This window comes from Nostoc sp. LEGE 06077 (assembly GCF_015207705.1).
Lineage (GTDB): Bacteria > Cyanobacteriota > Cyanobacteriia > Cyanobacteriales > Nostocaceae > Nostoc_B.
Genome location: NZ_JADEWI010000003.1, coordinates 115344 through 173014 on the forward strand (window position 1 = coordinate 115344; position 57671 = coordinate 173014).

Annotated in this window: 51 protein-coding genes (2 of these 51 cut by a window edge); 34 read left to right on the plus strand and 17 right to left on the minus strand. The window is 40.4% G+C overall.

Translation table 11 applies throughout. The annotated features are described in order from the left end of the window. Nucleotides 1–886 carry the 5' portion of an FAD-dependent oxidoreductase gene (locus tag IQ244_RS03240; protein ID WP_193889740.1) on the minus strand. Its footprint begins 668 nt before the window's first position, so only the first 886 of its 1554 coding nucleotides appear in the window; it begins with the start codon at nucleotides 884–886; its stop codon lies off the left edge, out of view. A 128-nt stretch (nucleotides 887–1014) separates the two neighbouring features. Between IQ244_RS03240 and IQ244_RS03245 the strand changes: the two genes are divergently transcribed. The 7 genes from IQ244_RS03245 to IQ244_RS03270 all read left to right on the plus strand — a co-directional run bounded on the left by IQ244_RS03245 (nucleotide 1015) and on the right by IQ244_RS03270 (nucleotide 8847). Then, nucleotides 1015–1503, plus strand: a complete 489-nt coding sequence (locus IQ244_RS03245) for a hypothetical protein (RefSeq protein WP_228058704.1) — start codon at nucleotides 1015–1017, stop codon at nucleotides 1501–1503. A gap of 198 nt (nucleotides 1504–1701) precedes the next feature. Further along, nucleotides 1702–2031 (plus strand): DUF6464 family protein, encoded by a 330-nt coding sequence (locus tag IQ244_RS03250; RefSeq protein WP_193889744.1) that lies wholly within the window; start codon nucleotides 1702–1704, stop codon nucleotides 2029–2031. A 205-nt stretch (nucleotides 2032–2236) separates the two neighbouring features. Further along, on the plus strand, nucleotides 2237–4267 hold the full coding sequence (locus IQ244_RS32330; protein ID WP_228058705.1) for a GAF domain-containing protein: 2031 nt from the start codon (nucleotides 2237–2239) through the stop codon (nucleotides 4265–4267). Continuing rightward, nucleotides 4162–5412: a sensor histidine kinase gene (locus IQ244_RS33160; protein ID WP_322746020.1), complete on the plus strand. Its 1251-nt coding sequence runs from the start codon at nucleotides 4162–4164 to the stop codon at nucleotides 5410–5412. Before IQ244_RS32330 ends, IQ244_RS33160 begins: the two co-directional genes overlap by 106 nt. A gap of 478 nt (nucleotides 5413–5890) precedes the next feature. Beyond that, complete coding sequence (locus tag IQ244_RS03260; RefSeq protein ID WP_193889746.1) at nucleotides 5891–7765, plus strand: sensor histidine kinase; 1875 nt, start codon at nucleotides 5891–5893, stop codon at nucleotides 7763–7765. Nucleotides 7766–7868: 103 nt separating this feature from the next. Further along, the gene (locus tag IQ244_RS03265) at nucleotides 7869–8339 is read left to right on the plus strand and encodes an NADAR family protein (protein WP_193889748.1); all 471 of its coding nucleotides are present in this window, start codon (nucleotides 7869–7871) and stop codon (nucleotides 8337–8339) included. 202 nt (nucleotides 8340–8541) lie between these two features. Beyond that, entirely contained in the window at nucleotides 8542–8847 is a 306-nt protein-coding gene (locus IQ244_RS03270; RefSeq protein ID WP_193889750.1) for a hypothetical protein, read from the plus strand. Nucleotides 8848–8883: 36 nt separating this feature from the next. On the opposite strand, the gene IQ244_RS03275 is transcribed toward IQ244_RS03270, so the two are convergent. After that, nucleotides 8884–9552 carry a class I SAM-dependent methyltransferase gene (locus IQ244_RS03275; protein WP_193890000.1) on the minus strand — a complete coding sequence of 223 codons (669 nt, stop codon included), beginning with the start codon at nucleotides 9550–9552 and terminating at the stop codon, nucleotides 8884–8886. 111 nt (nucleotides 9553–9663) lie between these two features. Between IQ244_RS03275 and IQ244_RS03280 the strand changes: the two genes are divergently transcribed. Then, the gene (locus IQ244_RS03280; RefSeq protein ID WP_193889752.1) at nucleotides 9664–10740 is read left to right on the plus strand and encodes a tetratricopeptide repeat protein; all 1077 of its coding nucleotides are present in this window, start codon (nucleotides 9664–9666) and stop codon (nucleotides 10738–10740) included. A 279-nt stretch (nucleotides 10741–11019) separates the two neighbouring features. Further along, nucleotides 11020–11910 (plus strand): class I SAM-dependent methyltransferase, encoded by an 891-nt coding sequence (locus IQ244_RS03285; RefSeq protein ID WP_193889754.1) that lies wholly within the window; start codon nucleotides 11020–11022, stop codon nucleotides 11908–11910. 17 nt (nucleotides 11911–11927) lie between these two features. On the opposite strand, the gene IQ244_RS03290 is transcribed toward IQ244_RS03285, so the two are convergent. Continuing rightward, on the minus strand, nucleotides 11928–12671 hold the full coding sequence (locus IQ244_RS03290) for a phosphoribosyltransferase (protein WP_228058706.1): 744 nt from the start codon (nucleotides 12669–12671) through the stop codon (nucleotides 11928–11930). Between the two features lie 87 nt (nucleotides 12672–12758). On the opposite strand from IQ244_RS03290, the gene IQ244_RS03295 reads away from it, so the two are divergent. From IQ244_RS03295 to IQ244_RS03305, 3 genes are all read left to right on the plus strand, one after another. Then, complete coding sequence (locus IQ244_RS03295) at nucleotides 12759–13451, plus strand: uracil-DNA glycosylase (RefSeq protein ID WP_193889756.1); 693 nt, start codon at nucleotides 12759–12761, stop codon at nucleotides 13449–13451. 316 nt (nucleotides 13452–13767) lie between these two features. Then, nucleotides 13768–14307 (plus strand): GAF domain-containing protein, encoded by a 540-nt coding sequence (locus IQ244_RS03300; RefSeq protein WP_193889757.1) that lies wholly within the window; start codon nucleotides 13768–13770, stop codon nucleotides 14305–14307. A 50-nt stretch (nucleotides 14308–14357) separates the two neighbouring features. Next, nucleotides 14358–14747, plus strand: a complete 390-nt coding sequence (locus tag IQ244_RS03305) for a VOC family protein (RefSeq protein WP_193889760.1) — start codon at nucleotides 14358–14360, stop codon at nucleotides 14745–14747. Here the strand turns inward: IQ244_RS03305 and trmFO are convergent. The 3 genes from trmFO to IQ244_RS03320 all read right to left on the minus strand — a co-directional run bounded on the left by trmFO (nucleotide 14733) and on the right by IQ244_RS03320 (nucleotide 17404). Beyond that, complete coding sequence (gene trmFO, locus IQ244_RS03310; protein ID WP_193889762.1) at nucleotides 14733–16061, minus strand: FADH(2)-oxidizing methylenetetrahydrofolate--tRNA-(uracil(54)-C(5))-methyltransferase TrmFO; 1329 nt, start codon at nucleotides 16059–16061, stop codon at nucleotides 14733–14735. The two genes, IQ244_RS03305 and trmFO, sit on opposite strands and share 15 nt — an antisense overlap. A 208-nt stretch (nucleotides 16062–16269) precedes the next feature. Beyond that, complete coding sequence (locus IQ244_RS03315) at nucleotides 16270–16674, minus strand: hypothetical protein (protein ID WP_193889764.1); 405 nt, start codon at nucleotides 16672–16674, stop codon at nucleotides 16270–16272. 79 nt (nucleotides 16675–16753) lie between these two features. Further along, nucleotides 16754–17404: a hypothetical protein gene (locus IQ244_RS03320; protein WP_193889766.1), complete on the minus strand. Its 651-nt coding sequence runs from the start codon at nucleotides 17402–17404 to the stop codon at nucleotides 16754–16756. A gap of 297 nt (nucleotides 17405–17701) precedes the next feature. On the opposite strand from IQ244_RS03320, the gene IQ244_RS03325 reads away from it, so the two are divergent. Continuing rightward, nucleotides 17702–18286 carry a hypothetical protein gene (locus tag IQ244_RS03325; RefSeq protein ID WP_193889768.1) on the plus strand — a complete coding sequence of 195 codons (585 nt, stop codon included), beginning with the start codon at nucleotides 17702–17704 and terminating at the stop codon, nucleotides 18284–18286. A gap of 59 nt (nucleotides 18287–18345) precedes the next feature. Here the strand turns inward: IQ244_RS03325 and IQ244_RS03330 are convergent, their stop codons facing one another. Next, the gene (locus IQ244_RS03330) at nucleotides 18346–19290 is read right to left on the minus strand and encodes an N-acetylmuramoyl-L-alanine amidase (RefSeq protein WP_193889770.1); all 945 of its coding nucleotides are present in this window, start codon (nucleotides 19288–19290) and stop codon (nucleotides 18346–18348) included. Between the two features lie 1603 nt (nucleotides 19291–20893). On the opposite strand from IQ244_RS03330, the gene IQ244_RS03335 reads away from it, so the two are divergent. Together IQ244_RS03335 and IQ244_RS03340 are read left to right on the plus strand one after the other, a co-directional pair. After that, nucleotides 20894–21700: an SDR family oxidoreductase gene (locus IQ244_RS03335; protein ID WP_193889771.1), complete on the plus strand. Its 807-nt coding sequence runs from the start codon at nucleotides 20894–20896 to the stop codon at nucleotides 21698–21700. Nucleotides 21701–21764: 64 nt separating this feature from the next. Continuing rightward, a complete protein-coding gene (locus tag IQ244_RS03340; RefSeq protein ID WP_228058708.1) occupies nucleotides 21765–22472 on the plus strand; it encodes a hypothetical protein in 708 nt (235 codons plus the stop codon). A 147-nt stretch (nucleotides 22473–22619) separates the two neighbouring features. On the opposite strand, the gene IQ244_RS03345 is transcribed toward IQ244_RS03340, so the two are convergent. Beyond that, nucleotides 22620–23999, minus strand: coding sequence for a cytochrome P450 (locus IQ244_RS03345; RefSeq protein ID WP_193889773.1), 1380 nt, complete (start codon nucleotides 23997–23999; stop codon nucleotides 22620–22622). Nucleotides 24000–24200: 201 nt separating this feature from the next. Between IQ244_RS03345 and IQ244_RS03350 the strand changes: the two genes are divergently transcribed. From IQ244_RS03350 to IQ244_RS03380, 7 genes are all read left to right on the plus strand, one after another. After that, entirely contained in the window at nucleotides 24201–24833 is a 633-nt protein-coding gene (locus tag IQ244_RS03350) for a ParA family protein (RefSeq protein ID WP_193889775.1), read from the plus strand. Then, the gene (locus tag IQ244_RS03355; protein WP_193889777.1) at nucleotides 24833–25384 is read left to right on the plus strand and encodes a hypothetical protein; all 552 of its coding nucleotides are present in this window, start codon (nucleotides 24833–24835) and stop codon (nucleotides 25382–25384) included. The genes IQ244_RS03350 and IQ244_RS03355 overlap by 1 nt, the downstream gene beginning before the upstream one ends. Before the next feature lie 297 nt (nucleotides 25385–25681). After that, nucleotides 25682–26401 carry a hypothetical protein gene (locus tag IQ244_RS03360; protein WP_228058709.1) on the plus strand — a complete coding sequence of 240 codons (720 nt, stop codon included), beginning with the start codon at nucleotides 25682–25684 and terminating at the stop codon, nucleotides 26399–26401. A 379-nt stretch (nucleotides 26402–26780) separates the two neighbouring features. Beyond that, nucleotides 26781–29849: a filamentous hemagglutinin N-terminal domain-containing protein gene (locus IQ244_RS03365; protein WP_193889780.1), complete on the plus strand. Its 3069-nt coding sequence runs from the start codon at nucleotides 26781–26783 to the stop codon at nucleotides 29847–29849. 32 nt (nucleotides 29850–29881) lie between these two features. Further along, the gene (locus IQ244_RS03370) at nucleotides 29882–31609 is read left to right on the plus strand and encodes a calcium-binding protein (RefSeq protein WP_193889782.1); all 1728 of its coding nucleotides are present in this window, start codon (nucleotides 29882–29884) and stop codon (nucleotides 31607–31609) included. 112 nt (nucleotides 31610–31721) lie between these two features. Then, nucleotides 31722–32756: a hypothetical protein gene (locus IQ244_RS03375; RefSeq protein ID WP_322746021.1), complete on the plus strand. Its 1035-nt coding sequence runs from the start codon at nucleotides 31722–31724 to the stop codon at nucleotides 32754–32756. 321 nt (nucleotides 32757–33077) lie between these two features. Further along, the gene (locus tag IQ244_RS03380) at nucleotides 33078–34496 is read left to right on the plus strand and encodes a DUF3370 domain-containing protein (protein ID WP_193889787.1); all 1419 of its coding nucleotides are present in this window, start codon (nucleotides 33078–33080) and stop codon (nucleotides 34494–34496) included. Nucleotides 34497–34557: 61 nt separating this feature from the next. On the opposite strand, the gene IQ244_RS03385 is transcribed toward IQ244_RS03380, so the two are convergent. Together IQ244_RS03385 and IQ244_RS03390 are read right to left on the minus strand one after the other, a co-directional pair. Then, nucleotides 34558–34863 (minus strand): DUF4090 family protein, encoded by a 306-nt coding sequence (locus tag IQ244_RS03385; RefSeq protein ID WP_193889789.1) that lies wholly within the window; start codon nucleotides 34861–34863, stop codon nucleotides 34558–34560. A 2-nt stretch (nucleotides 34864–34865) separates the two neighbouring features. After that, entirely contained in the window at nucleotides 34866–35036 is a 171-nt protein-coding gene (locus IQ244_RS03390; protein WP_228058710.1) for a hypothetical protein, read from the minus strand. Nucleotides 35037–35089: 53 nt separating this feature from the next. Here IQ244_RS03390 and IQ244_RS03395 point away from each other — a divergent pair, with 53 nt between their 5' ends. Next, nucleotides 35090–35473, plus strand: coding sequence for a hypothetical protein (locus IQ244_RS03395; protein WP_193889793.1), 384 nt, complete (start codon nucleotides 35090–35092; stop codon nucleotides 35471–35473). Between the two features lie 4 nt (nucleotides 35474–35477). Here the strand turns inward: IQ244_RS03395 and IQ244_RS03400 are convergent, their stop codons facing one another. The 3 genes from IQ244_RS03400 to IQ244_RS03410 all read right to left on the minus strand — a co-directional run bounded on the left by IQ244_RS03400 (nucleotide 35478) and on the right by IQ244_RS03410 (nucleotide 39199). Then, on the minus strand, nucleotides 35478–35741 hold the full coding sequence (locus IQ244_RS03400) for a hypothetical protein (protein WP_193889794.1): 264 nt from the start codon (nucleotides 35739–35741) through the stop codon (nucleotides 35478–35480). Between the two features lie 67 nt (nucleotides 35742–35808). Then, nucleotides 35809–38859, minus strand: coding sequence for a phosphoenolpyruvate carboxylase (gene ppc / locus IQ244_RS03405; protein WP_193889796.1), 3051 nt, complete (start codon nucleotides 38857–38859; stop codon nucleotides 35809–35811). 100 nt (nucleotides 38860–38959) lie between these two features. Continuing rightward, nucleotides 38960–39199 carry a hypothetical protein gene (locus IQ244_RS03410; RefSeq protein WP_193889798.1) on the minus strand — a complete coding sequence of 80 codons (240 nt, stop codon included), beginning with the start codon at nucleotides 39197–39199 and terminating at the stop codon, nucleotides 38960–38962. Nucleotides 39200–39416: 217 nt separating this feature from the next. Between IQ244_RS03410 and IQ244_RS03415 the strand changes: the two genes are divergently transcribed. The 4 genes from IQ244_RS03415 (at nucleotide 39417) to IQ244_RS03430 (ending at nucleotide 46099) form a co-directional block, all read left to right on the plus strand. Continuing rightward, nucleotides 39417–42446 (plus strand): DUF1574 family protein, encoded by a 3030-nt coding sequence (locus IQ244_RS03415; RefSeq protein ID WP_193889799.1) that lies wholly within the window; start codon nucleotides 39417–39419, stop codon nucleotides 42444–42446. A 69-nt stretch (nucleotides 42447–42515) separates the two neighbouring features. Further along, nucleotides 42516–44015, plus strand: a complete 1500-nt coding sequence (locus IQ244_RS03420) for an MBOAT family O-acyltransferase (protein ID WP_193889800.1) — start codon at nucleotides 42516–42518, stop codon at nucleotides 44013–44015. Between the two features lie 400 nt (nucleotides 44016–44415). Beyond that, nucleotides 44416–45498 (plus strand): photosystem II q(b) protein, encoded by a 1083-nt coding sequence (gene psbA / locus IQ244_RS03425; RefSeq protein WP_193889801.1) that lies wholly within the window; start codon nucleotides 44416–44418, stop codon nucleotides 45496–45498. 139 nt (nucleotides 45499–45637) lie between these two features. Further along, a complete protein-coding gene (locus IQ244_RS03430) occupies nucleotides 45638–46099 on the plus strand; it encodes a DNA phosphorothioation-associated protein 4 (protein ID WP_193889802.1) in 462 nt (153 codons plus the stop codon). Between the two features lie 47 nt (nucleotides 46100–46146). Here IQ244_RS03430 and IQ244_RS03435 read toward each other — a convergent pair whose 3' ends face one another. From IQ244_RS03435 to IQ244_RS03445, 3 genes are all read right to left on the minus strand, one after another. Then, the gene (locus IQ244_RS03435) at nucleotides 46147–48144 is read right to left on the minus strand and encodes a DNA sulfur modification protein DndB (RefSeq protein WP_193889803.1); all 1998 of its coding nucleotides are present in this window, start codon (nucleotides 48142–48144) and stop codon (nucleotides 46147–46149) included. Nucleotides 48145–48150: 6 nt separating this feature from the next. After that, complete coding sequence (locus IQ244_RS03440) at nucleotides 48151–48828, minus strand: GIY-YIG nuclease family protein (protein ID WP_193889804.1); 678 nt, start codon at nucleotides 48826–48828, stop codon at nucleotides 48151–48153. A gap of 81 nt (nucleotides 48829–48909) precedes the next feature. Then, nucleotides 48910–50508 carry a DGQHR domain-containing protein gene (locus IQ244_RS03445; RefSeq protein ID WP_193889805.1) on the minus strand — a complete coding sequence of 533 codons (1599 nt, stop codon included), beginning with the start codon at nucleotides 50506–50508 and terminating at the stop codon, nucleotides 48910–48912. Between the two features lie 154 nt (nucleotides 50509–50662). On the opposite strand from IQ244_RS03445, the gene dndC reads away from it, so the two are divergent. Next, nucleotides 50663–52303 carry a DNA phosphorothioation system sulfurtransferase DndC gene (gene dndC, locus IQ244_RS03450; protein WP_193889806.1) on the plus strand — a complete coding sequence of 547 codons (1641 nt, stop codon included), beginning with the start codon at nucleotides 50663–50665 and terminating at the stop codon, nucleotides 52301–52303. Nucleotides 52304–52305: 2 nt separating this feature from the next. On the opposite strand, the gene IQ244_RS03455 is transcribed toward dndC, so the two are convergent. After that, nucleotides 52306–52542, minus strand: coding sequence for a helix-turn-helix domain-containing protein (locus tag IQ244_RS03455; protein WP_193889808.1), 237 nt, complete (start codon nucleotides 52540–52542; stop codon nucleotides 52306–52308). A 121-nt stretch (nucleotides 52543–52663) separates the two neighbouring features. Here IQ244_RS03455 and IQ244_RS03460 point away from each other — a divergent pair, with 121 nt between their 5' ends. The 6 genes from IQ244_RS03460 to IQ244_RS03485 all read left to right on the plus strand — a co-directional run. Continuing rightward, on the plus strand, nucleotides 52664–52930 hold the full coding sequence (locus tag IQ244_RS03460; RefSeq protein ID WP_193889810.1) for a hypothetical protein: 267 nt from the start codon (nucleotides 52664–52666) through the stop codon (nucleotides 52928–52930). Between the two features lie 154 nt (nucleotides 52931–53084). After that, a complete protein-coding gene (gene tnpA / locus IQ244_RS03465; RefSeq protein ID WP_193889812.1) occupies nucleotides 53085–53516 on the plus strand; it encodes an IS200/IS605 family transposase in 432 nt (143 codons plus the stop codon). 145 nt (nucleotides 53517–53661) lie between these two features. Further along, nucleotides 53662–55650 carry a DNA sulfur modification protein DndD gene (gene dndD, locus IQ244_RS03470; protein WP_193889814.1) on the plus strand — a complete coding sequence of 663 codons (1989 nt, stop codon included), beginning with the start codon at nucleotides 53662–53664 and terminating at the stop codon, nucleotides 55648–55650. A 76-nt stretch (nucleotides 55651–55726) separates the two neighbouring features. Further along, nucleotides 55727–55990 (plus strand): hypothetical protein, encoded by a 264-nt coding sequence (locus IQ244_RS03475; protein ID WP_193889816.1) that lies wholly within the window; start codon nucleotides 55727–55729, stop codon nucleotides 55988–55990. A gap of 18 nt (nucleotides 55991–56008) precedes the next feature. Continuing rightward, nucleotides 56009–56398: a DNA sulfur modification protein DndE gene (gene dndE / locus IQ244_RS03480; protein ID WP_193889818.1), complete on the plus strand. Its 390-nt coding sequence runs from the start codon at nucleotides 56009–56011 to the stop codon at nucleotides 56396–56398. Nucleotides 56399–56427: 29 nt separating this feature from the next. Beyond that, nucleotides 56428–57671 carry the 5' portion of a DNA phosphorothioation-associated putative methyltransferase gene (locus IQ244_RS03485; protein WP_193889820.1) on the plus strand. 217 nt of this gene lie beyond the right edge of the window, so 1244 of the gene's 1461 nt are visible here — the first part of the coding sequence; the start codon lies at nucleotides 56428–56430; the stop codon falls past the right edge of the window.

The window sequence follows — 57671 nt, forward strand, 5'->3', positions numbered from 1 at the left end:
GAGACAACTCCACCCCCTGATATTTTGGCAGCAGGCGGAGATACTCCTCAAATAAATTTTCTAAACTCAAGCGTTGTGGATGGGCATCCATGTAGGTAAATAAATAAGTGGTTCTACCGTCTTTGGCTGGGAACGCTTCCCAGAAGTATTGGCACTGATTCTGCAAGGATGTAAAGGATAACAACAAATCGCCCGATTGATTTTCCGGAAAACCTTGGGCGCAACTTCCCACAACTAAACACAAAGCATCTAGTTTTTTGCCTTGGCGTGCTTGTTGGGTGATGGGAGAAAGATGTCCCATTGCATCGAGGAGCAATTTAGCAGAAAATTGCTGATTGACTATCACGCCATTTGGGTGAACAACTGCCTCAATAAACGGTGTATTTTCTAATAACTTTCCGCCAGCTGCGAGGAATTTGGTTTTTAATGTTGCGAGTAGATATACAGGATCTACACCAATATTAAGAACATTTTCGACCCAAACTTCTGTGCCACCGTGAAAACTGACTCTAGCTGGATTATATTGAGTAGCGATCGCTGTTTCTAATTCTTCATGAGTCAGCAAGTTTAATTGCAAAAATACTGCTAATTCTGGGCGCGAAATATTCCATTCCTGTTCTCTTCCTTTTAATATTCCCCGCTCAATTAACGCCACCCGTAACCCGCGTACTGCTAAAGCGCAACCAATTAAAATGCCTAAAGTACCGCCACAAATAATCGCATCCCATTCTACATTCTCTAAATCTTGCTGACTTTCCTGAACTACCGTTGGGATTAGTGCAGTATTTTCTCTGATGGATGTCAGGATGTCATCAGTGCGACGTAACCCACGCAACGCATCACCAGGAAGTTGAGACAAAATTTCTTCAGTTAGTGAACTAGACATAATCATGAATTCCTACAGAGTTCCTACTTAATGATCGTATCTTTGCGGAATTCTCTAATTATTTGGTACATTTGTACTAAAATGCTGCTACAATGCCTAACAAGCTCAGTAATATTAGCAGAGGAAGTATGAAAAAAATCGAACACAGTAGCCAAAGTTCCATCTTCCGCCCTTCACCAGAGTCTGCAATTATCCCCCTACAGCCACAACAGGAAAAGATTATCAGTGGCTGGGAGCGTTTAGTGGCGCAAGCCCAAACTATTAATCAAATGGCCGCAGAGTTAGAAGCTGAGATTCTAGAGTTAAAAGCGATCGTCAGTGCTATCAACAGTCAAAGAAATTATTTGCCGGGAAATGCTAAATCACGTAAAAGCGTTTGCAAATATTTCACAGTTAGTATTCCCTACGTTAAACAAAAGTCAGATGATTTTTTAATTCTGACAACCCGAAAAGTTGATTTATTCCGAGCCGAGAGAGAAGCGGCATTATTAGCACAGAAACTGAGACAGCAAAATAAAAATAGAAGATTGGCTGCACAGCGACACAGAAAAAACCCAGAAAAGGCTGATACTGAGACAAAAGTTTTGTTCTTGGGGGCGCTAATCAACAAATCTTAAAGTTATGAAAATTAAATTGTAGTACGCCCTATCGGTTGTAACAGTTATGCTGATTGAAGTGGCACTGGTACTTTTTTGCCAAGTACTGGATGCCACAATGCTGCAATCTAGCAAAACGCCCTCATAGTTGCATTCTGGCAACCACTAGAATGTCATCTCTGGGACGATCAATCAGCGCATAAAAGGGGTAAAAAGAAGGTGTTAAATATCAAGACACTTTTAGTGATTGCCGTTGGTTTTTTACCGTCCCTGTTTTCTTTGTGGTTAATCCGTAAAACCCACTTACGGACAAGGGCGCAGCTGAGACAAGCAGCCATGAGTTTTGCTGGGACAAGGGGTAGACAAAATATCAGGCCGATAGATGGCGATCGCTACTACTTGGAAGGGGTAGGCTATCTGATTGGTGACATTAGCTGCAAATTTAATGCCCGTTCTGGCTATATCCGTTGTGCTGTGAACCCCTGTGGCCCCTGTCAAGGTTGTCGTTACTATGAGCAAAAAGAATTCACTAGTAGCGAACAAGCCTAAAGTTGAAAAATTGTCACTTGGCTAATCATCAAAAATTAAGTATTGAGAATTTTAGCTTAGAGAAGAAAAATTGCTAAAAAACACTATAAGTCTTGTGCAGACGAGAAAAAATCTTCTTAAGGCACACTTGGTTTTTGTTGCTATCTGTGAGTAAAAAAGTAAAGCAGGGAACACTGAAACTAAGTATTTCATTTTCCAACACTTTATGGCAACTAACGATGATGATGTATCAAACTCAGTGCAAGAATGTCATAAACAGTTACAGCTTGCTGTTCAATACCAAAAAATCTTGGCGAGGATTTTAGCCAAAATTCGGGCAACTGTAAACTTAGAATCTTTGTGTTCAACTTCTTGTCAAGATATTTGTCGACAGTTACAGATTGAGCGTGTGGCAATCTACCAATTCAATGCTGATTGGAGTGGTAGTTTTATTAATCGTTTGGGCTTTGCCGAATCACCTTGGGATGCAATGAAAGCCTTTGGGCAGGATTTAGTATGGCAAGATTCCTATTTGCAAGAAACTCAAGGAGGGCGATATCGCAAAAATGAGCCGTTTGCTGTGGCGGATATTTACGATGCAGACCATGCCCGTTGTCACATTGAAGTATTAGAACAATTTCAGATTCGGGCGTATGCGATCGCGCCTATTTTTATCGGTGCCAAACTTTGGGGTTTATTGGCAGCCTATCAACACTCTACTCCGAGACAATGGCATCGTAACGAAGTTGAATTTTTCGCCCAAGCTGCCAGCCATCTCGGCGTAGCTATGCAGCAAGCAGAAATCATTGAACAAACCAAACAACGCACCGCTGAACTGCAAGATGCGATCGCTCGCCAACGTGCTTTAACGGAAGTGGTGGGGAATATTCGCTCATCTGTAAATACCGAAATTATTCTCGACACTGCTTGTCAAGAGCTTTGTAAACTCCTCAAGCTAGAGAGGGCAGCAGTTTTTCGTTTCCATGAAGACTGGAGTGGCGAATTCGTCAGTCATTTTGGCATGGTTGAGGCACAGTGGAATAGCATCAATCCCTTTGGCAAAAATCTCGTTTGGGAAGATACTCACCTGCAAGAAACTAACGGTGGGCGCTACCGCAATAACGAAAGTTTTGCCGTCAATGACATTTATCAAGCTGGACATTCGCGTTGTCACATCGACATTCTAGAGCAATTCAAGATTCGGGCTTATGCTTTAGCGCCTATCTTCACCGGAGCAAAATTGTGGGGACTAATTGCCGCTTATCAACACTCTGGTTCACGCCAATGGGCAAATTATGAAGTTGAATTTTTGGAGCAAGTAGGAGCGCAATTGGGTGTTGCAATTCAACAAGCCGATAATTTGACTCAATCAAAACAACAAGCCATCGCCTTACAAGATGCGATCGCCCGCCAACGCACACTTACAGAAGTAGTCGGGAAAATTCGCTCCTCCCTAGATATTGATTTGATTTTGAAAACTACTTGCCAAGAAGTATGTAAACTCCTGCGAGTGGAGAGAGTCGGCGTTTACCGCTTTAACGAAGATTGGAGTGGCGAATTTGTCAGTCATTTTGGCATGGTTGAAGCTCAGTGGGACAGCATCAATCCCTTTGGCAAAAATCTTGTTTGGGAAGATACCCATCTCCAAGAAACCAAGGGTGGGCGTTATCGCAACAACGAAAGTTTTGCTGTCAAAGACATCTATCAAGCTGGACACACCCGCTGTCACCTGGATATTTTAGAACAATTCAAAATTCGCGCCTACGCATTAACTCCGATTTTTGTCGGCAGAAATCTCTGGGGATTGCTGGCAGCTTATCAACATTCTGCACCACGCCACTGGGAGACTGTAGAAGTAGAATTTTTGGGACAAGTTGCCAGCCAACTGGGAGTAGCATTGCAAAGTTCCCAAATGATGACCCAAGTACAGACTCGCGCTAATGAACTGCACCAATCAGCAGAACAGCGGCGAATTTTATTTGATTTAGTCGTCAAAATTCGGGAATCTTTAGATTTAGAGACAATTCTGAAGACTACAGTACAGGAGATCGAGTCGGCATATTTCGCTTTGATCCTAATGTTGGTTTTTGCAGTGGTGAATTTATCGCTGAAGATGTATTACCCAAGTTCGATTCTGCCTTATCCATCAAAGTGCAAGATTATTGCTTCGGCGACCAGTTCGCACCCCAATATCGTCAAGGACAATTGCAAGTTATCTCTGATGTCAACAGTATTGGTTCCAAAGTACCTCATTTAGATGTCATTGAACGCTTTCAAGTTAAAGCACAAATTGTTGTGCCACTAATGGAAGGTGATGAACTGTGGGGGTTATTGTGTATTCACCAATGCACCCATGCGCGTCATTGGGAAGAAGAAGAACTAGAATTTGTGACCCAAGTAGCAGCCCAAATTAGTGTTGCTTTGCGTCAAGCCAACTTATTTCACCAATCTAGTTTGCTGGGTCAAACCCGTGAAGAAGCCAATCAACTCGCTCAAGCATTGAATGAGCTACGTACTGCTCAAATGCAAATTATCCACGCAGAAAAAATGGCTAGTTTGGGACAATTAGTAGCGGGAGTTGCCCACGAAATTAATAACCCAATTAATTTCATCTACGGTAACTTAGAACACGCTCATCAATACACCCAAGATTTACTGCGCTGTGTGGAACTTTATCGGCAATATCATCCCAATCCTGCGCCTGAAATTCAAGAGTTTTTCAAGAAGACTGAAATCGAATTTTTGTTTGACGATTTACCAAAACTATTTCAGTCTATGCAGGTTGGAAGTGAACGAATTTGCGAAATTGTGACATCATTGCGAAATTTTTCCCGCCTAGATGAAGCCGATTTTAAAGTAGCCAATATTCATGAAGGTATTGATAGTACATTAATGATTTTGCAACACCGCTTGAAGCCTTCTGGTGATACTCCTACTATTCATATCATCAAAAAATATGATTCCTTACCTTTAATAGAATGCTATCCCGGTCAGTTGAATCAAGTATTTATGAATTTGCTATCCAATGCTATTGATGCCTTAGAAGAACGAAACTTACAATCTGCACCCGAAGTGATAGCAGAAAAACCTAGCGAAATTCGCATTTCTACTTCCATACTCAATCAAGACTGGATTGCTATTCGGATTGCTGACAATGGACTCGGTATGAAAGAAAATATCCTGTCTCGACTGTTTGATCCCTTTTTTACTACTAAGGTTGTTGGTAAAGGCACAGGACTAGGACTTTCTATTAGCTATCAAATTGTCAAAGATAAACACAACGGTAAGATATATTGCCACTCTGAACTTGGACAAGGCTCAGAATTTGTAGTTGAATTACCCGTTCGTCAGTTAATAAATAAAAAGTCAGGATCTAAAGTCAAACCATCAGACCAAAAATAAAGCCTATTTATCAAGTAAAGATTGACTAGGTTGTGTTACGACTATGCAAGTATTTAGTAATTTAAGAGCAGAAATATTAGCTGTAATACCGTTTCACTTTAAATTTGATACAAATAGGCCGCAGGGGGGCAGAGGAGCAGGGGAGCAGAGGAGAAATTATTTGTATCATTTATTTGGTAAATTGTTATAACGTCAAGATTACTAAATTGGTGTTCTAAATCCAATACTTTTCGGATAAAAGTTCGTTAATCTTAAATTCAGATCCCGCCGCCTAGGGCGACCCCTTAAAAAGTTGGTAAAAGAGGGTTATTAGCCCACGCCAGCCGCCTCAAGTCGGGGAACCGCCCACAGCGCTGGCTACCCTTTGTAAGGAGGTTGGGGGGATCTGAAGAAGATTGAAATGTTAACCGAAATATATTGGTTCTAAATCAGCCTTGGTATCAGTTAAGCTAGATATCCCTTTTACCTTGTTAAATCAATGAGTGGTGCTAGAAAAAATGGCTTTAAAAAAGTTTTAACTTGGCTATTTCAATTAGGTAATAATTGGAGTATTGCTCAAAAGATCAGTTATGGCTATACAATAACTGTGGGTATTACTTGTATTGGCACAACAAGCGGGCTACTTGTCGCATACAATTATGAAACTTATGCCCATAAACAGCTAGTGCTTGCTTATCAACAGCAAGCTTTATTAAAAGATTTAGAAAATGCCGTAACTAGAGTCAGACTACATCCTCAGCGATTAGTTACTGTATTAGATAACTCTATTTGGCTAGAAATAGAAAAAAATCGCTTTTTAGATAGTACGGCTCAAGTTCAGCAGAAAATATCAGAGTTAGATAAATTTATCAGTCTTTACCAAAATGATGTATTAATCAATAATCAAGATTTACATCACCTATTACAAGATTATGAAAAAAACACTCAGAGCTATACTGAAATTGTTAAATATTTTTGGCAAGAAATTGAAAAGAAAAGCTCATCTGCTAAAAATAAGCAAAATTATCAACAACAGTTACTAAATTTTCTTAACCAAGAGAAAGCAAGTCATATTCCTGGCAAATTTGAGGAACTATCAGACGAATTAACCCGGTTAATAGGTCATGCTGAATTGCAAAAACAGCACGCCAATACTAGCTTTAATAATGCTCAACAATTACAAATCAAGGTTATTGTTGTAAGCTTGCTTATCTCAGTGGCGATCGCGGCTATACTTGCAGTATATACTAGCAATTTAATTGCTCATCCTTTGCAAGTGGTTACTAACATTGCTAGGAAAATTACCCAAGAGTCAAATTTTCAACTCAAAGCCAATGTCACCAGCAAAGATGAAGTAGGAACACTAGCTACTTCCTTAAACCAATTGGTAGAGTGGGTAGGAGACTATACTCAAGAATTAGAATTAGCTCGTCAAACTTTAGAACAACGAGTAGAAGAACGCACCCAAGAATTAGAATTAGCTCGTCAAAATTTAGAACAACGAGTAGAAGAACGCACTCAAGAACTGCAAAATCTTCTGCAAGATTTGCAAGAAACTCAAGGACAATTAATTCAAACCGAAAAAATGTCTTCGTTAGGACAGATGGTAGCAGGTATTGCTCATGAGATTAATAACCCTGTCAGTTTTATTTATGGGAACATCCAACATGCTCATGAATATGTGGAAGATTTATTAGAATTAGTCAAGTTATACCAGCAACAATATCCAGAACCAAGTGATGTGATCACTGAGAAAATTGAAGATATTGATTTAACCTTTATTAGCCACGATTTATCCAATTTACTTTCATCAATGAAACTAGGCGCACAACGTATTCGGGAAATTGTCTTATCTTTACGCAACTTTTCTCGTCTGGATGAAGCTGAGATGAAAGATGTAGATATACATGAAGGTATTGATAATACATTACTAATTTTAAACCATAAAATTACTTCTGATATAACAGTGATTAAAAATTATCATAATCTACCTTTAATTGAATGCTATCCCGCACAAATCAATCAGGTATTTATGAATATTCTCAGCAATGCCATAGATGCTTTAACAGAACACAATAATAATCTAGATAAACAAATTATTATTGATACACTCAAAATAAATGACAATTATGCCAAGATTAGTATTAAAGATAATGGCGAGGGAATTCCGTTAGCTGTTCAAAATAAAATTTTTGACCCTTTTTTTACAACTAAGGCAGTAGGTAAAGGCACAGGTTTAGGCTTGAGCGTCTGTTATCAGATAGTTGAAAAACATCAAGGTAAAATAGAAGTTATTTCCCAAGTTGACAAAGGTACACAGTTGGCGATCACCTTGCCAATTACAAAACTCATTAACTCCAAAATTCCCGATTAATTACTTCAATCTAATACTTGGTTTATCTTCTCGGATATTTTTGGCAAATTTCTCTAGAAATGCTATGAATAACTTTTGATACCTCATTGTTGGAACTAATTCGATGACGATCTATTTTTATAGCACCCGTGAACAATATGGCTGCTTCTCTAACTTTTCAGCCCACGGCTTTATTTTAGATAATTTATATTGGTATACTAGTGAACATTATTTTCAAGCCCAAAAGTTTATTGGCACATTTCATTTAGAGGAAATTCGCTTGGCAAAAACTCCCAAAGAAGCAGCAAAAATGGGCAGAGAAAGAAGCCGTCCTTTGCGCCAAGATTGGGAACAAGTCAAAGATAATCTCATGAAGAAAGCGGTACTAAGTAAGTTTGAGGCTCATACAGATATTAGAGAAATCTTACTAAATACAGGTAATAGCGAAATTGTCGAAAATTCTCCCATTGATTATTATTGGGGCTGTGGAGCAGATGGTAGTGGTAAAAATATGTTGGGGATAATTTTAATGGAAGTGCGCGATATCTTACGCTCAGATGATGGCAGAAAACTAGGAAATGTTACGGTAGAATAAACTAGTTGCTATTAATGTTAGCCCTTGCAGATATAGAAAATTAAGCATCATTATAGATATATTTGCTAGCAATTATGAATAAAAATATTTGTCGAGCAAATTTATTAATGAATGTTTACTGAGAATTACAAAAAGGATGTTTTTTGTAATTCTCAGTAAAACCTAGCAGAATTCGCCAGGAGGACACAAAGGAGGCAGAAATATGCTGTTATCAAAGATAAAAGTCAAGAAATATTGTAAATGGTTTTGGGATGAAAGCCTGGGAGGTGACTACGATTCTTGGGGTACTAGTACTTACTTTCTGGAAATTGGTGATGATTTATATCCCATAAGACAAATTGAAGTTTACGAAAATGGCAACGTGTTATTTTATGACAGTAGCCACTGTGCAGATAATTACGGAATGTTATGTGATCAAGCAATACAGGAAGAGGATATTCAAGAATTTGGGATAACTGAAGCGGAATTTGAGCAAGTGTGGAATACAAAAATCCCCATGAATTGGTAAGTTTAAGTAGGGGATATGAGAATATTGCTGACTTGATTAGGTAGAGAAATCACAACTTCGTTCAATAGTCCAATGGCGATCGCTTGATTGATAAACCTTCACCCCGACTAAACCCACACTAGTAACCAACTGATTCACCTCATCTAGTGTGAGTGCAGCATGGAGAGAATCACGAAACAATTTTTGCTGATGGGGATCATATTCATTGCCAATGCTGGACACTAAAGCATTCATAGTTATTTCGTCGGCTGGACGTAATAAATCACGAATGAGCAGACCGCCGTTAGGTTTGATGACGCGCTTGATTTCTTGAAAAAATGGCAAAGGGTCAGGTAAATGGTGAACCAAGCTATTGGAAATCACCAAATCAAACATTCCATTTGCGTAAGGTAACTGTTTCGCATCCACTAATTCCAAGGAAATTTGCTGTTGTAAACCAGTTTGCTGAATATGTTGCGCTGCAATTTGCAGCATATTATGAGCTAAATCAATCGCTATCAATTGCCATTGGGGACGCATTTGACCGATCAGAGCAGGAATGCGACCAGTACCAGTCCCCGCATCCAATACTAAACATTCTTCCATAGCACAAAGAGCGATCGCTTCTTTGGCAAAGGCTGTATTGACCTCAGTAAAATCCATTGCATCATAATCAATGGCTTCTTGCCAAGTGTCCATGACTTCTGGTTCTAAAACTCTTTCCATCATCAATCCTGACGTGAAATCAACACTACTAAAGTAATCGTTCTGGATGAAAGATAAACATTGATTTTGGGAACACTTAATTTACCAGCTTAGTTTAACGGGAATTGGTAAATGTCAGACGGTGAATGGAAAAACAACTTCAAAACTGACTCTCCTGCGCCAGTGTCTACAACCCGCCTTACGCCAATCAAGCGCAATACCATTACCCATGAATTTGACCCAAATGCCCCAGATGCGATGTTTATTGAAGACAGCGACACTCAGCTATGGGAAGCATCTGAACTATTGCGCCAAGGAATGCAACAACAACAAGCTGGAGAACTCATCGCAGCCTTGAAGTCTTTGCAAAAATCTCTGGAGTTGTTTGAGGCGCTGGGAGATATAGAACAACAAGAGCAGGTACTATCTTTTTTAGCAGTAGTAACCTACGCTTCTGGAGATTATAAAAGTACTATTTCTTATGCCCAGCAGTGTTTAGCCTTGAAAAAAGATACACCTGATCCATCTGTACAAATGCAGGCATTTTCTCATTTGGGTAATGCTTACCGTCACTTAAACGACCATACCAAAGCGATTAAATATTTAGATGAGTGCTTAAAAATTACCCGCAACTTGCAAGACAAGCGCAGTCAGGTTGCAGCATTAAATAACCTGGGATTAGTTTATAAAGCAGCAGGCAACTTGACACAAGCAATTGAATATCAAGAGCAAAGCTTAAAACTTGTGCAGGAACTCCAAGATAACTGGGGTATAGAACAGGTACTAAAAAATCTCGGTAATGCTTGGTATGCTTTGGACAATTATCCCAAAGCGATCGCCTACTATGAAAAATGTGTCCAAGTAGCACGCGTTCTCAACAACCCGCGTAGTGCTATTCAGGTATTGAAAAATTTAGGCAATGCTTGTTATGCGACCAATGATTATGGCAAAGCTATGACTTATTATGAAGAACGTTTGCAACTAGCCAGAGAATTAAAAGACAAGCGTAGTGAAGAACAATCTTTAGGTAGTTTAGGCGTTACCTGTGAAGCTCTGGGAGATTATAGCCAAGCAATCAAATATTATGAAGAACGCTTACTCTTAGCTAGAAGCATTAAAGACCGTCGCATCGAAGAACAAGCTCTCTCTAGCCTGAAGGTTGCTTGCTATGCCTTGGGTGATTACGCTAAAGCTATGCAGTATCAGTAATCGGCATTACGAGCAATTTTCAACTATGCTCCAATCGCCTGCGAGAATTTAACTTAGCTGTGTTAACGAAACAAACGCCTAACTTCAGTGGTGCGGAAATTGAGCAAATAATTGCAGAAAAAAATACGAAATTTTCTTATGGGATGGGGTTCTGTAGCCGTTCTACTTCAACAGCAAGATAGCCACCGCAAAAGCATAGATAAACCAAACAAAAACTCTTGAGTATTTTGGCTCCAATTACCCTTATGCTGGCTAAAGCGGACAAGAGAATAAATATTTATGAGTAACAGTGTGCGCTGCCTTGGGTTATTAAAAGCCTTAGTTTTAACTTGGTTGGTGTTGGCATCTGTAATACCTCCAAGTGTTCTAGCTGACCAAAATCCAAAATCCCCAAATTTAGAGGTTACGACACTCCAAAGCATAATTTCTAGCAGTCATCGCTCCAGGGCAAATCGTGAACGAGACAAGTTTCGTCATCCTGCACAAACTCTAGAATTTTTTGGTTTACGTCCCAATATGACCGTAGTTGAATTATGGCCGGGGAATGGCTGGTATACGGAAATATTAGCTCCATATCTAGCACCCAAGGGACAACTCCGAGTGACTAACTTCGCTCCCAACAACAGTGATGTAGCATCGGTGGTTTTTCAACAGAAGTTAGCCTTGGCTTTTCAACAAAAGCTAGAAGCTAATCCAGAAGTTTTTGGTAAAGTGAAAGTCGTTGAGATTACTCCCCCAAATAAACTAACATTAGCCCCAGACAACTCTGTAGATATGGTTGTGACTTTCCGCAATATTCATAACTGGGTTAGCGCTGGCTATGCAGAGCAAGTTTATGCAGCAGCTTATAAAGCACTCAAGCCAGGGGGTATTCTGGGAGTGGAGGAACACCGTGGCAAGCCAGGTATTTCTTTAGAAGAGAGCATTAAAACGGGTTATATGTCTGAAGATGGCGTAATTGCTGCTGTGGAGAAAGCTGGCTTCAAATTTGTGGGCAAATCAGAAATTAATGCCAATCCTCAAGATACCAAAGACTATCCGGCTGGGGTTTGGGCATTACCTCCAACTTTGAGACAAGGACAAAAAGATCGACAACGTTTCCTCTCTATTGGTGAAAGCGATCGCATGACTTTAAAGTTCATCAAGCCAGAAGCGGCAATAAATCAATAGTCAACTAAAAGCTAAAATCATCTACCACTTGCATCAGCCTGTTGAAGATATACCAAAGCTTCCGCCATTTCTACTTGAGGAAATTCTGTATAAAAATTACTGACACTTCGGAAAAACTCTGGTGTTTCTAAGCAAATTAGGCGATCGCAATACTGCTGTAACCAAGGCAGTAACTGTGGTGGTACAACTGGCGCACATAGCCAAACTGCTGCGGGAGAAAGCTTTTTCATGGCAGTGGCCGCAACTGCCATAGTCATCCCTGTAGCAATTCCATCATCCACTAAAATCAGAGTCGCCCCTGCTGGATTCACCAATGGACAAGCCGAACTGAAATATGCTTCTAAAGCTTGAGCTTGCTTCATCGCTTGATTTAATGCCGTTTCTTGCCAGCGCGAGGTATATGTCCAACGGCAAAGCTTTGGTGGATTCCACAGCACATCACCAGCCGCAGTTACCGCACCAATTGCTAACTCTGGGTTATTTGGATGACTAATTTTTTTGGCGACAACGATTGTCAACGGACAATCTAAAAGATGTGCGATCGGTGCTGCTACTGGTATACCCCCTCTCGGTAAAGCATAGACAATTGGTACAGGCTGAATACCAGTATCAATGGTTTGTTGAGTTAGCATATTATGAATCACTCGTGCTAACTCTGCACCCGCCTGGGTACGATTCTCAAAAAGAGGGGTGTGTAACATACTTTTCTTGAGGGCATTGTTTTTATCATGACTTAAATTCGCTGCTACAATGGAACTCATGCCAATTTCAGTATTGAGCAACAGATAAATCTAGCGAGATTTTACTGAAATTAACCATCAGGTGCTGATCCCAACAAGCGTAGTTTCATGAGCAGCGATATTCAACTCAGTCTCTTTGGTGAATCTAACTTCGATCAAAAAGAACTGATTCCTACAGATGCCAAAATTCCCATTCCGACGGGAACCTATACCAACATGACCGAGTTGGCACAGCACTGCAACCATTGCCAGCGTTGCGAATTAGGCAAAACCCGGACTCATGCTGTGGTAGGGCGCGGTCATCTCCAAGCCCCAATTATGATTGTAGGAGAAGCACCAGGTCAAAGTGAGGATGAAACCGGCCTACCATTTGTTGGTAGATCTGGGCAGCTGCTAGAAAAAATCTTGGCATCAGTCAATTTAACTACTGATCATGATGTATATATTGGGAATATCAATAAATGCAGACCACCGAATAATCGGGTTCCGACTCCTCAAGAAATGGCTGCTTGCATCCCATATTTATTAGAACAAATTCGCTTAGTTGATCCGAAAATCATTTTGTTAACAGGTGCAACGGCAGTCAAAGGATTAACTGGCGAAAAACAAGGAATCACCAAAATTCGCGGCCAGTGGATAGAGTGGGAAGGGCGTTTATGTATGCCAATTTTTCATCCCTCTTACTTATTGCGTAACCCGTCTAAGGAAAAAGGCAGCCCGAAATGGTTAATGTGGCAAGATATCCAAACAGTACGCGCTAAGTATGATGAAATTAAACAAAATTTTTCAGAATCAAAGTAACAAAGTTTAAATCAATCTTAATTTTTGCGATTTATCTGAGAAATTGGGCAAAAAAATACAGATGATCATGAAAAATTTTGTATTCTAAAATTATTAGAAACAAAATAACTGCATCTAATTTGATAACAATCAAATAATATAAGTAGCGTCTGCATAAACGGGTTGAAAATACCCAGCAACTATTAGAGTATTCAAACTCCTGACTAATCGATTGTGACTCTTTAATTCTTCTTTAATTTGATGTTTTTTAACTAGATATTTGATACATTACTAAAAAATTCTCCGAACTTGCCTTAACTCTTATATTAGTGGAACTGTGCAAATTCATTCTCACCAAGAATTTGACCCCAGATCAAACAAGCCTGTTGAACAGGGGTTGCGAAGAGTTTTAGATCGCTTGGTTAGCACAATGCAGCGTGATGCTTTGATTAGACAAACAACTAATCAATTAAGAGAATCGCTGCAAGCCGATCGCGTTGTTTTATATTATTTTTATTGGCAATGGCAAGGACAGGTAACATTTGAATCCTTAAGTTCCAATAAATATTCTATCTTGGGTTCCACAGGGCAAGATAATTGTTTTACGGATGAATATGCAGCTTTGTATTTAGCTGGTAGAGTCAGAGCAATCGCTGATATTGAGCAAGAATCACTGGAAACCTGTCACCGCGAGTTTCTCCAAAGCATCCAGGTACGTGCCAACTTAGTTGTGCCTATTTTAGTACCCAAAGGATTGTGGGGATTGCTAGTGGCGCATCAATGTCAAGTAACCCGTGCTTGGTCGCCAGCAGATATCAACTTAATGCAAACAGCAGCCAAAACCCTAGCTACAGACTCCAACATTTTAGGAAGCTAAATTATCCAGACTGCGAACCTGTAATCATTTCGTCGAGAGGAGCATCTACAATGAAGTTCGGTTATACAATCATCTGGGTCGACGATGTAGTTAAGACTGTTGAATTTTACGAAAAAGCATTTGGCTTAGTTCGGCGAACTCTGCGGGAAACAGATAAATCTGTTTGGGCGGAAATTGAAACTGGCGAAACCACCCTAGCATTCTCCTCTACTAGCGAAGCAGAGAAATTGTTTACCAGTGGGTTTCACCGCCATGATCCTGCACAACCACCAGCATTAATGCAAATCTCGTTCATCACACCTGATGTTGGCACAGCTTATATAAAAGCCATAGGTGCAGGCGCAAAACCTTTGGATGCACCTAAAACCATAGCAGGGGGACAGACAATTGCGCGTGTCCGAGATTTGAATGGAGTGCTGGTGTCCTTAGTTAGTGGTTGAGACTAATTGGGATTTCCAGTTAGATAAGTCGGCTAAAGAGCGATCGCGGTAACGTCCATAACGCTCTTGTTTACTTTTAATTTTTGCACCTAAATCTGGCAAAATCCCGAAATTTGGTGGCATTGGTTGAAAATGTTTGGGCGAAGCTGAACTAATAAATTCCAATAGCGCCCCTAACATAGTCGTTGGTGGTAAAATCAACGGTTCCTGACCCAAAGCCAGCCGGGCTGCATTGGTTCCCGCCAGCCAACCACCAGCGGCGGCGGCTGTGTAACCTTCAGTCCCAATCAACTGTCCCGCTGCTAATAATGTAGGACGTTGCTTAAATTGTAAAGTTGGCTGCATAAGTTGGGGTGCATTGATAAAAGTATTACGGTGCATAACTCCCAACCGCACAAACTCAGCATTTTCTAAACCGGGGATCAGTTGAAATACGCGTTTTTGTTCACCCCAACGCAGATTAGTTTGAAAGCCTACCATATTCCACAGTTGACCAGCTTTATCTTCCTGGCGTAACTGCACAACTGCGTAGGGACGTTCCCCAGTGCGGCTATCAGATAAGCCCACTGGCTTTAAGGGGCCGTAACGCATGGTATCTTCGCCCCGTTGCGCTAATTCTTCAATTGGTAAACAAGCTTCAAAAAACTTCGCCGTTTCCCTCTCAAAGTCTTTCAGTTCTGTTTGTTCGGCTTGACACAGTGCTTGCCAAAACTGCAAATACTGGTCTTTATTCATGGGACAATTGAGATAGGCGGCTTCACCTTTGTCATAACGGGATGCCATAAAAGCAATGTCACGGTTGATTGACTCGCCGACAATAATCGGACTCGCCGCATCAAAAAAGCTCATATACTCCATCCCGGTGAAGCGGCGTAAGTCTTCTGCTAAGTCTGGGCTAGTCAACGGCCCAGTTGCCAACACCACAATACCTTCAGGAATAGCATTGACTTCACCACGGCGAAATTCTACTAAAGGATGGTTTGATACTGCTGCTGTTAAATCTTGACTAAATTGGCCTCTGTCTACCGCCAACGCCCCGCCAGCCGGAACAGCGTGTTCATCAGCTTTAGATATAACTACCGAACCTAATTGTCGCAGTTCTTCGTGCAGTAATCCCGCCGCGCGATCGCTGGCCATTGCCCCAAAAGAATTACTACAGACCAACTCTGCCAAATGTTCTGTATGATGGGCAGGGCTAAAGCGCTTGGGACGCATTTCATGAAAAATTACAGGTACTCCCGCCTGGGCAATTTGCCACGCTGCTTCTGTCCCAGCTAGTCCACCTCCAATTACTTGTATCGGTTGTTGTTCCATAATCATCTGCGTTTATCTGCGGTTAATTACCACTTTAATGTATTAGCTCATCACATATAATTCAGGATGCTTAAAAGGGAACAGGGAACAGGAAACAGACTGGTTTTGGAGGAGGATTTAGACCTTCCTCAGAATGCTAGTCTTTCAAGATGGGGCTTCAGATCCAAATGGTTTCGGGCGATTGGTAATTCCCCAGAAGCCGGGATAGTTATCTATGACGCAACAACCAATGCCATCCTGAACCTTTACGAGTTAGCCAGGAATCATCCCAATTTTGATGATGCTCGTCTAAATAAGGGTTATCAACTGGATAATCATCAAAGCTTGCGTCATCTTCGACACGAATTTTGAGATGACGACAACTGCCTGTAATTTCAATCGTAACAGTATCGGCAGTGGAATTACTCTCATCGGGCTTTAAAAGATACTCTCTGATTGATGCTTGTCTTGGGCGAGAAAGACAGCGCACCCGCACTGTTGAATTTTGGTCAGGACTATCTAATAAATATGGTAGAAATTGGGAGTTTTGCGGAGTATGTTTGGGAATTTCGGCATTTGCTAAAGCTGGCACTAACAGCACCAGAATTGCACTAGTAAACATGATTTTGTTCATAACTTTTTCCACAAGCTAAAAATTGCCAGGGCGCTAACCCTGGCGTTTTAACGTTAATTATTTTTGTATTTATTGGAGGTTAATTATTTATCTCAAGTAGTTGGTTAACTTGTTGTCCGCGACGACCAGTTTTAATTTCATAACGGCGAGTCAGGTTGTCTTGGTAGTTCATGTCTCTAGCCGCAGCAGAGTTAACAAAAGCATCGCAATTTCTACCTTGAACAACGGTTGCAGAACTACTGCTATTTTCTTCTGTGCGGTTGTTATTACTATCACGAGATTCGCTATTATTTTGGCTACCTTGACTAGCACCACTACCGCTAACACCAATCCCAAAAATGCTGACACCACCGCCACCGCCATCATTATGGCTGCGAGAAGCACTGGAACGAGTGCTGGTAGAGGTTGCTAAAGCGATTTTGCTGGAACTATTGCGAGTATTGTTACCTAAACCAACATCGCTACACAAGGCGCGGGGGTCGTTGGCGAGAGTTTTGGGGTCAACCCAAGATTGATGGTCGCCTAAACCTTGAATTTCACTATTACCTACTGGGTTGCTGGGTGTAGAATTATTATTCACTTTTACATTACCAACAGCCCCAGGAATCACATCAGCCGGTCTGAAAATACCCACAGGTTTAACATCAAAGGGGCCTGCAAAAGCGGGAAATGTGCTGGTCAAAAGCGCAGTAGCAGTCAACAAAGAACTGGTGATATGGCAGAATTTCATGGTCAGTATCCTAAAATTCGAGTGTTTTTCTTTGGGGTTTAACCCTTACACTCACTCAATAAGTTAACCTTGATTTTTTTATGCAGCCTCTTGGCAGATTTGTGAAAAAATTCTTTGATGTCGCCATTATGAGCAACTTTCATCACAGGAATGATATGAGAAATAGGCGATCGCACTTTTCATCCTCTATTCTCGATGAAGTAATATATCAATGTGTATATATTATTTACAAAATAATAGGTAATTTACTGCTTTTGGGATTAATAGAGCAATCAACCTTGTCGCTTATACTGAATCATGCAGTATCCTCTGGAACTTACCTTCAAATTTTGGGCATTAGCACCGCAAATCTCTATTGTTAACGCTCAGGGTAATTTAGTTTTTTACGTGAAGCAGAAGCTTTTTAAGCTCAAAGAAGCAATTACAATTTTTGCTGATACTGAACAAACTAATCCCTTATACTACATCAAAGCCGATCGCATTATTGATTTCTCAGCCCGTTATGAATTTGCCGACACTAACGGGACGCATATTGGTGCAGTCAAACGTCGCGGGTTAAAATCTCTGTGGCGAGCGCGTTATGACATCTTTGATGGTGACAGTACTTATTTAACTATCCAAGAGAAAAATCCTTGGGTAAAAGTTGCAGATGCTTTATTTGCCGAAATCCCAGTTTTGGGTCTGTTTACTGGTTATGTATTCAACCCTGTCTATTTGGTGAGTCGGGCGGATGGTACGGTGGTAATGCGGCTGGAGAAAATTCCGACTTTCTTGTCGCGGAAATTTACCATCAAAGCTGTTGATCAAATAAGCGATCGCGAAGAACAGCAGATTTTGTTAAGTTTAATTATGATGCTGCTACTAGAAAAAAATCGTGGCTAATATCAACAGGCAAAATAAAATTATATTAATTTTATTTTGCCTAACTGTATCATTAATAATTAACCAATTAGTTTTTGCCAAGAATTTGGCCCGACAATACCATCAGCCGTTAAACCGTTTTGCTGTTGGTATTTCTTGATGGCGGCTTCTGTTTGCGGGCCGTAAACACCATCAGCTTCTACACCTACACGGTATTGTAAATATCTCACAACTGTTCCACCAGCATGGTTTGGTCGGATAATCCGTTTGGCTAAAATCAAATTTATCGCATTCCAGGTAGATGTGTTAGCAACTCCTGATGGGGCTATTCCGACAATTTTTTGAAAGTTTTCTACAGCAGAACTAGTTATTTCTCCCAAGACGTTATCTTCAACTAAGGGCTTACCATTTTTATCGGTAATTTTTAACCGATTTAAAGCTTTTTGTAATCTGAGTGTTGTGGTATCAACATTCTGTTCTTCATCTGGGACGGGGGGAACAGGAGTAGTAGGAACTTTACCAGTTAAACCTTTGACAATAGCATTAGCCATTGCTTCCGAGTTAAAAAGATTCACATCTTTTTGGGAATCTATAAAGCAACATTCTACTAAAATCGCCGGCATATTAGTATTGCGGATAACAAATAAGTGAGAACCACTTTTAACGCCGCGATTAAAAAAGCCTAATTTAACAATTTCATCTAAGACTGGTTTCGCTATTCTTCTACTTGTATCACTACCAGCAAACACCTCTGTACCATTAGCTTGGCCGTTAAAAGCATTAAAATGTATAGAGACAAATATTTCCACTCGATTAGCATTGGCTTTATTGACTCTTTGTGAAAGTGAATCTTTTACCGAAGAGCTAGGACGGTCTGGTCTACAGGAAATAACTTCATGCCCTAAAGCTTTTAATTTCTCTATAACTTTGTTGCCGACTTCTAATGTTAAATTATCTTCAACTCTTATCCCTCTAGCTCCAGTGTCCGGGGGAGAATTATGTCCGATATCAATGCCAAATTTCATGTGCTAGTCCTTGTTTTTCTTTGATACTAATTCAGTGGTTGAAAGCATAAACTTTCACTTTTAAGAAATCTATATTTTCCTAAATCTACTATTTATAATAAACTTCTATTTAGTTCATGTTTATTTTAACAAACGCTCATTGAGATTTACTTCATTTATTAACATAAACGAAATTATAATAATTTATTGATTTTTTGCTCAGAAAAAAATATCACCTCTGCTTTTGCATTAACAATGTAGTGCGGCGAGGCTACTGCATCTGAGTTGAGAACTTTTTGTAATTAAACCTCCGAATATGGTTTGAGCAAAACAAATCAAGAATAGCACGTGATCCACGCTTGTTTCCTAGATGCTTAAGTTCACTTCATAACTCAAATTATGGCGATTACCCTAACTTATGCCAGATAAACTCATGATTCTGCGCTAATCAAAGTATGTCTAGTACCGCAAGACAGAAGTCAAAAGTCAAAAAGGTTGTCATATAAGCTGTTTGACAATTGGCAATGGGTGATTGATTAACGCTGTACTTTACTCAAGACATAGCATTGCAGCATTTCTCAAGGTTGTAGTTGATTTCCGTGAAATGGAGTCGAATGAAATATTTTGCCCTAATGTTACTACTCATACTCTCCAATTTCTACATATTGCCAGCTAACGCTGCTGTATGCCGTAATTACGACGGTCATCAGATCTGTATTCTCAGCATTAATCGTAGTGCTAAAAATTATTGGGAATATAGGGCAATTTTGAGTGTGGATGGTGAAAAAAGACCTCTTGAGGTATACAACTGCCGTCAAAAAGTGAGAATTCAGTTAGATGGGACTGTTGTACCCTTTGAAAATCAAGACCCTGGCCAGTTCATCTGTAGCTTTTTCAAGAAATCCTGACTTCTATTGTATTTATTTAGGACTTACGCAAAAAACCTCTCAAATTCTCATTCCTCTGTGTCCTCTGCGTCTCTGTGGTTCGTTATTCCGTAACTCGTGCGTAAGTCCTATTATTTTCTCTGTGCAGCAAACACACAACCAATGATAAACACCGTAAAGCTTAGATAACCAAGGACAGTTACCCATTCTTGCCAATTACCCAATGTATTGTTCATCCTTCACCAAAACCATACTCTCCTTTAAAATCCTAAAGGCTGGTGTTGCTACTTATTCATGGGTGTGGTGAAAGATAGTCCGCCAAATTCCCAAAAAATTTTTCTAAGTTTCCGGAATTAGTCTTGGTGCAGTGGTATTACCTATCAGTACAGCGATTTATACAGAAACTCTATATGTAAATTTTGGGGAATATAGCCCCACTGCCTTTCTTAAAAGCCCGGCCATTATGGTTGGGCTTTTGAGTTTAAAGACTAGTACAGCACAGCGGAAATAAACAGACCATACTTCGACCACGCTCAGTAACCATCTGGAATTGCTAAAAGGCTTGTGGGATAAATATTCTTTCTTTTGCCTTTTGCCTTTTTACTTTTGCCTTTTTGTAGGGGTTGCAGGGAACATCTTCGCCCTAAACCTTAGTTCACGGCAATATCTCCCGATGGAAGCAAACAGACTGTTCTATATTTTGAGTAGATTAGCAATAAACCATCCTAGGGAAAGTTATGAGTGCTGAAGATTTGGTGCTAGTTGTGGGTGCTACTGGTGGAGTTGGGCAGCTAGTTGTCGGTAAGTTGCTAGAAAAGAATGAAAAGGTGCGCGTGCTGACACGCGATGCAGCAAAAGCGCAAAAAATGTTTGAGAACAAAGTAGAAATTGCTGTGGGAGATATCCGCGATGCTACCACCCTATCAGCCGCGATGGCGAATGTAACTCACATTATCTGTTGTACTGGCACGACTGCCTTTCCCTCAGCCAGATGGGACTTTGAACCTCAGCCCAACTTTTGGGAATGGGGACAAATTTTGCTGGACTCTGGATATAGGGAAGCCAAGGCAAAAAATACGCCAGTGAAGGTAGATGCTGAAGGTGTGAGTAATTTAGTAGCAGCTGCACCTCGGAATTTGCAGCGATTTGTGTTTGTGTCTTCTTGTGGTGTTCACCGCAAAGATAAATTTCCCTTTAGTGTATTGAATGCTTTTGGTGTGTTGGATGCTAAACAACAAGGTGAAGCAGCGATCGCAAATTCCGGTTTACCATACACTATAATTCGCCCAGGTCGTTTAATTGACGGGCCTTTCACTTCCTACGACCTCAACACTCTCCTGAAAGCAACTACCGACGGTAAATTAGGTGTAGTTTTAGGTCAAGGCGACACCTTATCAGGAGATACCAGTCGTATTGATGTTGCAGCCGCTTGTGTCGAATCAATTTCTGCGCCATCTACCGCCAATCAAGCTTTTGAAATTATCAATCAAGGAACAAGACCTGCTGTAATTAACTGGGAGGCGCTGTTTTCTCAGTTGAAGTAACCACCATAGGAAATAAAGAGTGGGGAGTAGGCAACAGATAACTTCTTTATAGCGGTAGTCAGATATGTTAGGACAATCTGCAAGCTTGAATGCCAGCAATAGTAAGACTTTTTCTCCTGCCTTCTGCCTCCTGCCTCCTGCCTCCTGCTATAATCGCTGGCGGTACACACTGCAATATTTTGACGTTGACCAACACCAAATTGAAATAACCTTTACTCAATTAGTTGCGGCATATAATACTGCTGGTCGTTATTACCATACACTGCAACATATTCATGATGTGCTGCATAAAATTCAGACTTTGCCAGCTGATAGCCAAAATTTGCCTAGTATACAACTTGCAGCTTGGTTTCATGATGCAGTTTATGATACTCAAGCTCAAGATAATGAAGCCAAAAGTGCGGAATATGCAGGTCAGGTATTAACTGATTTGGCAATTCCCATCAATCAGATAACAACTGTTCAGCGTTTAATTCTCAATACCAAACACCACCAAGCAACGGCTGACGATATTGATAGCCACATTTTATTAGATGCTGATTTGGCAATTTTAGCGGCTGACCCAGTTGATTATCAAAAATATGCTCACGCCATCCGTCAAGAATATGCTTGGGTAACAGAAGCGGAATATATTCAAGGTCGCAAACAAGTTCTCGAAAAATTTTTGCAAAGACCGCATATATATTTTACGCCTCTGATGGTTGAGATGGCGGAACAAGCTGCTAGAGCTAATTTGCAAGCTGAAATTCAAAGACTGTCTTTTGATAGGTGATAGGTGACAGGTGACAGGTTACAGGTTACAGGTGATAGGTGACAGAGTTAAAAGCCTTTTGGTGTCTAAGTTTAATCATTTATCGATGTCCTTAAACGCCAAGTTTCTTATTGATACTTGGCGTTGTTTGTCGGATTTCCTCTAAAACTACACTTCTACAGGTGTATGCGCCTGCTTGACTTGTGGTATTGCTATCATCTGCATTCCGCCTGGTGTGGCTAAAGTTAAACCCCGACGCACGGGACGCACAGGGCGTTTGTTGACTGAAGATATTTGAAACTGCGACAAAATTGTGGCTAGGGCAATTTTCATTTCATACTGAGCAAAGGCTAAACCGATACAACGACGATTTCCACCACCAAAGGGTAAATATTCGTAGGGAGAAAATTGTCTTTCTAAAAAGCGTTCTGGTTTGAATAAGTTAGGCTGTGGATAAACTGCTTCTCGATGGTGCGCTAAATAAATACTGGGGATAACTGCTGTGCCTTTGGGTAAGTTGTAACCCATAATTTCAATTGGCGACTTGACTATTCTAAAAAAACCGTTGATGACAATTGGGTAAATTCGCAAGGTTTCTTGGCAAACTGCTGTTAAATAAGGAAGTTTGGTAATAATGCTGGGTTCGGGGTTAACTCCTGCGGTAGATAATTCTTGCAGTAACTTTTCACGTACTTCTGGTAAATGGTCAATCCAGTACAAAGCCCAAGTCAATGCAGACGCAGTGGTTTCATGCCCTGCAACTAACATTGTCATTAATTCATCGCGTAATTCTGCATCTGACATCGGCTGACCATCTTCATAACGAGCCGAAATCATTAAACTGAGGATATCTTGACGATTGTGACTAGATTCGGCGCGACGTTCTTGAATTAAGGCGTAAATTAGTTGATCAATTTGTTGGAGTTGGCTTAAAAACTTTCCCCAAGGACTCCATGCACCCAAGTCACGTTGCATAAACTGAAAAAATAAGGCGGCGGACATCCACGAAGAACTGAGGAGGTCTAAGACAGAACTGAGTAGTTGGCGCAGTTGTTGATACTTTGTTCCTTCATCCACACCAAACACTACGCGTAAAATCACACGCAAGGTAATTTCCTGCATAGAAGTGCGAATATTAAAAGGCTTACCTATCACCCATTCATTGCTAACTTGTTGGGTAATCTCGCGGATAGTTTGACCGTAAGCCCGCATTCTCTCACCATGAAAAGGCGGCGTGAGTAATTGGCGTTGACGTTGGTGGCGATCGCCATCTAGTAAAATCAAGGAATTATCACCCAGCAAATATTTTAAAACGCCGCCGCCGCCACCAGTGCCAAAGTGACTAGCATCAGCAGTAAAAATCTGCTCTAATGCTTGGGGATGACTGAAATATACCAACTGATTATCGCCTTTGCGCCAAATCGTAAAGTTGTCACCGTAAACTTTGGCAAAATCTTCAACATATTCTATTGGCCGAAAAATAAACTTAATGATTCGCCGCCAGTACGGGACTCTAGGCCCATCGGGTAAACTTTTAGTTACTGTCATAAAATTTTGCCAGCATTTATCAAGACTATTTTTATTTTGGCGAGTTTTTCTGATAATGCGGGTCACACAAAGCGGTATATTCTTTTATGGCAGGAGAGAAAGCCAGAGTAATTTGAACAAAGAATACTACAGCATAGATTTATAAAAGTCACACCTAAAGTAATTTTTCATCCAAAATCTAAAATCCAAAAACTACCAGCAGTGCCAAAAATCGTCGCTATCCTCAACGGTAAAGGAGGAGTCGGCAAAACGACTACCTCAATCAATTTAGCTGCACAATTTGCCAAGCAAAGAAAAGTGCTGGTGGTGGATGCAGATATTCAAGGTTCTGCCAGCTGGTGGTTTGGGCGCAATGATCAAGGAATGGGGTTCGATTTATCTCAAGAGACAGATCCTCAACTTTTAGGAAATTTACGTAAAATAAAAGGTTACGATTTAGTAGTAGTGGATACGCCTCCGGCGCTGCACTCTGAAGCATTAGCAACAGTAGTAGCGATCGCAGATTATATCGTTTTACCTACACCCCCAGCAGCAATGGATTTAGCTGTTCTCATTGAAACAGTTAAAACAGCCGTCGTCCCCACAGGAGTTCCCCATCGTGTACTCTTAACTAAAGTCGATGCGCGGAGTATTGGTGAAGCTACGGAAGCGCAAAACACTCTCGTAAAGCTAGGTATCCCCGTTTGTAAAGGCTTCATTCGTACCTATAAAGCCCACGAACGAGCCGCATTAGAGGGTGTTGCAATCAATCAATGGCGAGGCAAAAATGCTTGGGAGGCGGAATCAGACTACCGCCGCGTGGCTGATGAACTACAGCGTGATTGGAGAAAATAATGGCTAGGAAACAAAATCTCTCTGACTTAATTCAAGCAGAAGTACAAAAATTAACACCAAATAGTGCAGTAGATGAAGCTGCAATTGAAGTCTCGGCGGTGCATGTTACCGATGAAAAAACATCTGATACAGATGAAGAAATAGCTGAATCAACAACTGCTAAACGTAATACTCCCACAAAAGCAGATTTAGAAGCTACTATCAAAGATTTACAAACAACTTTAGAAAAAAATCAGGCAGCAGAAAAATCTCTGCAAAAGCAAATTAAAGAATTACAATCAGCTTTATCTGAACAAAAAGCATCGGTAGAACACCTGACACAAGAGCTTGAAGAAACGAAAAAAACAGCACTGCAACTGGCAGAAGCTAATTCTCAGTTAATAGAAGAAAATAAAGCTTTACAACAACCAAAGGCAAGTATTGTTCCCCAGAAAAAGGAACATTATAATCCTATGGATTACAGAAAATCTCACCGCTCACCAGACATACTCCCCGATATGCCAGCAGAAACTAAAGATGATTTTGCGGCTAATACTTGGTTGTATGACTAACACTAATTGGCATTGTTGTAGATTGAATGTAGTTTTTAGTTAATCTGTAGTGTGGTGTGTTGTGGCTTCAGCTTAAGACACCACACTATTTTGTCTTAAATTTATTAAGTTTCACACTTCAGTATCTGGCTGTGAAGAGAAAGTTATTTTGCAGACGCGATCGCATAGGCAGAGTATTGCATCCCGTTTTGAGCATAGTCGGCATTATAATGGCATAAATTGATACTGTACGAGGATGAACAGTAAATGCCGCGAAATAACTTGATGCGTTTCATATTGTGCAGCGCGACTATATCGTTGGCCTTGTCTACTGGTGGTGCAGCGCAAGCGTGTTCCGATCTGCCTAATATCTGCGAACAGCAAAGATTACATTGGGAACAGATGAATGATATAGGTGCTGCAAGAGAAGCCATAAATCGGGAAGAAATGGAAAGAAATGTTACACTCCCTCTCCAACCTTCAGCACCGCCCTATGACCCAATGCAGGAGAGGCTAAATCAGGCGGTTGGTATACTCCAACTGGTGACATTATCGGCAGAAAAAGTTGATCAGCTGACCAAAGATCCCAGATTCCAGAGATATCAGAATGGTGGCTGGGATTTCTTTCAGGATAAAAATAACGCAGCACCAGGGGAATATTGCGCTGCCTTCTTCTGGAAGAAAGACGGGTTTGTCAGAGTGTCGGGGCCTGGTGGAGATTATCAAGGCGCACTCCTAACGTTTTGGGGAAAAGATATTCCGCGCCCTGAAAAAGTACAAAAAATCAAGGCTACGCTGTCTCAATCGAGTGGGCCACCACAAACCGTGCAAGTATTCAACTATACACAACCCGGTGAGCCTTATGGCGCAATTTCATTTACCGTGCCGACAATCGAAATGGCATTGGACGCGATGAAAGATGTCGAGAGTTTTGATGTATCGATAAAAGGTAAATCAGTTGCTAAGGTTGAGTGGCATAGCGGTTTAGCAGCACGCAATCAATTGCGTGAGTGCGTGAATGCTCGAACCAAAAAATAAGTTCTGAAGATATAGGATTCATATTTTATTTCTGACAAAAACAATACACAAAAAAATACTGTTTCCTGATTCCTAATCCCCACTCTCTACTTCCAACCTGTACAGATAATTTCAAAAATCAAACTGGATTACTATATTTGCCATGAATTGAGAAAGTTACAGATTAACTCTGAAACTTCTTGAGGAAGTGTGCCAAAGATACGGTTACAAAGGGCAACAAATCTTTTGTTTAGTTACTGCAAGAATTAGGTGATTCAATTTTGCCACTAACAGTAAAAACAAGTGACTTGATCAGGCAAAAAATAGTATGATTGTCAAAGTTTAAGGCAAAAAAAGCCGATACTAAACAGTAACTCAATTTTTGAGGTGGGGGTACATAATGTGGCTGAAGCTGACAAGTAACTTAAGTCTGTTGGCCGCTATTGCTTATACGTATATGCCCTACACATTGGCACAACAAATCAAAGCTGATGTCTACTTACCCTTAAATCAAAGAACGCAAGTAACTAACAACAGTCCTAATTTTCAGATTGATGGTGGAGCCATAGAAGGCACAAATTTATTTCATAGCTTTAGTGAATTTTCTGTACCAGTAGGCGGTGAAGCGTTTTTCAACAACGCTACAGCAGTGCAAAATATCATCAGTCGTGTGACAGGTTCTATACCATCTAACATTCAAGGCTCAATTCGCGCTAATGGTACAGCAAACCTCTTTCTGATTAACCCTCAAGGGATTATTTTTGGGCCGAATGCTCGATTAAGTATCGGAGGTTCTTTTATTGCCAGTACTGCTAGTAGTGTGATATTTGCAGATGGAATAGAATTTAGTGCTACTAATCCTGATACTACGCCTTTATTAACTATCAACCAGCCTATTGGTTTACAGTTTGGTACGAATCCAGGAAGAATTGAGAATCAATCCAGAACTACCGATAGCCTCAATCAATTGATAGGTTTACAAGTGCAAACAAATACAACTTTGGCACTTGTAGGTGGTGATTTAACGCTAACAGGAGGTGTTGTAACAGCACCTAATGGACGAATCGAATTGGGAAGTGTTGGTAGTAATAGTGTGGTGAATCTGACATCAACATCCATAGGTTACACCCTTAACTATGAAGGTGTAAACGACTTCCAGAATATTAATCTGCGGCAGCAAGCTACTGCCACAACAATAGGTAGTTTGGGCGGTAGTATCCACCTACAGGGCGCTAATATTTCACTGACTGATGGTTCATTGGTTCAAGTCGGGATTTTTAGCAATGGTATTGGTGAAGGTTTAACAGTCAATGCTTCAGAATCAGTGCAATTAATTGGGAGCAATAATCGCTTATTTACTCTCAATGAAGGTACCGCTATATCTGGAGATTTAACCATCACCAGCCCTAGATTACTTCTCCAAGATGGAGCAGAGGTTGTGTCTTCAACAACAGGTATTCGCAAAGGCGGGGATTTAAATATTCATACTTCCGAATTATTACGCGTAACGGGTAGTGGAAGCCGTTTGTTTACACAAACAGAAAGTACAGCAGCAGGCGCAGGTGATAGTGGCGATTTGGCAATTCATACTGATAATTTGTTGATTCAAAATAGAGGACAGATATCCGTAAATACTTTGGGAATTGGTGATGGTGGCAACTTAACAGTGAATGCTACTAAATCAGTAGAATTGGTAGGCAGAGATAGTCGCTTACTAACTCAAGCTCAAGGCTTAGGAGACACAGGTAATTTAACTATTACTACTCCCATACTGCGGATATTGGATGGCGCACAAGTTTCATCAGGTACTTTGGGTGCAGGTAATGGCGGTAACTTGACGGTGAACACCAGCGAATCAACCCAACTCATAGGTCGCTCTCAAGATGGTAAATTTGCCAGTGGTTTATTTAATCAAACTCAAGGCTCAGGAAACGCTGGCAATATAATAATTACCTCTCCTGTACTACGGATATTGGATGGCGCACAAGTTTCATTAGGTACTTTGGGTGCAGGTAATGGCGGTAACTTGACGGTGAACACCAGCGAATCAACCCAACTCATAGGTCGCTCTCAAGATGGTAAATTTGCCAGTGGTTTATTTAATCAAACTCAAGGCTCAGGAAACGCTGGCAATATAATAATTACCTCTCCTGTACTACGGATATTGGATGGCGCACAAGTTTCATCAGGTACTTTGGGTGCAGGTAATGGCGGTAACTTGACGGTGAACACCAGCGAATCAACCCAACTCATAGGTCGCTCTCAAGATGGTAAATTTGCCAGTGGTTTATTTAATCAAGCTGAAAGCCAAGCCACAGGAAATTCACGTGACTTAACGATTAATACCCCCATACTCCAAGTTTTTGACGGCGCACAAGTCTCAGCAGGTACTTTGGGAATTGGTAATGGTGGTAATTTGACTGTGAACACCACCGAAACAGTCGAGTTGATTGGACGCTCATCAGATCAAAGATTTCCCAGTGGTTTGTTTAGCCAAACTCAAGGTACAGGAGATGCAGGTGCAATAAGGATTACAACTCCTGAATTACGTATTTTTGATGGTGCAGAAGTATCCGCAGCCACTTTAGCAACTGGCAAGGGAGGAAATGTAATTATCAAGGCATCTGATACTTTACGTGTTCAGAATGGGTCGCAAATTTCCGTGAGCAGTACTGGAAATGTAGTAGAGGCAGGCAACATAGATGTCACAGCTGGTTTAGTCCGGTTAGATGGCGGCAAAATAACAGCCCAGACTTTATCTGGCAATGGTGGTGATATCAGCTTAAGTATTGCTAATTTATTATTCTTACGTCGTGGCAGTACAATTTCTACTACAGCAGGTACGAACGCATCTGGTGGTGATGGTGGTAATATCAAAATCAATATACCAAATGGTTTTATTGTAGCTATCCCTTCAGAAAATACTGACATTACTGCTAATGCTTTTACAGGCAGTGGTGGCAGAATTGATATTACAGCACAAAACTTATTTGGGATTCAGCGCCGACCTTTTAATACTCCAACAAGTGATATTACAGCAAGTTCCCAATTTGGGATTAATGGGGTAATTAATATCAATACGCCTGATGTTGATCCTGAGCGTGGTGTTGTAGTTTTATCAACAGCTATTATCGACCCATCTCAACTAATTGAGCAAAGCTGTGCTGCTGTTAATAGTTCTCAAGGTAGTCAGCTTACCGTCACTGGGCGCGGTGGACTACCTGTTAACCCTAATGAACCTTTAAGTAGCGAAGTAGTTTGGTCAGATACACGGTTAAGAAATACGACAGGACAAATATATCAACATAGAGCTACACATCTGCAATTAACAAAAGTTGTTCATATCCCCAACCACATTCCTGCTACTGGCTGGATATTTAATACCCAAGGCCAAGTGACACTAGTGGCTCATAATTCCACAGCCACACCTAATACATCTTTGTCTATACCTACTTGCCAGAATCGCTAAATATGTTTTTGAGTTAATTTATTAGGAGTTTTATGATGTCAAAGGGAAATTTTGACCAATTTTTAGAAGCTTTAGGCGCATTAGAATCAGGAAGACCGTCAGGAGATCCACTTCAGTACAGCGCACAAAATTTAAACACAAATGCTGTAGGTAAGTACCAGTTTTCAGAAGTTTTATTTGTAGATTTAGATTACTACAATAGTGATGGTAATAATTATGATGGAATTTTTAATGGAACTTGGATAGGAAAGAATGGAGTAACTAGCTTTGAATCTTGGAAGATACATCCCTATGCTCAAGAAACAGCAATTCGGGAAGCATTTTTTATAAATTATGGCTATATCAATTCTGGATTAAGTGCAAGAGGCATAAGCAATATTGAGACTTATTTATCTAACTCGGCTAACCAAGGAGCCAAAATAGTTAGATATTACAGATTAAATGCTGCTCGCACTGACTTTGAGAAAGACGTTAATGGAAACAGAATAATATATACAGAGCAAATTACTATTTCTTTATCTGGTATTCTAGCTGGGGCGCATTTACGCGGGGGTATTGCTGCGACAGAGGTACTAGCACAGTTAAATCAAAAAAGTTCCATAGATTTTACTACAATTCAATTTGGACTCAGTTATTATACAACCTATCTTTTTGATGAAATTAATACATCAATTTTTAGGTATTTTAATGATTTTGGTAATTATGGAGTTAACACTACAGACTTCATTCTGTCTAGCTATGGAAATGCCATAAATTATGTGCTGTATGGAACGCTCAATAACAACATTATCAATGGTGGTACTGGCAATGACAGACTAAATGGTGGTGGTGGGATTGATACTTTATCTGGAGGTTTAGGCGATGATACTTATATTGTTGATACTACGACTGACACCATTATCGAAAATGCAGGAGCAGGTGTAGATACAGTTTCTTCTAGTGTCACTTTCAGCCTAGCAGCTTTAGCAAATATCGAAAATCTGACTTTGACAGGAACAGCCGCAATTAATGGTACAGGTAATGCAGCTAATAACATTATTACAGGTAACTCTGGTAACAATACCCTGAGTGCGGGTGCGGGTAATGACAGACTAGTTGGTGGTGCTGGGATTGATACTTTATCTGGAAGTTTAGGCAATGATACTTATATTGTTGATACTACGACTGACATCATTATCGAAAATGCAGGAGCAGGTGTAGATACAGTTTCTTCTAGTGTCACTTTCAGTCTAGCGGCTTTAGCAAATATCGAAAATCTGACTTTGACAGGAACATCTGCAATTAATGGTACAGGTAATGCAGCTAATAACATTATTATAGGTAACTCTGGTAACAATACCCTAAGTGCGGGTGCGGGTAATGACAGACTAGTTGGTGGTGCTGGGATTGATACTTTATCTGGAGGTTTAGGCGTGGATAGGTTTGACTACCGCCAGTTAACGGATTCTCTCCTCAATAAATTTGATAGAATCACCGATTTCAATGCTAATGCAGGTAATGATTTGTTTTTAGTTTCAAGTACACGAGTCGGATTTTTGAATGCTGGCTCGGTTACAAATCTTGATGCAAGTGGAATTCAAGCTAGATTAACTCTTTCTAATTTTGGTGCTAACTTTGCTGCTCAATTTACTTTTGGTAGCCGTACTTTTATAGCTATCAATAATAATATAGCAGGGTTTAATGCTAATACCGATACATTGATTGAAGTGACAGGATTAACTGGTACTTTAGGAATCACGCAATTTACAACTGTAGTTTGAAATGTACATAAATTATTGATTTATTAGATTGAAAGTTTGGCGTTTTTATCAAGGTCTATAACTGATGTTGAAAAACATGAAATTGTCTAGCTCTATGATTGCGGGAGCTATTGTGACAAGTTTAGTAGGCGCGATCGCCAGCGGATGTACAAGTTTTGCAACTTCAAGTGTACAGCAAGACAACAGTGTAAATATTCATGCTCCCGGTCAAGCTGTTGCAGACCAAGGAGAAAAAAACTCCTCAACAGCGGCAAATCCAAACCAGCCTAAAAATTCTGCCAATCCAGGCGAAAAGCCCGCTCTTAAAGAAGGTATGCCATATCAAAAAGCGCGAGAATTGGTGATTCAACAAGGTTGGCAACCTAATTTACAGGGTGATGCTCCCAATCTCCGGGATAACTCTGTGAAAGAATTATTTGATTTTGGGTATAAGGAGGTTAAAGACTGTTCTGGAACAGGTGTAGGGGCTTGTCTATTTGAATTTACCAACCCAGATGGAGAACTTTTGTCGATTTCGGCGACGATCGCAGACCACAATAACATAGAACGAGTAGTTTGGCGTTGGTCAATTGAGAAACAGACAAATATTAGTCAACAAACTTTGCCGTCTTCTGCTCAAGATAAACCACCATTTATCGGCACTCGCTTGTTTAATTTTCTAGGTGGAAGCGGAACTGGTCAATCTATTGAGATCGCACCTGACGGAACCACTATCGTTAAACTGAACGGTACATTTGAAAGTTCTGTTCAATATCAGGGTAAATTCTCTAATCCCATCATATTGCAAGATGGCAGTGGTTTAAGATTACTTTTAAAAGACGGAAAAATTTACAGCTTATTAGCTAATGGACAAATAGTAAAAGGTTGTAGAGGCGAAGAAAAGCTTTGTGAGTCATCTTTGCTAGAAGTATCATCTACTCCCATTCAAAATGGATTTTATATCCTCGGAGGAACAGATCAAGGTCTGGAAGTCAGAGGAGAGCAGTATCGCTATTATGATGAGGAAGGAAATAAAGAGTGGAACCAAATTTCTGAGTTAACTTCTATCAAAGAAGGTGTGGTATTTGATGGACAGAATTACTGGTGTATCCCACCCAGACAGGAAGTAGGAGTATGTTCGGAAAATGGCTGGATTCCATCAAGATAATGTTTGGCTTTATCTTTAAATTAAAGTAAAAATATCAACCATTAATTATCTGCAGATTATAACTTTAAGATATAGCAATACTCAAGAAATTACGCACAAAGAACATATCTTTTCCACTGAGGAAAAGTAAATTTTTAGTGTTTTTTAAAATATGAATTACCACACTAATTCAAGTTTTTATAATTCCATTTTGTGTTTTGATAGAACACTCATTTTCTATGAAATGGATAAATTTTTGCTACTTTTGATAAATTCGTTTAACTCATGTTGTAGTTAGTAAGGACTATTTTTGATACCTCAATTTCCTTGAGCAAATGATTTATGCACAATAAACTAGCATCACCTGTATTTATACTTTTATTTGGATTTGCGATTACTCAAACCTTTGGCTGTACAACTTTTCATCATAGTTCAGCCGTTGTTGCCCAAACTTCGCCCAAAGCAGCACCCCAAGACATTGTGCAACCTGGTGAAGTCCGCGCCTTACCGGGTAAGTTAGATACAATTCCTGTTTTTAACAGCAACAGCCCTGAATGGGTTAAAAATGAGGGGATTTTACTTTCTACCTTTCCTGGTAATGGGAAAAAAATTCCCACCGCCCATCTCAATTTTCCGTTTCAAGGACGTTTTGATTTATTCGCCCATCATTACACCCATACTCCCAAAGATTTACAAACTCTGTATATCGGTGTAATTCTGCATAACCCTAATAAAAAGCCTGTGACAGTAAATGTGTTGCAGGCTGCAAGTTATTTGATGCAAGATGCACCCTTTGTCACCTTAGCGCCTTATCTAGAAAATAATGATGGTAAGGTTTATTCTGGGCCTGGAGCGAGGGCTGTTAGTGATGTTTTGCGCGGTGTTCGTCAAGCAGATTTCCCGGCTAAGTTAATCATTCCTCCAGGTGGAAGCCGGATGTTGCTGAATCATCCGATTCCAGTACGCAATTTAGCCAAGCCTGTAAATGGTCGTTCTAGTTTTATGCGTCTGCGGAGTAGTAATAAAGTTTACGCAGCGAGTTTGGCAATGTTTGCCAAGAAAAATCCTGATGGTTCCGATCTCGCGCCGACTCTTAAAGAATGGCAAGCTTTATTAAATAACGGCGGTTTTGCCGGCCCAAGAGATAAAACTCCAACTCCACCCGATGCTAAAGGTGGTGCATTAATTTATGGGCGTGTAGCTGGTGTTTCTCAAGGTTCCCAATGGCAAGCTAATTTGGTAGATAATCCCAAAGCCCAGTATTTAACTATACCTGAGCGTGGTAAAGGGATTTCCTATCCTTTAGTAACTCTGCGGGGTGGTCGATTAGGTACTGAACAAATCCAAACGGCGCAAATGTTGGTGCGTTATCCTGATACAGCCTATGAAGCGCACGGTAATTATGGGGTGGAATATAACCTGAGTTTGCCGTTAAATAACAACACTAAGCAACCGCAAAAAGTTACAGTCACGTTGGAAACACCTTTAAAAGAAGACAAGCTTTCTCAAGGAGGCGTTCGTTTCCGCAAACCATCTCTCGATTTTCCTTTTTTCCGTGGTACTGTGCGGCTACGTTATTTTGATGACCAAGGACAACAAAAAACGCGATATGTGCATTTATGGCACAGAACTGGTCAGGTTTTGGAACCATTGGTGCAATTTGTTCTACCACCTGCAAGTCAACGGAATGTACAGGTAGATGTGATTTATCCGCCAGATTCGACACCACCGCAGGTTTTAACTGTGAGAACTTTGCAATAGGTGGAAACCATGATTGGGAATATATCTCAAAATAGGGCGTAGGCGTAGCCTACGCTAAAAATTACTTACCGCCGTAGAAAAAGGCAATTTCCTTTTCTTTGAGAGGTGCAAATCCTGCTTCTGCAAGCTTTTGATCGAGTTCTGGTTGGGGAATATGTTTTGCACCGATTCTGACAATACGCGATCGCATGGTATTTGACACGCCGCTACGCTGTCTATTGGCTTCTAGCCCCATGACTTGGTGATAAAGGTCTAGTTTGGCGGTGGGAATGGGTGTTCCATCAAAATCTATCCCTTTGGCGATCGCTACGTCAATGGCATCTGCACCTGTGGTTGGGGAATTTACTTGATTAGTTTCGGTAGTCATGGTTATTTGCTCTTTCTTTGTTCTGGGTAGATTTTACCAGTGTTGCGATCGCGATTTGAACGCAGAGGGGCGCGGAGGTAAACGCATTCGCCGTTAGGCGTTCCCGCAGGGTAGTTACGCGGAGTGCAGGAAGATGAGGAATGGCTGGTTGAGTGTGGATCAAGACTTGGCATTTTGGGAAATTTTGGATTAACCTCGAACCATTGGTATAGCAATAGGTGAGGCTATGTCTGAGGCTCACATTTCTCAAAACAACGATCGCACCCTGGAAAAAGCACTAACCAATAGAATTATCGATGATTATTTCGATAATTCTGAAAGTTGGCTGAGAGCAATTTTACGTATGTGTATATTCTCGTTAGCTCACTTGAATAAAAAACCAGTGTTTATCGTGGAATGTCCGAATCAAGCTGTAGCTAAACGTTTAAGTCGCAAAACTTATCCTTTTCGGGGACTGGTATATTATTTAACAGATAATTTGTATAGCGGCGATCGCACTTTGTTTTGTTATCAGGAAAGCAAGGACGGTTCTTGGCATTGTTTTGATACCAGTACCAATTCATGGAAAAATTTGCAGAATTTGAGATCGCGTTCTAGTCGGAGTGAATAGTCATTTATTTATTATGGGAACGAGGCTGGCGTGTAATTAAACCACCAACAAATGCACCCAAGATTGTCCCAGTCCAGAGTCCTCTGGTGGTGCCTTGTCGCATTGCCTCTGGTGCTACCCAAGTAGTACAAATTTCCTTGAAACCCCAAGGCTGATTTTGACATTTCTGGCTTTGCAGCATCAGCGTGATTTGTCCCTTGATGTAACTACCAAAAAATCCGCAAGCTAGGGCTAACAGGGTGCAAATTAGGATTTTGTTTTTGGTCATAAGTCAATAGTCATTTGTCAATAGACACTGGACTGTGGACTTTTGACAAATGACTCTGTGAAACAGATCAGCCTGTATTTCGCATTCCCGCTGCAATACCATTAATGGTTAACAGTGCGCCTCGGAGTAGTTCGCCTTTGCTGTAACGGGAGTGAATCACACCAGAGGTGGCTGTAGTATTTTTGGCTTGGCGTAGGCGCTTGAGTAGTGAAACCTGAATGAAACCTAGAGGGACAATTGTCCCGTTACGTAATTGTACTGAACGCTGTAATACAGGATCACCGTCCAAAAGTCGATTGTGTCCCGTAATTTTGAGGACAAAATCTCTGGTGAGATAGTATTCGCTGGCGATTTGCTCGAAAACTATATCGAATCGTTCTTTATCTTCTGGGTTGGATAGTTCCTGGACGTAGTGTCGCGCCATTTGCATATCGACTTTCGCCAAGGTCATTTCGGCTTTGGAAATCACCATTTTGAAGAACGGCCACTTCATATAAAAGTAGCGCAGTAATTTTAAGTGTTCTTCTGGTTCTTCATTTAAGAATTCTTGCAACGCTGTTCCCATACCGTACCAGGAAGGTAGCAAAACTCTAGTTTGTGTCCAGCTAAATACCCAAGGAATCGCCCGGAGACTGCTTAAATCTTTCTTCCCAGAAGGTCGGCGCGCTGGACGGGAACTAATTTGCAGCTGGCTAATTTCTTCAATGGGGGTGACTTGATTGAAAAAGTCGATGAAATCTGGTTGTTCGTAGATTAAAGCACGATAGTGTTGCCGCGATCGCACTGCTAGTTCTTCCATAATTTCGTTCCAAGGTTCGATATCATCAAACCCTGTCCGCAGTAAACTTGCTTGGATGACTGCGGTGGTGACGGTTTCTAAGTTGTATAAAGCTAAATCCACCAAGGAATATTTTGAGGCTAATACTTCTCCTTGTTCAGTAATTTTAATTCGCCCGTTAATACTGTGTCCTGGTTGGGCTAAAATCGCCTCATAAGCAGGGCCGCCTCCTCGTCCTACAGAACCGCCGCGACCGTGGAAAATTCGCAAGTTTACACCATATTCTTCGGCAATTTTCTGTAATGATTTTTGGGCTTTGTGAATTTCCCAGTTGCTACTTAAGAAGCCGGAGTCTTTGTTGCTGTCGGAATATCCCAACATGACTTCTTGCAAGTCGGGGGTGAGAACTGAGTGCGGACTTGATTCAGGTGTAGCCAGTCTTTGCTGAATATTTTCGTAGCCGCCAGCTAATAAAGCACGATATAAGGGAAGTTCAAACAGCTGGCGCATAATGCTGCGGGAACGCTGCAAGTCTTCTACTGTTTCAAATAACGGTACAACTTGAACTGTGCCAACTGCAATGGCTGGGTCAAATAATCTGGCTTCTTTGGCTAAGAGTAAAACTTCTAGTACGTCGCTGACTTGACGACACATACTAATAATATAAGTTTGGCAGATGTTGACACCAAATTCTTGTTGCAGCGATCGCAAAATTCTAAAGGTTTCAATGACATCGTTGGTTTTCTCAGAAAATGGCAGTTCCGCTGGAATTAATGGCCGGCGGGTTTGCAATTCTGCGGTTAACCAAGTGACTCGCTGTTCTTCTGTTAGGTCGTCGTATGCTTGGGGTAATACTTGCAGGTATTCTAAAATTTCATTCAGCGCATCGGAATGACGGGTTGATTCTTGACGAATATCTAATTGTGTCAGGTTAAAGTCAAAGATTTCGACTTGACAAATCAGATTTTCCAGTTCTCGACAACTCAGTCCAGTTTCGCTCAAATTCCGCTGAATTAACCGCAATTCTGCCAAAAAGTCGGCTCCCGAACGGTACATAGGTGCATCTTCGTTGGTGGGAGTTTCCCGTTTATATAATGCTAAATTGCGATCGCGGGTATTTTCCAAACGTCTCAGTACATAAGCCAGTTTCAAGCGATAAGGTTCTTGGCGATAACGCAACGCCAGGGCATCATATATATCACTTAAATGTGACTGATCTAATTCCAGAGATTCTAATAAATCTGGTAAAACATCACTCCAGTGCATGGATATACTCAACAATTCAATCAGCTTCTTTACTGAGTGAATATAACGCTCCAGTACCATTTTGCGCTGATAACAAGCTGTCTTCCAGGTGATTTCTGGTGTGACTGATGGGTTCCCATCTCTATCGGAACCTACCCAAGAACCAAACGCACAAAAGTTTTTCCGAGGTGGTTCCAACCAATCAAAGGTTTTACTCAAAGCATACTTAAAGCGTTTATGCAGTTGAGGAATGCCATCAAATAATACTTCTTGGAAGTAGTGCAAGGCATAATCTACTTCATCTAAGACTGTAGGTTTGAATTGATGGAGTTCATCTGTACGCCACCATAGGCGAATTTCTTCCAGCAGTTTTTCCCGTAACTCCCCTGATTCCCAAGGATAAGCACCAACACGATTTTCTACTGCATCTATCTGTTGCAGGAGGTTGACTACTTGTCGCTGTTTATCGCGGATGGTGTGACGGACGATTTCTGTGGGGTGGGCTGTGAATACCAAACGCACATCCAGTTGCGAAATTAGGCGTTGAATTTGTTGGGGTGGGACATTCAAATCGTAAAGATGGGGAAACAGAGTAGCAAAAGTACCTTTCTGTTTGTTGTGCATTTTGTTAACCCAATTTTTGGCTAACAAGTCTGAACCTATACCTGTGTTAACAAACGCATCATCTTCTTTGTCGTTGGAAGAGTAGCTACTATCAGAGACAGTTTCTGCATTCTTGGATTCTGTTTCGATTTCTGAATAGCGGGTTAATTGCTGCTTTTGTTCGTATTCCTGCTCTATGATGTTAATTAGCTGAAAATAGAGCGCAAAAGCCCGCGCTGCCCGAATCGCTTCATTAATATTCAGTTGTTCAATCAATTTCACTGCGGAGGATGCTTGGTCGTTGGTGGCTTGTCCTTCTGGCGAACACAAATCGCGCAACTGCCGCAATAAATCTACCATTTTCTGTCCGCATTCTTGCCGCAGGACGTTCTCCCATAATTCTTCAACTATTTGGAGACGACGACGTAAAAATAGTTCTGATGCAGGGTAATAATTCGCAGCGTGTGACACAGAGTATAAAAGCGAACTCATATTTGCTTCTCTTGTAAAGCCAATTACTGTTTACATTTTTGAACTTTGTGATTTACGCTCATTGTTTTCTATGAGCGATTTATTTTTTTAAGTATAAGTTTTAGCTTTTATTGGTTAATTCATCGTGATTAGGAAAGGGAAGAATCGGCAAGCGATCGCCGCGAAACAATTCTTCACTAGCTTGCCCGATAGATTCTAGGGCTTTTACGGTGAATTTTTCTGTGGTCAGCAGCAGTAGTATAGACGCTGTGCCTATTTCCAGGATAAAAGATTGGGGAATGCTAAACAAACCCAGATTTAGTCCGGGGTTGGGTGAAGATTGGGAGGTGATAGGAGGCATTACTAATTTTTGGTTGTTGGCAAACGAGGAAAATGAAACGCAAAACTCAAAATCTGTATGACTTGCAACGATATAAGACTATCTTGGCCTATTTTGCAAGCACAGAAGGTAACAAAAGTGTTAAAAAAAAACAGCAAAATGTGATAGACATTATGGTTCTAGTTTACAAGTGCAGGCAATACCCCCGAATACTCGCTTCCTGTAAAGTTAACTGCCCATGAAAAAAGTACTACCAGATAGCCAGCAAACTTTAGTGCAATGGGTAAGCCAAGCAACAGGGATTAACACTTTAGGGGTGAAAGTCCGGTTGCGGGGAAATGACCTACACATTCTTTGTGAAGCAATCGAGTGTCCTCAACGCTGGCTCACTCTTTCTGATTTACTCCACGCACTCCAGCAAACTAATTTAGATGTCTTAACGAATAACGAACAACCCTCAATATACCAAGTATTGGTTTATGGGCGAAAAAAGGGCGAAAATCGTCCCCAATGGTGCCATCGGGTGCATCTAAATCAATTAGATAAGCATTTAGAACAGGTAGAGCAAGCATTAAAAGACGCGGAATCATCAAAGCCAGGCGGGGCGATGATTATCTCCAATGAGAGTTTAGCCCGTCGAGGCGACCCGAATGCGATCGCTCATTATCTGAGTGAAACTCTCAGTTCTTTGGGTGTGGGAGTCCAAGTCAAAATCAAGCCACACCAACCTAAAGACAAAAATCAAGCTCCGATAAATCGTTTATGGGTTTTTTGTCAATCTGTCTATAGTCCTGATTCTTCATTGTTGGCAGAAACAATTGCCCAAAAACTCAGACTGTTAAAATTGACTGGCTATCAAGATGCAGTCATTACTTCCCAAGTTAGTGGGGAAACAAGTAATGATTGGGTATTGCGGGTAGATTTGACTCCTCCAGAGGTAATGCTCAAAGAATGGGCGCGTTGGGGAGATATACAAGCGATCGCGCGGTTATTAACAGAAGTATTATTAGATTTTAAAGTCACTGTCCAAGCATCGCTTAAAGAATCCACTCTGCATCTTTTTTGCTCCCCTGCTTTTGATCCTTTAGAAGATGCACCAGCACCCGATAAAACAAAATGTCTGGATATTATCGTATCCCATCTAGACGCGATCGCCCCCCAAGGAATTCTTGGCGCGACTATTTACGGGCAAAGAACAGCCCAAAAGCAACCAGCTTGGATTGATTGGATCTCCTTACCTGCGGCGCAACACCCAGCCTTGGCTACCTCCGCCTTAGAGTTAGCAACTAACGGCGATGAACCAGCTACGCATTTTTTACTAGAACGCTTACTCAATACTGATTTAGAATGGCGCTTGAAAACAGGCGGGATTCGGGTAATTTTACTCCGCAAAGGTGATTTACTGCACATTATGTGCGATGCGCCTGTATGTCCCAACCGTAAACAAGTAGCAAATAAAGTTACCCAGTTTGTCCGCCAGTTAAAATTACCGGGGATTACAGGGGTCAGAGTTTACGGTCGTCGTGCGGGGAATAAAGAACCTGTTTGGCATCATGGCGTAGATTTTTTACAGCGCCAACGTTTAGTCCCCGAAGCGACTCCAGAGTTTGCGGCGACTTCTGAATATGTGGGGGAACTGATTGTTAAAGATGGTCAAGAACCCATCTTTCGCCCTGATTTAACCTCAGAAGAAGTTCAAAATTTTGTCACAGAAGTAGCGCGAGATTGGATTGTTACAACCACCACAACATTTAAAAATTTCCTCTTAGGCACACAAATATTTACAGAAGTCGGCCAGTCAACCGCCGCAGATCCAGATTTACAAGGTGGACTAAAAGTTGCTTTGGTTTGGGGAACATTGGGATTGTTACTCACACTCCAAACCGATTGGATTAGTGGTCAACTGATCACGCGAACATTACCACATAAACAACCACTGACTAATGTGGCTGCTTCATCTGCGGAAAAACAGCCGCCTGTACCAGCAAAAGTCAAACATCCAGAAAAATTAGAATTATTGACTAGTTCATCTGGGCAAAAATTATCAGGTTCAAAAAATTCTGCCTTCAATGCTTCTGGGTTTACTGTAAATGAGGATGATCCTGCATCGACAACTTTAACAGCCGCACCATTAAAAGAAAAAGCCACAGCATCGGCAATTTTATTAGCGGCGCGATCGCAAATGCCAAGTTTTAATGCGAGGCAATTAGATGAGCAACTAGCTTTGTATAGGCAACAATTAAATATTAAAGGAAATCCACCCGATATCTTAATTATTGGTTCTTCGCGGGCTTTGCGCGGAGTTGATCCAGCGGCGTTAGCCAAAGCTTTAGCAAAACAGGGATACCCCAATATTGATGTATTCAACTTTGGTGTCAATGGTGCCACAGCGCAAGTTGTCGATTTTATTATTCGCCAAGTTCTAGAACCTAAAGAACTGCCAAAAGTAATTCTTTGGGCGGATGGTTCTCGCGCTTTTAATAGTGGTCGAGAAGATATCACCTTTAATGCGATCGCTGCTTCTCAAGGTTATCAAAAAATCTTAGAACAAGACCAAAATATCGCGGCTGATGCAGAAGCTAATAAAAACCCGGCACAATCATCAGAGAAACCAAAAACTGAGAAAAAGGCAGATGAAATTACTAATTACCAAGCTATCAATAATGGTTTAAATCAGATTTTAGCTACTTTTTCTAGTAGCTATCAAAACCGCAACCAGCTTAAATCCTTGCTGCATCAGCAATTCGATAGTTTGCCATTAATTAGCGATCGCAATTCCCCAGAAACCCCCGCAACAGAATCTATTTCTGAGAGTTCCGAAGATGAAACTTCTCTCCAAGCAGTTGATTTTGATGGTTTCTTACCTTTATCGATCCGGTTTAATCCGGCTCGATACTATCAAAAACATCCCAGAGTTACTGGCAATTATGACAACGACTACAAATCATTCCAAATAGAAGGTAAACAAGACACAGCCTTCCAAGAAGTTTTGCGGTTTACTCAGTCTCAACAAATTCCTCTGGTATTTATTAATATGCCTCTCACCGCCGAATATTTAGATCCAGTCCGCAAAAAATATGAGCAAGAATTTCAAAAATATATGATTCGTTTAGCAACCAATCCTAATTTTATTTATCGAGACTTTAGCCAACTTTGGCCAAGAACTAATGACTATTTTTCTGACCCCAGTCATCTTAACCGCTTTGGTGCTTACGAAGTTTCCAAAAAACTAGCGATCGACCCTGTGATTCCTTGGCCGACCAAATGAGTGCTGAGTGCTGAGTAAAAAACTTTTCCCCTGCCCTCTGCCTCATTCCTGATAATAAATAACTAAAATATGAACTTTATATCAATTTCCTACGGCATATTTTTACTGAGTATATTAGGCGTTTACTGGACTGTCACCGAACAAAAATGGCGCTTATGGACTTTATTAGTTGCCAGCCTAGCTTTTTATGCTTCTTGGAGTGTTCAATACATTCCACTTTTATTAACATTGACCTTTATTAACTTTCGTTTGGGGAGAGAAATAGGCAAAAATACTTCTCCTGGTGAGCATAATCTTGATTGGAAGATTTCTAATGAAGAATGGCAGTATGCCAATGCCGATTGGGGTAGTCGCCGACTGAAATTATTATGGCTTGGTGTCACATTAAATGTTTTATTACTGCTAGGTTTTAAGTATATTTCGCCGATATTAAACTTAGTTTTTCCTATTCCTCTAAATTCCCCAGAGACATCTTTTAAAATAATTGCTCCTTTAGGAATTTCGTTTTTTACTTTTGAGTGTATTGCTTATTTAATCGATGTGTATCGTGGCGCTCCTGCTACTGATAATTTTCTGAAATTTGCCACATACAAACTCTTTTTTGCTAAATTAATTTCCGGCCCAATTACGCGTTATCATAACTTAGCAACTCAGGTAAATACACTCCAATTTCCCACCGCTGAGAGAGTCGCTGAAGCCTTATGGTTAATTGCTAGAGGTGCAGTTAAAAAAGGTTTATTGGCAGATAATTTAGGGATATTTGTAGATTTATGCTTTGGCAATTTGCAACGAGCCGGTAGTAGTGACCTATGGTTAGCAACTTTCGCTTATGGTTTGCAATTATATTTAGATTTTAATGGCTACGTAGACATTGCCCGTGGCACAGTTTTGCTATTTGGTTTAGTTCTCCCAGAAAATTTTGATTTTCCTTATTTCAGTACTAGCATTGCCGATTTTTGGCGGCGCTGGCACATGACTTTAGGTGATTGGTTACGTAACTATGTCTACTTTCCTTTAGGTGGTTCTCGCAGTGGTTTGATGCGTACCTGCTGGAATTTATTTATTGTGATGGTGATTGCTGGTATTTGGCATGGTTCTGCTTGGGGGTTCTTTGTTTGGGGGATTCTCCACGGAATTGCTTTAGCTGTTCATCGCCTTACAGATGATTTGAGCGATCGCCATGAAAAATTAGCACAATTCTGGCAAAATCCTCTAGGTGTAGTTATTGCTTGGCTGTTAACTCAGTTGATGGTTTTTACATCGTGGATTTGGTTCCGCTTACCAAATCTTCAAGATTCTTCTCTAGTACTTCAACACCTTTGGGGTCACACCGCTGATGCACAATTTGCCCAAAAGGTATATGTAGAAGCTTTAACTATTAGCCCTTACCAACTCTCTTGGATGCTAGGTATTTTAGCTGCTTTCATGGCTCTGGTCTACGCTTTGAACGGTCGATTAAAACTAGAGTTAAACTGGCCAATTAAGCTTGTCTTCGTACCCTTGTGCTTTTATGTTGTGTGGTTACTAGCTCCTGAAGGCAGCTTACCTTACATATATTTTGATTTTTAAGCTAAAAATATCTCAATTAAACAACCTATTGTCATTTGTATTGACAAAGGAATAATTAACCTCTCAATGGAATAAATACCGCTACTCACATAATATTTTGATGAGATAATTTAAAATTAATATGTAAACTAATGTAAAGCTATATAACTAGCGATCGCTTCAATAAAATTGATTGGATGTTGAAATAACTTAAAATCAGACAAAACCAAGCTTTTGATACCTTTGATGGTGGCTATAAATATAACTCAAAACTTTACATTGAAGAAAGTAAATACACAAAAAATATTACAGAATATGAAGCCAAATGTCCGATGAAAGTAAATTCATGTAGACTAATTGACAACAGGCATAAAAAAATTTGTCTGTCACATATTTAACGAAAAACAGCACTTATAAAACAATGACCACAACCTTACAACAGCGTTCTAACGCTAACGTATGGGAGCGCTTTTGCGAGTGGATCACCAGCACCGAAAACCGCATTTATGTTGGTTGGTTCGGTGTATTAATGATTCCTACTTTGCTGGCTGCAACCACCTGCTTTGTAATCGCTTTCATCGCTGCTCCTCCAGTAGACATCGATGGTATCCGTGAACCAGTTGCTGGTTCCTTAATTTACGGAAACAACATCATCTCTGGTGCAGTTGTTCCTTCCTCCAATGCGATCGGTTTGCACTTCTACCCAATCTGGGAAGCTGCATCCTTAGATGAGTGGTTGTACAACGGTGGCCCATACCAACTAGTAATCTTCCACTTCCTGATTGGATGTGCTTGCTACATGGGTCGTCAGTGGGAATTGTCCTACCGTTTAGGTATGCGTCCTTGGATCTGCGTAGCTTACTCCGCGCCTTTGGCATCTGCTACCGCAGTATTCTTGATCTACCCCATCGGACAAGGTTCATTCTCCGACGGTATGCCTTTGGGTATCTCTGGAACCTTCAACTTCATGATCGTGTTCCAAGCAGAACATAACATCTTGATGCACCCCTTCCATATGTTAGGTGTGGCTGGTGTATTCGGCGGTTCCTTGTTCTCCGCAATGCACGGTTCCTTGGTAACTTCCTCCTTGGTGCGTGAAACCACCGAAACCGAATCACAAAACTACGGTTACAAATTCGGTCAAGAAGAAGAAACCTACAACATCGTTGCAGCCCACGGCTACTTCGGTCGTTTGATCTTCCAATACGCTTCCTTCAACAACAGCCGCCAATTGCACTTCTTCTTAGCTGCATGGCCTGTAGTCGGTATCTGGTTCACAGCACTAGGTATCAGCACAATGGCGTTCAACTTGAACGGTTTCAACTTCAACCAATCAGTGATTGACTCTCAAGGTCGCGTTATAAACACCTGGGCTGATATCATCAACCGCGCTAACCTCGGTATGGAAGTAATGCACGAGCGTAACGCTCACAACTTCCCCCTAGACTTAGCTGCTGGTGAAGTTAAGCCTGTTGCAATGAGCGCTCCTGCTATCAACGGTTAATTTTCGAGAGAAGTTGTCAATCAACATCTCTAATTAATCAAAACGCTCTCCTGAAAAGGGGGCGTTTTTTGCTTGTATCTCTGTATAAAATCGCTCTTAGCTTTCGGGTATCATAACTACAACGTAAATATTTAAATCAATGGCTGCAAATAGAATCAAGGTTGCCAAAGATAAAGCCGAGTTAGTCAAATCTTTAGTCACATCAAAAGACACCACAGGGCCTTTTCAAACTTATGTAGAAGTTATGGTATTTGCTGCTGCTTTAGGTGCGAAGCATAAAAAGCGAGTTCCTATAGAAGGAATTGCTAAAGATATATCACCACTGCGGCAGGATTATTTTTCTAACAGTTTTGCTCTGTTAATTAATTTATTGGCTATTACTGAAAGCAAAGACATTAAGATTCTTAGTGAAGAGGATTTTGCTGACGAGCAACGTATCCATATTTTTGAAGAGTATGCAAATGGTGGACTAGAAATTATACAAAATGAACTGCGTGGAGCAGTAGATTATTCCGAGCGGCTTTTATTAATGCTTAGTTCTGAAAGATTTAATAATGAAGGTGAAGAAGAGGAATTCAACCTTAGCAAATTTCTCTTGTGAATTACCTTCTGTTCAAGCTAAACAAAACTGAATTTTAGTATATATATTTATTCATTATCAAGTTCATCATCTTCCTCTGATACTTGGAGAAGTGAAGATTGAGTATTTAATTCTGGCAAACCAATAGCGAGTATAGCAGAGAACCTATCTCGAACCATCTCTTCTTTTTGTTGATTGTTCATTTTTTCATGTTCTCTACCATAAAAAGCAACAGTATCGAAACCTTTATATACTGCTTTATAAGCATCTGTGCAACCTGGCCACTCAGCTTTATTTTTGTCTGCACTAAAGAAATTGAGTAGTTTTCGCCTCGATAAGATTTGAGAACCTTTTGCAACGTCGATTTGTATTTTACGAGAGCCAAAATACCACAAACATAATAAGGAAAATATCCTATCTTCTACAGTTCTCGCCACTTTAATTTTGTCAGTACCCTGGTTTATCGCTACAAATGTCCATAAGCGAAAAGGGTAATCTGGTAAGTCAGCATCTACTTTTAGAATGCCTTTGTCATATAGTCTATCTAGACAACTCAATACGTCATCGATATTACCTAAGTTTTTATCTTTGGCTTTATAGTCAAATTCGACAATTCTGCCTAAACGAACTATAGCTTTCTGGAATATTGCTTTGAAAGCCCATTGATTTTCTTTGATGCTATTAATAGCAGCCTGGTGTGAGAGTATCTCTCGGCTATTCCAATCACTATCTTTAGCAATTTCTCGCTGCCGAATAATTCCTTTATGTTTACTCGTTTGAGCTTGGTAGCTACCAAAAGTACCCTCAATCAAATCATGTTCGCGAGCATACTGGAGTAGGTTTCGATATGGCTTAAATTCAAGTAAAAGTTTGATTAGCCAAGGACGAAAGTTAACTTTAAAACCTTCTATTGCAGAGCCAAGGTAATTTTCTGGTATTCGAGCAAATGGTGTATCAGGATTTCCATCTTCGTCACAATAGTCTTCTATGTAATATTCTTCAAGACTACGCCCCTCGTACTGAACTTTTTCCTCACCTGTGCCAAGGGCAGAATCAATACTATCGATAAAATCTAGCACGTGCTTCTTTTCCATTGGATCGCGTGGCGGTTTCAGATCCAGTGCTGCTGAAATCAGCAAATCTAAATGAACTAGTGAATTTAGGTAGTAGGAGCTATCAAATCGGTTTGAGTCGTCTTGCCAGCGCACTAGAGAAAGAGGAAGCTTATCTTTCGCATCTTCCCCTGTACTCTCAGTCAATAAAGTTCTAACGCATTGGGCGCTAATACTTTTGTCATCAAGAATAAGCTCTCTAGCCTTATCTACAGTCTTAGCATTCTTATTCAAATCAGTGAATAATTCACGAGCGATTCCTCGAATTGAATAATCAGATGTACTCTGAAGATTCTTAAAACCCGCACTGGGATGAAGCAAAATAAATAAAATTGGTATTTTTGTTTGTTGCTCAATCGTGTTAAGAGTACCACCTCGAAATCTTGGATCTTCACGAAAGGTACGGAGCGCCCAAAGACGATGTTGTCCATCTACTGCTACTGCTAATACTCTATCTTCATCCCAACGCAGCCTAGCAGAGACTCCAGTAGAAACAAATTGAACACCCCCGAAGTTCGCAACCTCACTTTGAAAATTTTTCCATTGTTCATCATCAGGATCAGTACTATCCCAAGGTATGGGAGGAGGTGCTACGCTTGTTGTTTCATCAAAAGCATTCTGAATCTTGCCATCATCGTCCTTTGGCATTAATACAATAGTAATTGCATTAAAAAATTTCAGCTTGTTTGGATCTAGAAGATAGCCTTTAACTATGTCATCTTCTACCCTCTTTTCATCAATTTCTCTTTGAAAAAGCTCTTTGAGAGACCATTTTGTCTCTAATGAAGCGGGAATTTGTTCCGCTATCTTAAGTTCGTCAATAGCTCGGTTAACTTCAACCAGTGACAGAACGTATGGAAGTGCTATACCTTCTGATAAAGTGTAAATACCAGTTAAACCATATAGCGGTTTATTAAATCTTGATTTTCCTTCATTATTTGAGAATATCAGCATTTGATATCAACCGTATCTAAGAGTAAATGATGGAAGAAATAGTCTAGATAAAATATCTTCAACTAGTTTGTCTGAAGCGAGTTTAGAAAATTCATAGTCTTCTTCAATTTGATTATCTAATTCGTCATCCTCATAAACACTATCTGGCACAGCGTTAGTATTATATGAAGTATGAATAATTAGCAGCCTGCATCGATTAATTTTGTGTCCAGCATCTGCAAGACGATCCCGTAAAATACTACCTTCACTAATATGACTGCGAATCCTAGAGTATAAATTAGTTGCCTTTCCTATATATAATGGCTGTTGAAATATGAGGGAATTATTCAAAAGCATAAAGAGCAGTTGACGAAAGGACGAATCAGCAGCTAACTCTTTCAGCAAAAGCTCTTTAGAAAATGAAGTCTCTGGTTCAAGTTTTATCCGGTGTGCTGGAGGTAGTTTTGTTTCTCTCGGAGCCGAATGATCCTTACAAAGTTCATCCAAAATATAGTTAGCGAAGACTTGAGGATCATTGATGGCATTAGCATCAATCTCGAAGCGACGATACCAAGCGTAGACAACGCCGATATTATCGGGGATGCGGCTTAAAACAGCACTATTTCCCCGCATCTGTGCCAAATCGTACAAGACGACATCTTCACTTAGCTGTTGCACAGCATCACTACCATATAGCCATGCCACAAAATAGACTCCCTTTATACATTACGTACCAGGGTAGCATAATAATATTTCGAGAGGCGAGAAGACAGCAATCAATTGTAATTAAAGAATTTGTGGTAGCCCTACCGCCTTTGGTTCTACCAAATTACCGTCAAAACCTATCGTTTTATTTTCTAAAGTCCTAGCATTAGCCAAAGCCTTACGAAGTTCAGCAAGTTCCATGTGATCCTGAAGTCCACCCAAAATGTAAATTAATAACTTTGCAGCTAATTCTTTTCCAGAAACCTGTACTCGCTTTTTATTAGGGTCATACAAAACCCCATACCACATAGATTTAGGATATTCCATCCCAGTAAAACCGCCTTGCTGGTCAAACTTTTTCAATTTCTTGAAAATAGTTGTTAGAGAAACCCCTTTTTTAAATACTAAAAATCCTAAAGCTTGGGCTATAGCAACTTGCGCCACAGGGCGGAAAAGTATATTGGCTTCACCACCACCTTTTTCAAAGCTGAACCTTCGTAAAACTGGTGTGTCTTCATGTTCCAAAATTTTATAGCTAGGTAAATTAGCTAAATTATCAAATAGCTTTTTAAATTCTTCAATTCCCTGTTCAATTTCTTTATTTTCTGGACGCATCGGAATTAAGCCTTTTTCCAATGGTTTCCAATGAGGGAATTTTTGACCTAAATATCTCTCAGACATATCTTGTATCGCTTGGAGTGTAGTCAAAACTGTAGAGTTTGACGCTACAGTTGAACTATTCCAATTAACACGCGGATTGCGATTTGGTTTTTGTTCTAAAAGTGGATGAGTCACCGCAATTTTTCTAGCCACAATAGAAAAACCATCATCTTCATTTAATTGTGCTAACTGACCTTTAGTTAAAGGTGCAGCCATCAAGTTAACATGAACAAAAATCGACCTTACTCTTCTTCTAGCTTGGTTACGAGTTTCCCCAGAATTAACGGCACAAATGAACTCAATACCAATTTTTTCTTGAGGTAAGCTTTGTAAATAAGCAGGATCTACTTGATATTGCTCGATTAAATCTGACACCGTAATAAAACTATCATCAGCAGTTTTATCTTTTTTATATCGCTGGAGTTTACCAGTTTTAATTAACTCTATTAAACCCTGAACTCCCATCAGCCGATGTTGACCATCTAGTGCATAAATGGTGACATTCTCTTCAGAAACATTCAGTAAGCCGACCTTACCATCTTTATCTAGAGGCGTAAAATCGGTAGTAGACTTGGTAGCGCGTTCTTGATTATCCCACTCAGATGCTTTAGCATCATCCACCCAAGGCTGATTAATTACTACTAACACTGGTGGAAACTTATGATTTTTTCTCGCCGCTAAATATTGGACTAACGGTGCTTGACGCGACCAGTCAACGGGACGCTGTTGAATTTCATCGATACTATCTGCGTCAATTTCAATGTTATCTGTCTCTTGATTATACTTTTTTTGTAGCAGAGGTAAACCAGAAGCGAAATGAACTCTGCTGGCAAACCATTCTAAGCTGACGGAACCAACATAAGCTTCACTTCCACCCATCTCAGTTTTTTGAACGAAAATTTGGGATTTTTTTTCTAAAAACTTATCTAAAAGTAAAGCTAGTACCTCTTTTTCCTTGTTTTCTCTCTCTAGGTACTCTTTAGCGATATCAGCAGTTAGGTCAGATGCAATGTCTCTCATATTAATTTTTAAAAACTTAGTCTTGTAAACTAGCTATATTCTCCAAAAAGTTAGATACTAATAAATCAGTTTTTAAAAACTTTTTGGTAACCCGCGCATTCTATACGCTGGGTAAAAAAAGCGGTAACGCCCAGATGTCCAGAGGTAGGAAGCAATGACTGAAGCACAACAACCAGAAAATAAAGGTCAGCAGACACGTACTGTAGCAGAGTTAGTAGAGGATATCCAAGTTCTTACCACTGAAATTCAAGAATTGTATTGTTTGGATGCGATCCCTTGGATTATAGGCGTATCTTGGGGCAAAGACTCTAGCACCATATTGCAACTTGTTTGGAATGCGATCGCGGCGCTCCCTCCAGAAAAAAGAACTAAAACAATTCATGTAATTACAACAGATACTCAGGTAGAAAATCCTATTGTTGCAGCCTGGGTTCGTCAATCTATAAAGCAACTGGAATCGGCTGCAAAAGAAAAAAGGATGCCGATTCAAGCACATTTGCTACACCCAGTAGTTGAAGACACATTTTGGGTAAATCTCATTGGGAAAGGTTATCCAGCCCCTCGTAACCAGTTTCGCTGGTGTACCCCTCGTTTAAAAATTAATCCAGCTAATCAATTCATTCGTGAAATAGTTCGAGCCAACGGTGAAACAATACTTGTTTTGGGGACTCGCAAAGCCGAAAGTGCCAAACGCGCTGCCACTATGAAAAAACATCAAGCAAGTAGAGTAAGAGAACGCCTAAGCCCTAATGCTAGTCTTCCTAATTCTTTAATTTATACTCCTATTGAAGATTGGAGTAATAATGATGTCTGGATCTACCTCAACCAATCTGACAATCCTTGGGGGCATAGCAATAAAAAATTATTCAGTTTATATCGAGGTGCAACAGCAGATAATGAATGTCCTTTAGTTATAGATACCACAACTCCTAGTTGTGGTGATTCTCGATTTGGTTGCTGGGTTTGCACACTAGTTAATCAAGATAAATCTATGCAGGCGATGATCCAGAATGATGAAGAAAAAGAATGGATGCAGCCTTTATTAGATATCCGTAATGAATTAGATGCTGAAGATGATAGAGACAAAAGAGACTTCCGAAGGCTTCATCGAGGAGAAGTCCAATTATTTGAACGCAATAAAGATGGAAAAGTCTCTGTTGAACCAATACCGGGGCCATACACAAAATACTGGCGTGAACATTGGTTAAGACGATTATTAGAGGCGCAAACAAAAATATGTCAAACAGCACCAGAGAATATGCGCGACATTACTTTAATAAGTTTAGAAGAACTAAGTGCAATTCGGCGTATTTGGTTAGAGGAAAAACACGAGTTTGACGACAGCTTACCCCGCATTTATCAAGAAGTAACTGGTGAAGAATTTAAAGACCCACGGCCAGGCGCAGACCTTAGCCTATTAGGTAGTGATGAATGGACTGTGTTAGAAGAAATCTGTGCTGGTAACGAGATGCACTTAGAATTGATGGCAAAACTTTTAGACACAGAACGTCAATTTCGCAAAATGTCGCGTCGTGTAGGAATTTACGAAAGCTTAGAAAAATGCTTTGCTACCAGTTCTCGTTCTAAAGATGAAGCAGTGAAAAATGCTCATTTAAAACGAGATTTGAAAACAGCAGTTGAACAAGGTGATATTGAAAAAGTCAAACAGCTAACTTTAGCCGATTTTGTTGCACCAGAGGAACAAACAAGTACAGTCGATACACAAATTGATCCTGCTGACAATACTAAGACTTGGGCAAATATGAAATTTAAAAATAAACAGACAAAGAATTAAGCTTACTCATCATTGTCAGCATCTCCCAAGTACAACCTAATAAACTCTTCGGCTGCGGCTGGGTTAATTTTCTTGAGTGCATTACGAATTTCTAACAGCGTATCAGCAACAGGGTCAGTCATCTCATTAACCCATCGGTGAACGTTTGGCCGTCCTGTTTCCATTGTTACTGCTAACTTGTTTTGACTGATGCTGTGTGTTTCTAACACCTGTTTCAACGCTTTTCCTGCTTTTCCCATGCCTTTGATTGTGTCAAAGGCTCTTAACAGAGTAAATGTTCTGTATATGTAACAAACGGTGTAAGATTATCTTGTTACTTTTATGTAACGGTAACTTTTACCAGCAAGCAGGTAAATTTCCATGACTAAAAGCTTTGTAGCAGAGACTATTCAAACCACCCCGTCGCTTGTTTCTACTAACGACTCTACAGAAACAACACCAGATAGAGAGTCTGTCAAAGTATTAATTTATGGTTCTAAAAGAGGTGTTAACAACACAATTCTGACTTTATACAAACTTGGTTTCGCCCAAGTTAACGAGTGGAGTCCTTTATTACCTAGTTCTAACCCTGGTGAAGTTATGAGTATTTTGATTCGTTATATCTCAATAAATATACCAGGCGATTAGAAATCGCAGCTATACAGGCAAAACCCGCCTGCGCGGGTTAAAAAAATCATATTTTATGTTAGTCTGCGAAGGCAGACTTAGCTTGTATAGCTGCGATTTCTATTCGCCAAAGCTAATATTGACGTTTTACTTTGGCTTTGGCGGGGTTCAAAAAATGATATCAAATTTTACCCAATTATATCTACATTATGTTTGGGCAACTTGGGATAGATTACCTCTCATAACACCTGATATTCAAAAGTTAGTTTATGCAGCAATTATCAAGGAATGTGAACAATCAAAATGTACTGTAATTGCTGTTGGCGGTATTGAAAACCATGTTCATCTATTAACAGGTTTTCCGGTGACTATCAGTGTGTCTGATTTAATTAAGCAGATTAAAGGTAGTTCTTCACACTTTATAAACCATGAGGTTAAACCAAGTGATTTTTTCAAATGGCAAAGTAGTTACGCGGCTTTTACAGTTAGTTATGATGTGATTGATAATGTTGCTCACTATATCAGAAATCAGGCTATTCATCATCAACAAAAATCCATTATTTCTGCATGGGAATTAACTTTACCTGTCGATGTAAAGGGCGATTAGAAATCGCGGCTATACAAACAAAACCCGCCTACGTGGGTTATTAGTCCGCGTAGGCGGACTTCGCCTGTGTAGCCGCGAATTCCATTCGCCCCGAATAATATTTCTACGAATCCCATCTCGCCCCCTATATTATCTATAGCGACCAATGATATTTCTGGAACTCGTATTACAAAATTTTGGCCCTTATTCTGGGAGACAAGTAATCAACCTTGACCCTAGAAATGAGGAAAATCCTCGCCCGATTCTTTTATTAGGTGGGATGAATGGTGGTGGAAAAACTACGCTGATGGATGCGATTCGGCTGGCTTTATATGGACAACGCGCCCAATGTTCTACCCGTGGTAATTTGAGCTATGGTGATTTTTTAAATCAATGTGTTAATAGCAAAGCAACTCCATCTGAAAAGACTAGAATTGAGTTACTTTTTGAGCATATTGAAGACGATAAGCCAGTCAGATATCGGATTGTGAGAACTTGGGAAAAAAATCCTAAAGATGGTAAAGATGCTTTAGGCATTTTAGGTGATGATGACACTTGGCCAGTTGATTATTTGGTAAATATCTGGGACGACTATATAGAAAATTTGTTACCTTTAGGGATTTCTAATTTATTTTTATTTGATGGTGAGCAAGTTAAAGAATTAGCAGAACAAGAAACACCACCACAAATTGTTATTGAAGCTATTCGCGGATTATTAGGGCTAGAATTAGCAGATAAATTAGCAGTTGATTTAGATGTTTTAGTCAACCGCAAGCACAGAGAAATGGCTGATACTAAAGATTTAGCCAACCTAGAAGACATTGAACAAAGATTAGGACAACAACAAGAAGATTATCAAACAACGGAACAAAAATTAGCTAGTGTTAAAAATCAAGTTGAAGCATTAGAAACTATCCAACGGGAAGCCTTAGATAAATTTGTATCTGATGGTGGTAAAATTGCCGCCGAACGTAGTCAGTTAGAAGAGAAACACAAAGCAAAAACTAACGCCGTAGAAACAATTCGCCAATCTTTATGTGAGTTAGCTGCTGAGATTTTACCTTTAGCTTTAATTCCTAATTTATTAATTCAGGTACAAACACAGGGAACAAATGAATTTCGCAATCAACAAGTACAACTTGCTAGAGATGTTCTGCTTGAACGAGATAAACGGTTACTTGATTGGCTAAATCAGTTAACTATTGCTGCTAACCAAATCGATAAAATTCAATCTTTTTTAGCAGAGGATGTTGATAACTTATATACAAATTCACTCCAAACTGAAGCATCTTGGTTATTAGCTGACGAGGAAAGCTTGAGCCAGTTAGATAATGTGAGATATCATTTACAAACTGCTTGTAGTTTAGCAAAAAAGCAGTTAGCTAACCTCAAAAATCTCCAAGAAGAAATTATTACTTTAGAAAGACAAGTGCAGACAGCCGCGGAACCCGAAGCTTATCAAAAGCTACGTGAATCTGTCGAAGCAGCACAAAAAGAAGTTGTACAAGCTAAAGCAAATTACGAAACGACTCGTCAAAAATTAGCCGCGTTAACGGAGGCAATTGAAATAACTAAAAAAGAATTAAACGATTATACTGACAAAAATATAAAACATAAAAATAGAGAACATATTATTACCTCAGCTACTAAAGTTCAAGAAACACTGAAACTTTTTCGAGAAAAATTAACGCTGAGGAAGCTAAATAAATTAGAGGAAGAGGTGAAGAACTGTTTCCTCTATTTACTGCACAAATCAGACTTAGTATTTCGCATTGCTATTGATACTAAAACTTTTGCTTTATCTCTGTTCGATTTCGAGGGTAAACAAGTTCCTAAACATCGACTGTCAGCCGGGGAAAAACAACTACTGGCGATCGCTTTCCTGTGGGGACTCGCCAAAGTCTCTGGATTGCGCTTACCAGTAGCTATTGACACACCCCTCGGCAGACTCGACTCCTCTCACCGCAAAAACTTAGTAGAAAAATACTTCCCCGCCGCCAGCCATCAAGTAATTCTGCTTTCTACTGATACGGAAATTGGTAAAAAAGAAGTCGAAACTCTGCGGAAAAATGAAGCGATCGCCCGTGAATACCTCCTCAAATACGACTCATCCACCCGCCAAACTACAGTCATGGAAAATCAATATTTTTGGTAGAAAATATCGTCAAGGAATTTAAGATTAACAATTTGTATAAGTTTACGATATATGTAACAAGCTTTGGAGAGTAGATATGATATCACCACATTTACTAGAACTAGAGCGTGACTTAAGTGCTTTGTCATTAGAAGAACTTGAATGCCTCTTAGAGCGTATGAGAAAACAAGTGCAAACAAAAAAACAATCAGATAATTTAACTGATATTAACCATATAAATGAACAACTAGCGGCAATGGCTAATGATTTAGAGATAAAAATAGAAGTTGCTGCTATTAATGAGGAATTTGTTGTTACCGAAATGGATGGTTTAGACCAAAAACTATCTAAATTATTGTAAAACTTATTAACAAAAATCATGGAATCCCCCATCGAAAGAATTAAACTTTCCCAAACAGCCAAAGACCAATTATTAAAACTCCGTCGCAACACTAAAATTGACCAATGGAATATCCTTTGCCGTTGGGCGTTTTGTCGTTCCCTCGCTGAACCAACTCCACCCTCACCCGTACCTATTCCTCAAGATAGCAACGTTGAGATGACATGGCGTGTCTTTGGTGGCGAAATCTCAGATATTCTCCTCCTCGCCCTCAAGCAACGCTGTCATAATGACGGCTACGCCACCGATAAGGAAACCTTAGCCACACAGTTTCGATTACATTTGCATCGTGGCATTGGTTATTTAGCTGGCGACCAAAATATCAAGAAAATTGAAGATTTAATTGCACTGGCACTAGAGAAGATATAAGGATTAATGTAGTTCTTCTTGATATATTTATGCCGGAGAGCTACTTAGAAATCGATCGCCATCGCGCTGCGATCGCACGCACAGAAATCTCTCGTCCTGTAAGATTAGCCCTAGAATGGTCAATCATCAATCAGGACACGACTTTCTTTGACTACGGCTGTGGTTACGGTGGCGATGTCCAGCGCGTCGGAAACCTCGGCTATATCAGTGCAGGCTGGGATCCATACTACTACCCCAATCAGCAAATTACTGCTGCTGATGTTGTTAACTTGGGTTACGTTGTCAACGTCATCGAAGATTTAGCAGAACGTAACCAAAGTTTAATCACAGCCTGGGAAATCACCCGCAAAGTTTTAATTGTGGCGGCTCAAGTCTTAATTAACGCGCCCAGCAAAGCGCAACTCGCTTACAATGACGGCATTGTTACTAGCCGTAATACTTTTCAAAAATATTACGAGCAAGCAGAACTCAAAAAATATATTGATGAAGTTCTCAATGTTGATGCAGTCCCGGTAGCACTGGGGGTTTACTTTGTCTTCCGCGACGAAGCTGAAAAAGAAAGTTTCAAAGCCATCCGCTTCTTTTCTCGCACTTATACACCGCGAGTCCGTATCCCTAGCAAGCGGTTTGAAGATTATCAGGAAACACTGCAACCACTCATGGAATTTTTCACCAAGCGCGGGAGATTACCTGTTAAGGGTGAATTAGCCAACGAACAAGAACTATTAAGCGAATTTGGTAACTTTCGCCGCGCCTTTACTGTTGTCCTCCAAGCCACCGATGAAGCAGAATGGGATGCGATCGCCTATCATCGTTCTTTAGATATCCAAGTTTATCTCGCCCTGACCCACTTTGATCAACGCCCCAAATTCTCCAAACTAGCGCCAGAAATGCGCCACGACATCAAAGCTTTCTTCGGTAGCTATGAGGAAGCTTGCGAAGTCGCCGACCAAAAACTATTTAGTTTAGGTAGACCAAAAGTTATCCAAACAGCTTGTGAAAAAAGCAAAATTGGTAAACACACACGCGGCGCACTTTACGTTCATATTTCCGCCCTTGCATCACTCGATCCCTTACTCCGCATTTACGAAGGTTGCGCCAGTCGCACCATTGGGCGAGTCGATGGGGCGACACTGATCAAATATAATCTTGAGCAACCGCAAATATCTTACTTATTTTATCCAGACTTCGACACAGACCCCCACCCAGCCTTAAAAGCCAGCATCACCATTGACTTAAAAACTTTGTATGTCACCCACCGCGACTATGCAAA

Excerpts from the sequence above, each read along its gene's own strand:
- IQ244_RS03245 (WP_228058704.1), top strand. The coding sequence starts at position 1,015 with ATGAAAAAAATCGAACACAGTAGCCAAAGTTCCATCTTCCGCCCTTCA.
- IQ244_RS32330 (WP_228058705.1), top strand. The coding sequence starts at position 2,237 with ATGGCAACTAACGATGATGATGTATCAAACTCAGTGCAAGAATGTCAT.
- IQ244_RS03260 (WP_193889746.1), top strand. The coding sequence starts at position 5,891 with ATGAGTGGTGCTAGAAAAAATGGCTTTAAAAAAGTTTTAACTTGGCTA.
- IQ244_RS03265 (WP_193889748.1), top strand. The coding sequence starts at position 7,869 with ATGACGATCTATTTTTATAGCACCCGTGAACAATATGGCTGCTTCTCT.
- IQ244_RS03270 (WP_193889750.1), top strand. The coding sequence starts at position 8,542 with ATGCTGTTATCAAAGATAAAAGTCAAGAAATATTGTAAATGGTTTTGG.
- IQ244_RS03275 (WP_193890000.1), bottom strand. The coding sequence starts at position 9,552 with ATGGAAAGAGTTTTAGAACCAGAAGTCATGGACACTTGGCAAGAAGCC.
- IQ244_RS03280 (WP_193889752.1), top strand. The coding sequence starts at position 9,664 with ATGTCAGACGGTGAATGGAAAAACAACTTCAAAACTGACTCTCCTGCG.
- IQ244_RS03285 (WP_193889754.1), top strand. The coding sequence starts at position 11,020 with ATGAGTAACAGTGTGCGCTGCCTTGGGTTATTAAAAGCCTTAGTTTTA.
- IQ244_RS03290 (WP_228058706.1), bottom strand. The coding sequence starts at position 12,671 with ATGAGTTCCATTGTAGCAGCGAATTTAAGTCATGATAAAAACAATGCC.
- IQ244_RS03295 (WP_193889756.1), top strand. The coding sequence starts at position 12,759 with ATGAGCAGCGATATTCAACTCAGTCTCTTTGGTGAATCTAACTTCGAT.
- IQ244_RS03305 (WP_193889760.1), top strand. The coding sequence starts at position 14,358 with ATGAAGTTCGGTTATACAATCATCTGGGTCGACGATGTAGTTAAGACT.
- trmFO (WP_193889762.1), bottom strand. The coding sequence starts at position 16,061 with ATGGAACAACAACCGATACAAGTAATTGGAGGTGGACTAGCTGGGACA.
- IQ244_RS03315 (WP_193889764.1), bottom strand. The coding sequence starts at position 16,674 with ATGAACAAAATCATGTTTACTAGTGCAATTCTGGTGCTGTTAGTGCCA.
- IQ244_RS03320 (WP_193889766.1), bottom strand. The coding sequence starts at position 17,404 with ATGAAATTCTGCCATATCACCAGTTCTTTGTTGACTGCTACTGCGCTT.
- IQ244_RS03325 (WP_193889768.1), top strand. The coding sequence starts at position 17,702 with ATGCAGTATCCTCTGGAACTTACCTTCAAATTTTGGGCATTAGCACCG.
- IQ244_RS03330 (WP_193889770.1), bottom strand. The coding sequence starts at position 19,290 with ATGAAATTTGGCATTGATATCGGACATAATTCTCCCCCGGACACTGGA.
- IQ244_RS03335 (WP_193889771.1), top strand. The coding sequence starts at position 20,894 with ATGAGTGCTGAAGATTTGGTGCTAGTTGTGGGTGCTACTGGTGGAGTT.
- IQ244_RS03340 (WP_228058708.1), top strand. The coding sequence starts at position 21,765 with ATGTTAGGACAATCTGCAAGCTTGAATGCCAGCAATAGTAAGACTTTT.
- IQ244_RS03345 (WP_193889773.1), bottom strand. The coding sequence starts at position 23,999 with ATGACAGTAACTAAAAGTTTACCCGATGGGCCTAGAGTCCCGTACTGG.
- IQ244_RS03355 (WP_193889777.1), top strand. The coding sequence starts at position 24,833 with ATGGCTAGGAAACAAAATCTCTCTGACTTAATTCAAGCAGAAGTACAA.
- IQ244_RS03365 (WP_193889780.1), top strand. The coding sequence starts at position 26,781 with ATGTGGCTGAAGCTGACAAGTAACTTAAGTCTGTTGGCCGCTATTGCT.
- IQ244_RS03370 (WP_193889782.1), top strand. The coding sequence starts at position 29,882 with ATGATGTCAAAGGGAAATTTTGACCAATTTTTAGAAGCTTTAGGCGCA.
- IQ244_RS03380 (WP_193889787.1), top strand. The coding sequence starts at position 33,078 with ATGCACAATAAACTAGCATCACCTGTATTTATACTTTTATTTGGATTT.
- IQ244_RS03385 (WP_193889789.1), bottom strand. The coding sequence starts at position 34,863 with ATGACTACCGAAACTAATCAAGTAAATTCCCCAACCACAGGTGCAGAT.
- IQ244_RS03390 (WP_228058710.1), bottom strand. The coding sequence starts at position 35,036 with ATGCCAAGTCTTGATCCACACTCAACCAGCCATTCCTCATCTTCCTGC.
- IQ244_RS03395 (WP_193889793.1), top strand. The coding sequence starts at position 35,090 with ATGTCTGAGGCTCACATTTCTCAAAACAACGATCGCACCCTGGAAAAA.
- IQ244_RS03400 (WP_193889794.1), bottom strand. The coding sequence starts at position 35,741 with ATGACCAAAAACAAAATCCTAATTTGCACCCTGTTAGCCCTAGCTTGC.
- ppc (WP_193889796.1), bottom strand. The coding sequence starts at position 38,859 with ATGAGTTCGCTTTTATACTCTGTGTCACACGCTGCGAATTATTACCCT.
- IQ244_RS03410 (WP_193889798.1), bottom strand. The coding sequence starts at position 39,199 with ATGCCTCCTATCACCTCCCAATCTTCACCCAACCCCGGACTAAATCTG.
- IQ244_RS03415 (WP_193889799.1), top strand. The coding sequence starts at position 39,417 with ATGAAAAAAGTACTACCAGATAGCCAGCAAACTTTAGTGCAATGGGTA.
- IQ244_RS03420 (WP_193889800.1), top strand. The coding sequence starts at position 42,516 with ATGAACTTTATATCAATTTCCTACGGCATATTTTTACTGAGTATATTA.
- psbA (WP_193889801.1), top strand. The coding sequence starts at position 44,416 with ATGACCACAACCTTACAACAGCGTTCTAACGCTAACGTATGGGAGCGC.
- IQ244_RS03430 (WP_193889802.1), top strand. The coding sequence starts at position 45,638 with ATGGCTGCAAATAGAATCAAGGTTGCCAAAGATAAAGCCGAGTTAGTC.
- IQ244_RS03435 (WP_193889803.1), bottom strand. The coding sequence starts at position 48,144 with ATGCTGATATTCTCAAATAATGAAGGAAAATCAAGATTTAATAAACCG.
- IQ244_RS03445 (WP_193889805.1), bottom strand. The coding sequence starts at position 50,508 with ATGAGAGACATTGCATCTGACCTAACTGCTGATATCGCTAAAGAGTAC.
- dndC (WP_193889806.1), top strand. The coding sequence starts at position 50,663 with ATGACTGAAGCACAACAACCAGAAAATAAAGGTCAGCAGACACGTACT.
- IQ244_RS03455 (WP_193889808.1), bottom strand. The coding sequence starts at position 52,542 with ATGGGAAAAGCAGGAAAAGCGTTGAAACAGGTGTTAGAAACACACAGC.
- IQ244_RS03460 (WP_193889810.1), top strand. The coding sequence starts at position 52,664 with ATGACTAAAAGCTTTGTAGCAGAGACTATTCAAACCACCCCGTCGCTT.
- tnpA (WP_193889812.1), top strand. The coding sequence starts at position 53,085 with ATGATATCAAATTTTACCCAATTATATCTACATTATGTTTGGGCAACT.
- dndD (WP_193889814.1), top strand. The coding sequence starts at position 53,662 with ATGATATTTCTGGAACTCGTATTACAAAATTTTGGCCCTTATTCTGGG.
- IQ244_RS03475 (WP_193889816.1), top strand. The coding sequence starts at position 55,727 with ATGATATCACCACATTTACTAGAACTAGAGCGTGACTTAAGTGCTTTG.
- dndE (WP_193889818.1), top strand. The coding sequence starts at position 56,009 with ATGGAATCCCCCATCGAAAGAATTAAACTTTCCCAAACAGCCAAAGAC.